The sequence below is a fragment of the Methanoregula sp. PtaB.Bin085 genome (assembly GCF_002067035.1).
GTDB lineage: Archaea > Halobacteriota > Methanomicrobia > Methanomicrobiales > Methanospirillaceae > Methanoregula.
Map to the genome: position 1 here is coordinate 1 of NZ_MVQB01000053.1, position 55,668 is coordinate 55,668.

General features: G+C 60.4%; 58 protein-coding genes (1 of these 58 only partly in view). 24 read left to right on the plus strand and 34 right to left on the minus strand.

Annotation, left to right across the window (positions count from 1 at the left end):
• The 3 genes from A4E33_RS11215 to uvrC form a co-directional block, all read right to left on the minus strand.
• On the minus strand, positions 1-778 hold a 778-nt coding region (locus tag A4E33_RS11215; protein WP_292348189.1), incomplete at its 3' end, for a response regulator.
• 121 nt (positions 779-899) lie between these two features.
• Complete coding sequence (locus A4E33_RS11220; RefSeq protein WP_292348191.1) at positions 900-1,355, minus strand: hypothetical protein; 456 nt, start codon at positions 1,353-1,355, stop codon at positions 900-902.
• 82 nt (positions 1,356-1,437) lie between these two features.
• Positions 1,438-3,015, minus strand: a complete 1,578-nt coding sequence (uvrC, locus tag A4E33_RS11225; RefSeq protein ID WP_292348192.1) for an excinuclease ABC subunit UvrC — start codon at positions 3,013-3,015, stop codon at positions 1,438-1,440.
• A gap of 155 nt (positions 3,016-3,170) precedes the next feature.
• Between uvrC and A4E33_RS11230 the strand changes: the two genes are divergently transcribed.
• Positions 3,171-3,473, plus strand: a complete 303-nt coding sequence (locus A4E33_RS11230; RefSeq protein WP_292348194.1) for a tetratricopeptide repeat protein — start codon at positions 3,171-3,173, stop codon at positions 3,471-3,473.
• Between the two features lie 314 nt (positions 3,474-3,787).
• On the opposite strand, the gene uvrA is transcribed toward A4E33_RS11230, so the two are convergent.
• Positions 3,788-6,595, minus strand: a complete 2,808-nt coding sequence (uvrA, locus tag A4E33_RS11235; protein ID WP_292348196.1) for an excinuclease ABC subunit UvrA — start codon at positions 6,593-6,595, stop codon at positions 3,788-3,790.
• A 471-nt stretch (positions 6,596-7,066) separates the two neighbouring features.
• Positions 7,067-7,675 carry a hypothetical protein gene (locus tag A4E33_RS11240; RefSeq protein ID WP_292348198.1) on the minus strand — a complete coding sequence of 203 codons (609 nt, stop codon included), beginning with the start codon at positions 7,673-7,675 and terminating at the stop codon, positions 7,067-7,069.
• A gap of 338 nt (positions 7,676-8,013) precedes the next feature.
• Between A4E33_RS11240 and A4E33_RS11245 the strand changes: the two genes are divergently transcribed.
• Complete coding sequence (locus A4E33_RS11245; RefSeq protein ID WP_292348199.1) at positions 8,014-8,574, plus strand: hypothetical protein; 561 nt, start codon at positions 8,014-8,016, stop codon at positions 8,572-8,574.
• Positions 8,575-8,599: 25 nt separating this feature from the next.
• On the opposite strand, the gene A4E33_RS11250 is transcribed toward A4E33_RS11245, so the two are convergent.
• Positions 8,600-8,764 (minus strand): hypothetical protein, encoded by a 165-nt coding sequence (locus A4E33_RS11250; RefSeq protein WP_292348201.1) that lies wholly within the window; start codon positions 8,762-8,764, stop codon positions 8,600-8,602.
• A gap of 3 nt (positions 8,765-8,767) precedes the next feature.
• Between A4E33_RS11250 and A4E33_RS11255 the strand changes: the two genes are divergently transcribed.
• Positions 8,768-9,316, plus strand: a complete 549-nt coding sequence (locus tag A4E33_RS11255; protein ID WP_292348203.1) for a hypothetical protein — start codon at positions 8,768-8,770, stop codon at positions 9,314-9,316.
• Positions 9,317-9,321: 5 nt separating this feature from the next.
• Here A4E33_RS11255 and A4E33_RS11260 read toward each other — a convergent pair whose 3' ends face one another.
• Positions 9,322-10,380 (minus strand): hypothetical protein, encoded by a 1,059-nt coding sequence (locus tag A4E33_RS11260; RefSeq protein WP_292348205.1) that lies wholly within the window; start codon positions 10,378-10,380, stop codon positions 9,322-9,324.
• Between the two features lie 219 nt (positions 10,381-10,599).
• On the opposite strand from A4E33_RS11260, the gene A4E33_RS11265 reads away from it, so the two are divergent.
• The 4 genes from A4E33_RS11265 to A4E33_RS11280 all read left to right on the plus strand — a co-directional run bounded on the left by A4E33_RS11265 (position 10,600) and on the right by A4E33_RS11280 (position 12,902).
• Entirely contained in the window at positions 10,600-11,127 is a 528-nt protein-coding gene (locus A4E33_RS11265; RefSeq protein ID WP_292348206.1) for an RDD family protein, read from the plus strand.
• Between the two features lie 26 nt (positions 11,128-11,153).
• Complete coding sequence (locus A4E33_RS11270; RefSeq protein WP_292348208.1) at positions 11,154-11,573, plus strand: cupredoxin domain-containing protein; 420 nt, start codon at positions 11,154-11,156, stop codon at positions 11,571-11,573.
• Between the two features lie 78 nt (positions 11,574-11,651).
• Positions 11,652-12,026, plus strand: coding sequence for a HEAT repeat domain-containing protein (locus A4E33_RS11275; RefSeq protein WP_292348210.1), 375 nt, complete (start codon positions 11,652-11,654; stop codon positions 12,024-12,026).
• Between the two features lie 309 nt (positions 12,027-12,335).
• Positions 12,336-12,902, plus strand: a complete 567-nt coding sequence (locus A4E33_RS11280; protein WP_292348212.1) for a hypothetical protein — start codon at positions 12,336-12,338, stop codon at positions 12,900-12,902.
• Positions 12,903-12,906: 4 nt separating this feature from the next.
• Here the strand turns inward: A4E33_RS11280 and A4E33_RS11285 are convergent, their stop codons facing one another.
• Positions 12,907-13,887: a histone deacetylase gene (locus A4E33_RS11285; RefSeq protein WP_292348214.1), complete on the minus strand. Its 981-nt coding sequence runs from the start codon at positions 13,885-13,887 to the stop codon at positions 12,907-12,909.
• 482 nt (positions 13,888-14,369) lie between these two features.
• On the minus strand, positions 14,370-14,909 hold the full coding sequence (locus A4E33_RS11290) for an archaemetzincin family Zn-dependent metalloprotease (protein ID WP_292348215.1): 540 nt from the start codon (positions 14,907-14,909) through the stop codon (positions 14,370-14,372).
• Positions 14,910-14,925: 16 nt separating this feature from the next.
• Between A4E33_RS11290 and A4E33_RS11295 the strand changes: the two genes are divergently transcribed.
• Positions 14,926-15,348 (plus strand): UPF0146 family protein, encoded by a 423-nt coding sequence (locus A4E33_RS11295; RefSeq protein ID WP_292348217.1) that lies wholly within the window; start codon positions 14,926-14,928, stop codon positions 15,346-15,348.
• Here the strand turns inward: A4E33_RS11295 and A4E33_RS11300 are convergent.
• A complete protein-coding gene (locus tag A4E33_RS11300; protein WP_292348218.1) occupies positions 15,321-16,829 on the minus strand; it encodes a replication factor C large subunit in 1,509 nt (502 codons plus the stop codon). The two genes, A4E33_RS11295 and A4E33_RS11300, sit on opposite strands and share 28 nt — an antisense overlap.
• A gap of 38 nt (positions 16,830-16,867) precedes the next feature.
• Between A4E33_RS11300 and A4E33_RS11305 the strand changes: the two genes are divergently transcribed.
• The 4 genes from A4E33_RS11305 (at position 16,868) to A4E33_RS11320 (ending at position 20,321) form a co-directional block, all read left to right on the plus strand.
• A complete protein-coding gene (locus tag A4E33_RS11305) occupies positions 16,868-17,980 on the plus strand; it encodes a methanogenesis marker 2 protein (RefSeq protein WP_394334380.1) in 1,113 nt (370 codons plus the stop codon).
• The gene (gene mtxX / locus A4E33_RS11310) at positions 17,923-18,687 is read left to right on the plus strand and encodes a methanogenesis marker protein Mmp4/MtxX (RefSeq protein WP_292348220.1); all 765 of its coding nucleotides are present in this window, start codon (positions 17,923-17,925) and stop codon (positions 18,685-18,687) included. The genes A4E33_RS11305 and mtxX overlap by 58 nt, the downstream gene beginning before the upstream one ends.
• Before the next feature lie 197 nt (positions 18,688-18,884).
• Positions 18,885-19,088: a histone family protein gene (locus A4E33_RS11315; RefSeq protein WP_292348221.1), complete on the plus strand. Its 204-nt coding sequence runs from the start codon at positions 18,885-18,887 to the stop codon at positions 19,086-19,088.
• A 312-nt stretch (positions 19,089-19,400) separates the two neighbouring features.
• A complete protein-coding gene (locus tag A4E33_RS11320) occupies positions 19,401-20,321 on the plus strand; it encodes a S16 family serine protease (protein WP_292348223.1) in 921 nt (306 codons plus the stop codon).
• A 66-nt stretch (positions 20,322-20,387) separates the two neighbouring features.
• Here A4E33_RS11320 and hisB read toward each other — a convergent pair whose 3' ends face one another.
• From hisB to A4E33_RS11350, 6 genes are all read right to left on the minus strand, one after another.
• Positions 20,388-20,966: an imidazoleglycerol-phosphate dehydratase HisB gene (hisB, locus tag A4E33_RS11325; protein WP_292348225.1), complete on the minus strand. Its 579-nt coding sequence runs from the start codon at positions 20,964-20,966 to the stop codon at positions 20,388-20,390.
• The gene (gene hisA, locus A4E33_RS11330) at positions 20,963-21,673 is read right to left on the minus strand and encodes a 1-(5-phosphoribosyl)-5-[(5-phosphoribosylamino)methylideneamino]imidazole-4-carboxamide isomerase (RefSeq protein WP_292348227.1); all 711 of its coding nucleotides are present in this window, start codon (positions 21,671-21,673) and stop codon (positions 20,963-20,965) included. The genes hisB and hisA overlap by 4 nt, the downstream gene beginning before the upstream one ends.
• Before the next feature lie 5 nt (positions 21,674-21,678).
• Positions 21,679-22,596, minus strand: coding sequence for an ATP phosphoribosyltransferase (gene hisG / locus A4E33_RS11335; protein WP_292348229.1), 918 nt, complete (start codon positions 22,594-22,596; stop codon positions 21,679-21,681).
• Between the two features lie 8 nt (positions 22,597-22,604).
• Positions 22,605-23,810, minus strand: coding sequence for a methionine adenosyltransferase (locus A4E33_RS11340; RefSeq protein ID WP_292348231.1), 1,206 nt, complete (start codon positions 23,808-23,810; stop codon positions 22,605-22,607).
• Positions 23,811-24,254: 444 nt separating this feature from the next.
• On the minus strand, positions 24,255-25,709 hold the full coding sequence (locus A4E33_RS11345; protein ID WP_292348233.1) for a zinc ribbon domain-containing protein: 1,455 nt from the start codon (positions 25,707-25,709) through the stop codon (positions 24,255-24,257).
• Between the two features lie 120 nt (positions 25,710-25,829).
• Positions 25,830-27,197 carry a hypothetical protein gene (locus tag A4E33_RS11350; protein ID WP_292348234.1) on the minus strand — a complete coding sequence of 456 codons (1,368 nt, stop codon included), beginning with the start codon at positions 27,195-27,197 and terminating at the stop codon, positions 25,830-25,832.
• 244 nt (positions 27,198-27,441) lie between these two features.
• Between A4E33_RS11350 and A4E33_RS11355 the strand changes: the two genes are divergently transcribed.
• Both A4E33_RS11355 and A4E33_RS11360 read left to right on the plus strand, forming a co-directional pair.
• On the plus strand, positions 27,442-28,812 hold the full coding sequence (locus tag A4E33_RS11355; RefSeq protein ID WP_292348236.1) for a 4Fe-4S binding protein: 1,371 nt from the start codon (positions 27,442-27,444) through the stop codon (positions 28,810-28,812).
• 48 nt (positions 28,813-28,860) lie between these two features.
• The gene (locus tag A4E33_RS11360) at positions 28,861-30,231 is read left to right on the plus strand and encodes a P-loop domain-containing protein (RefSeq protein ID WP_292348237.1); all 1,371 of its coding nucleotides are present in this window, start codon (positions 28,861-28,863) and stop codon (positions 30,229-30,231) included.
• Positions 30,232-30,487: 256 nt separating this feature from the next.
• Here A4E33_RS11360 and sucD read toward each other — a convergent pair whose 3' ends face one another.
• The 8 genes from sucD to A4E33_RS11400 form a co-directional block, all read right to left on the minus strand.
• On the minus strand, positions 30,488-31,366 hold the full coding sequence (gene sucD / locus A4E33_RS11365) for a succinate--CoA ligase subunit alpha (protein ID WP_292348238.1): 879 nt from the start codon (positions 31,364-31,366) through the stop codon (positions 30,488-30,490).
• Positions 31,363-32,448 carry a succinate--CoA ligase subunit beta gene (locus A4E33_RS11370; protein WP_292348239.1) on the minus strand — a complete coding sequence of 362 codons (1,086 nt, stop codon included), beginning with the start codon at positions 32,446-32,448 and terminating at the stop codon, positions 31,363-31,365. Before A4E33_RS11370 ends, sucD begins: the two co-directional genes overlap by 4 nt.
• Positions 32,445-32,975, minus strand: a complete 531-nt coding sequence (locus A4E33_RS11375) for a 2-oxoacid:acceptor oxidoreductase family protein (protein WP_292348241.1) — start codon at positions 32,973-32,975, stop codon at positions 32,445-32,447. Before A4E33_RS11375 ends, A4E33_RS11370 begins: the two co-directional genes overlap by 4 nt.
• Positions 32,972-33,760: a thiamine pyrophosphate-dependent enzyme gene (locus A4E33_RS11380; protein ID WP_292348242.1), complete on the minus strand. Its 789-nt coding sequence runs from the start codon at positions 33,758-33,760 to the stop codon at positions 32,972-32,974. The genes A4E33_RS11375 and A4E33_RS11380 overlap by 4 nt, the downstream gene beginning before the upstream one ends.
• Positions 33,757-34,860, minus strand: coding sequence for a 2-oxoacid:acceptor oxidoreductase subunit alpha (locus tag A4E33_RS11385; RefSeq protein ID WP_292348243.1), 1,104 nt, complete (start codon positions 34,858-34,860; stop codon positions 33,757-33,759). The genes A4E33_RS11380 and A4E33_RS11385 overlap by 4 nt, the downstream gene beginning before the upstream one ends.
• Positions 34,857-35,129: a ferredoxin family protein gene (locus A4E33_RS11390; RefSeq protein WP_292348246.1), complete on the minus strand. Its 273-nt coding sequence runs from the start codon at positions 35,127-35,129 to the stop codon at positions 34,857-34,859. Before A4E33_RS11390 ends, A4E33_RS11385 begins: the two co-directional genes overlap by 4 nt.
• Positions 35,130-35,407: 278 nt before the next feature.
• On the minus strand, positions 35,408-35,980 hold the full coding sequence (locus A4E33_RS11395) for a FumA C-terminus/TtdB family hydratase beta subunit (RefSeq protein WP_292348248.1): 573 nt from the start codon (positions 35,978-35,980) through the stop codon (positions 35,408-35,410).
• A complete protein-coding gene (locus A4E33_RS11400) occupies positions 35,977-36,813 on the minus strand; it encodes a fumarate hydratase (RefSeq protein WP_292348250.1) in 837 nt (278 codons plus the stop codon). The genes A4E33_RS11395 and A4E33_RS11400 overlap by 4 nt, the downstream gene beginning before the upstream one ends.
• Positions 36,814-37,113: 300 nt before the next feature.
• Between A4E33_RS11400 and A4E33_RS11405 the strand changes: the two genes are divergently transcribed.
• Entirely contained in the window at positions 37,114-37,266 is a 153-nt protein-coding gene (locus A4E33_RS11405) for a hypothetical protein (protein ID WP_292348252.1), read from the plus strand.
• Between the two features lie 69 nt (positions 37,267-37,335).
• On the opposite strand, the gene A4E33_RS11410 is transcribed toward A4E33_RS11405, so the two are convergent.
• On the minus strand, positions 37,336-38,037 hold the full coding sequence (locus A4E33_RS11410) for a hypothetical protein (RefSeq protein ID WP_292348254.1): 702 nt from the start codon (positions 38,035-38,037) through the stop codon (positions 37,336-37,338).
• A 173-nt stretch (positions 38,038-38,210) separates the two neighbouring features.
• On the opposite strand from A4E33_RS11410, the gene A4E33_RS11415 reads away from it, so the two are divergent.
• The 3 genes from A4E33_RS11415 (at position 38,211) to A4E33_RS11425 (ending at position 40,289) form a co-directional block, all read left to right on the plus strand.
• Complete coding sequence (locus A4E33_RS11415) at positions 38,211-38,954, plus strand: 4Fe-4S binding protein (protein WP_292348256.1); 744 nt, start codon at positions 38,211-38,213, stop codon at positions 38,952-38,954.
• A 334-nt stretch (positions 38,955-39,288) separates the two neighbouring features.
• Positions 39,289-39,984 carry a PsbP-related protein gene (locus tag A4E33_RS11420; protein ID WP_292348258.1) on the plus strand — a complete coding sequence of 232 codons (696 nt, stop codon included), beginning with the start codon at positions 39,289-39,291 and terminating at the stop codon, positions 39,982-39,984.
• Between the two features lie 53 nt (positions 39,985-40,037).
• On the plus strand, positions 40,038-40,289 hold the full coding sequence (locus tag A4E33_RS11425) for a hypothetical protein (RefSeq protein ID WP_292348260.1): 252 nt from the start codon (positions 40,038-40,040) through the stop codon (positions 40,287-40,289).
• Between the two features lie 276 nt (positions 40,290-40,565).
• On the opposite strand, the gene A4E33_RS11430 is transcribed toward A4E33_RS11425, so the two are convergent.
• Positions 40,566-40,823: a hypothetical protein gene (locus A4E33_RS11430; protein WP_292348262.1), complete on the minus strand. Its 258-nt coding sequence runs from the start codon at positions 40,821-40,823 to the stop codon at positions 40,566-40,568.
• Positions 40,824-40,923: 100 nt separating this feature from the next.
• Positions 40,924-41,385, minus strand: coding sequence for a hypothetical protein (locus A4E33_RS11435; protein ID WP_292348264.1), 462 nt, complete (start codon positions 41,383-41,385; stop codon positions 40,924-40,926).
• A 138-nt stretch (positions 41,386-41,523) separates the two neighbouring features.
• Here A4E33_RS11435 and A4E33_RS11440 point away from each other — a divergent pair, with 138 nt between their 5' ends.
• Entirely contained in the window at positions 41,524-43,815 is a 2,292-nt protein-coding gene (locus A4E33_RS11440; protein ID WP_292348266.1) for a beta-propeller domain-containing protein, read from the plus strand.
• Positions 43,816-44,031: 216 nt separating this feature from the next.
• Positions 44,032-44,301, plus strand: a complete 270-nt coding sequence (locus tag A4E33_RS11445; protein ID WP_292348268.1) for a hypothetical protein — start codon at positions 44,032-44,034, stop codon at positions 44,299-44,301.
• A 69-nt stretch (positions 44,302-44,370) separates the two neighbouring features.
• Here the strand turns inward: A4E33_RS11445 and A4E33_RS11450 are convergent, their stop codons facing one another.
• Positions 44,371-44,805: a DUF61 family protein gene (locus A4E33_RS11450; protein ID WP_292348270.1), complete on the minus strand. Its 435-nt coding sequence runs from the start codon at positions 44,803-44,805 to the stop codon at positions 44,371-44,373.
• A 375-nt stretch (positions 44,806-45,180) separates the two neighbouring features.
• On the opposite strand from A4E33_RS11450, the gene A4E33_RS11455 reads away from it, so the two are divergent.
• Complete coding sequence (locus A4E33_RS11455) at positions 45,181-47,397, plus strand: hypothetical protein (RefSeq protein ID WP_292348271.1); 2,217 nt, start codon at positions 45,181-45,183, stop codon at positions 47,395-47,397.
• An 87-nt stretch (positions 47,398-47,484) separates the two neighbouring features.
• Here A4E33_RS11455 and A4E33_RS11460 read toward each other — a convergent pair whose 3' ends face one another.
• Positions 47,485-48,123 carry a hypothetical protein gene (locus tag A4E33_RS11460; protein ID WP_292348273.1) on the minus strand — a complete coding sequence of 213 codons (639 nt, stop codon included), beginning with the start codon at positions 48,121-48,123 and terminating at the stop codon, positions 47,485-47,487.
• Positions 48,124-48,380: 257 nt separating this feature from the next.
• Between A4E33_RS11460 and A4E33_RS11465 the strand changes: the two genes are divergently transcribed.
• The 3 genes from A4E33_RS11465 (at position 48,381) to A4E33_RS11475 (ending at position 50,897) form a co-directional block, all read left to right on the plus strand.
• Positions 48,381-48,623 carry a hypothetical protein gene (locus tag A4E33_RS11465; RefSeq protein WP_292348275.1) on the plus strand — a complete coding sequence of 81 codons (243 nt, stop codon included), beginning with the start codon at positions 48,381-48,383 and terminating at the stop codon, positions 48,621-48,623.
• Between the two features lie 117 nt (positions 48,624-48,740).
• Complete coding sequence (locus tag A4E33_RS11470; protein WP_292348277.1) at positions 48,741-50,348, plus strand: hypothetical protein; 1,608 nt, start codon at positions 48,741-48,743, stop codon at positions 50,346-50,348.
• 180 nt (positions 50,349-50,528) lie between these two features.
• Positions 50,529-50,897, plus strand: coding sequence for a hypothetical protein (locus A4E33_RS11475; protein WP_292348279.1), 369 nt, complete (start codon positions 50,529-50,531; stop codon positions 50,895-50,897).
• Positions 50,898-51,030: 133 nt separating this feature from the next.
• On the opposite strand, the gene A4E33_RS11480 is transcribed toward A4E33_RS11475, so the two are convergent.
• From A4E33_RS11480 to A4E33_RS11500, 5 genes are all read right to left on the minus strand, one after another.
• Positions 51,031-52,389, minus strand: a complete 1,359-nt coding sequence (locus A4E33_RS11480; RefSeq protein WP_292348281.1) for an ATP-binding protein — start codon at positions 52,387-52,389, stop codon at positions 51,031-51,033.
• Positions 52,390-52,487: 98 nt separating this feature from the next.
• Complete coding sequence (gene recQ / locus A4E33_RS11485) at positions 52,488-54,326, minus strand: DNA helicase RecQ (protein WP_292348283.1); 1,839 nt, start codon at positions 54,324-54,326, stop codon at positions 52,488-52,490.
• Between the two features lie 188 nt (positions 54,327-54,514).
• Positions 54,515-54,844, minus strand: a complete 330-nt coding sequence (locus tag A4E33_RS11490) for a hypothetical protein (protein WP_292348285.1) — start codon at positions 54,842-54,844, stop codon at positions 54,515-54,517.
• The gene (locus tag A4E33_RS11495; RefSeq protein ID WP_292348286.1) at positions 54,841-55,113 is read right to left on the minus strand and encodes a hypothetical protein; all 273 of its coding nucleotides are present in this window, start codon (positions 55,111-55,113) and stop codon (positions 54,841-54,843) included. Before A4E33_RS11495 ends, A4E33_RS11490 begins: the two co-directional genes overlap by 4 nt.
• Before the next feature lie 244 nt (positions 55,114-55,357).
• Positions 55,358-55,668, minus strand: the 3' portion of a protein-coding gene (locus A4E33_RS11500; protein WP_292348287.1) for a hypothetical protein. Its footprint extends 88 nt past the window's final position; only the last 311 of its 399 coding nucleotides appear in the window; its start codon lies off the right edge, out of view — the gene reads right to left on this strand; its stop codon occupies positions 55,358-55,360.

The window sequence follows — 55,668 nt, forward strand, 5'->3', positions numbered from 1 at the left end:
CCCGCCGCTCGTGCAGGCGGCGGATGGTGGACACGTTGTTGATGATGACCGTGCTCTCATTGATGCTCGACTCCAGCCGGAGGGCAAGGGCTTTCTCCGTATCCCGGGATTTTCTCACCAGCAGTTCCGTGAGTGCCAGGGCACCGCTGTTCACGTTGTTGATGTCGTGGGTGATGATATCGAGATACAGGTTGGCCTCATCGTTTGCCTCGGCGAGTTTTTTCTGGGAGACCAGGAGCTCCTGGTGCTGGATCACCGCCGCTTCATAGGCCGAGAGCAGGAGCTCGATTACCTGCCGTCGGTCATGATAGATGGTGAATTTTTTTCCGGATAAAGGAAACTCGATCGGGGGTTCGGCAGGGGAGGTTCTTACCATCGCGTTCCGGTGGGAGAGGATCCTCTTCAGGCGGGAGACCAGGTACTCGCCCTGGTACGGTTTTGTAATGAAGTTGTCGGCCCCCGAGACCATGGCATAGATAACGTCCCTGCTGTTGGTCAGCATGGTGAGAAGGATGACCGGGATGTGCCGGAACCGTTCGTCATCCTTGACGGTCCGGCAGAACTCATACCCGTCCATGACCGGCATCACGATATCGCTGATGATGAGGTCCGGCTGAAGGGCATCGAGGAGATCCAGCGCCGCCCTCCCGTTCTCTGCAAGCGTGACCACATACCCGTGCATCTCCAGCGTATGTTTCAGCATCTCTGCCTGGGTGCGGCTGTCTTCGACAACAAGGATCTTCCGGGGACTGCTCTCTTCATTCTCCGGCGGATTCACGGCAGGGCTCCTGATATACGTTCATCCATGTCCCCAGATAAATGCATTTCGGGGATACGGCTGCATCTGTGATAGTTGCTGCGTCGATAAATGGGGGGGTATAATGAAGAACCCGGAATTTTTATGCCACCCGTATACCGGTCCAGGTAGGATCACCCTTTATGGTTTCGGCAAAGTCGGAGCCCTCGTAATCCCACCAGCCGGAAAAGGTCTTCCCGTCCGGTGCCATATCAAAGGCAACCGGCCCTTTGGATGCACCATTGTCCTCGGTCCAGGTCCCGCTCAGCCGGTTGCCCTGGACAGTGCCGGTGATGGTCCCGCCGTTATACTCGTACGATCCAGTCACCATATTCTTCGTCTGGACCAGCTCCATCCGGACATCGTGTCCGCCACCACTCCATGTGGTCATGAACGTTCCCGTCCACGACGTACCTGCCATACCGGTCGGTTCTGTTGCGGCCGGGGAGGCAGATCCCGACGAGCCGATCTTTGGCATGCCGGGGATACCTGTGCAGCCTGCGCTCAGGGCGGCACTGCACAGGACCAGAACCATCAGGATAACGGTCAGTCGTTTCATACAAAGTGCCGGATGGGAATTCCGGTAAAATATACTTATGGATCGGTGGACCCGCAGTGCCGCTGCTGCTCCGTATCTCCCGTTATTTCTTCCGCTGCGCTCTCTTCGCGCCGCCAAGCGACCGGCTGCGCAGCAGACGGTTGTATGCAATGGCAAAACGGTGTGCCTCGTCCCGTATCTCCTGCAGGAACCGGAGCGCCATTCCTTTCTTATCGAGCCTGCGGGGGAGCATCCCGCCGGGCAGGTAAACCTCCTCCTCGCGCTTGGCCAGCGCGATGATCGGGAGGGTGAGGCCGAGGTCTTCGAGAGCACCGATCGCTGCCGACAACTGGCCTTTACCGCCATCGATGATAATCAGATCCGGGAGCGATCCGCCTTCATCCGCGAGCCGGCGGTAGCGCCGCTGCACGACCTCGGCAATGGAGGCAAAATCGTCGATGCCCTCAACGGTCCGTATCTTAAACCGCCGGTATCCGCTCTTGTCCGGCGCGCCTCCACGGAACTGCACCATCGAACCGACCATGGAGGTCCCCGAGAGGTGCGAGATATCAAAGCATTCGATCACATCCGGGGGGTGTTCAAGGTCAAGACCAGCCTGCAGGTCCCGCACTTTCAGCTCGTTTTTCAGGAACGCCTGGTCGATATTCTTCTCTACCAGTTCGATGAGTTTCTTCTTCTCCCCCCGCTCCGGCACGGTCACCTGCACGGACCGTCCCTTCCGTTCTGTGAGATACTCCGCAACGCCTTCGCTGACCCCGCACGGAATGATAAGTTCCTGAGGGGGCGTCCGATCCGCATAGTAGAGAGCGAGAAATTCCTCAAAGAAGTCCTCGTGGTTGTCGAACGAGTACTCCTGCTTGCCGGAGAGGAGGCCCTTTTCAACCGAGAAGACCATCAGGTAGACGCGGTCGCCGGCAACCGTGTACGCGATGACGTCCTGGTCGGCATCCTTCGGCCGCTCGACATGCTGCCGCTCGGCAAGACCCTCGATTGCCACGATCTGGTTGCGGAGCATCAGCGCTTTCTCAAACTCCTGTTTTTTTGAATGTTCTGCCATCTCGGTTTTCAGCTGGATGAGCACGTCGCTGCTCTTTCCCCGGAGCAGGGCCGATGCCCGATCGGCCTGGAGCCGGTACTCCTCTTCGGTGACGGCCCCGATGCAGGGAGCGCTGCAGCTCTTCAGGTGGTGGCGGAGGCAGGCGCGTTTCGGCAGTTTCCGGCACGAGCGGAGGAAGAAAACCCGTTTTATCACCCGGAGGATGGCATCGCGTTCTGCTGCAGACACAAACGGGCCGAAATAGTGAGCGTCCCCGTTCCGTGTCTGCCGTGCGATGCCGATCCGCGGGAACGGTTCCTTCGTGATCTCGATGTAGGCGTACCGCTTCGCATCCTTGAGGTCGATGTTGTACTTCGGCTGGTGCTTTTTGATCAGGTTGTTCTCCAGCAGGAATGCCTCACTCTCGGTGTTCGTGACCATGAGGTCGACCGAATCGATGAGGGCGACGAGGTTTTTCGTCTTGGTATCGTGGTCCTTTTTCTGGAAATAACTGGTGACCCGTTTTCTGAGATCCTTTGCTTTCCCGACATAGAGGATCGTCCCGGCCACATCGGAGAAGAGATAACAGCCGGGGGAATGGGGGATTGTAGCAGGATCGATCATTGCTGTATAAACATCCGGCCGGGAAGTCTTAAGGATGGGGATAGGAGATCCTTCTCACCCGCGTCCGGAGGGCCCATAAGTTATATATAATATGAAGTATAATGAGGTCCTTTAGCACACCGGGTGCGCGTAGTTTCCAGCAGAAAGGGATCGGTATGGAATGGCTGTATTCAAAAGGGATTCCGATAGAAGCCCAGTACCTGTACCGGAAGGCACGGGAACTCGCCAGGCAGGGACAGCCCGGCATGGCGCTGAACTATTTCAGGCAGGCCATTGTTATCGCACCCCAGTATTCCCAGGCATATTACCAGATGGGCAACTGTCTTGCCCTGCTCGGGAAGTATCCCGAGGCGCTTGAAAAGTACGAGCGGGCAATCCGGATCGATCCGTCGGCGCCGAAGTTCCGTGAGACGATGGAACACATCCGGTCCCGGCAGGGGAATAATAAAAAAGAGTAACAACAGTGTGGCTCTGTCGAAAACCCGGGAGGAATGGTATCGGAGAGTGACGGAGCCACGGGCGCCCGGGGTTTGTCGACCCTCGCTGAGGAGATATGATGACGGGGGCTGATGCGCCATACCCCCATTATGATAGTTACCGCCGCCCCGAAGGGCGCCCCGCGGCGGCTTTGAATGACCGGTTTTCCCGGAACCTGCTCTGGCCCCGCCGTGTCTCGGAGAGGGCCTGAGGCAGGGAGCCCTCACAAATCCCGAATGTTTTTTTCTTGTTCGGGTGTAAAGCCCCTTCAGTCCGTTTCTGCAGAACCAACCATTCACGTTTTCTTCAGTATCTCTTTCAAAAACCCGCCCGTGTAGCTCCCTTTGGTTCCCGCCACCTCTTCGGGCGTGCCGGTTGCCACGATCCTGCCGCCGGCATCCCCGCCCTCGGGCCCGATATCGATGATGTGGTCGGCCGCCTTGATGACATCGAGGTTGTGCTCGATGACGACAACGGTGTTGCCCTTCTCCACGAGATCGTCGAGCACCTTGATCAGTTTCTTCGTGTCGTCGAAGTGAAGCCCGGTCGTGGGTTCGTCCAAGAGGTAGAGGGTCCTGCCGGTTGCCCGCTTCGCAAGCTCGCGGGTGAGCTTGATGCGCTGCGCTTCCCCGCCCGAGAGCGTTGTCGAGGACTGCCCGAGCTTGATGTAGTCGAGGCCCACGCGGGAGAGGGTCTCGAGTTTTGAACGGATGGACGGGATGTTCTCGAAGTGCTTCATCGCCTCTTCCACGCTCATGTCGAGGACATCGGCGATTGACTTCCCCTTGTACAGGACTTCCAGCGTCTCGCGGTTGTACCGCCTGCCCTTGCACTCCTCGCACTCAATGTACACGTCGGGGAGGAAGTTCATCTCGATCTTGATGAGCCCGTCCCCCTCGCAGGCCTCGCACCGGCCGCCGCGGATGTTGAACGAGAACCGGCCCGGTGCAAAGCCCCGCATCTTCGCATCCTTCGTCTCGGCAAAGACTGTGCGGATCTCGTCGAAAACTTTCGTGTAGGTCGCGGGGTTCGACCGTGGCGTTCTGCCAATCGGGGACTGGTCGATCACGATCACCTTGTCGATCGCGGCATCGAATATAATCCGGTCATGCCTGCCGGCCTGTTCACGCGACTGATGGAGGACCTGCATCATGCCCTTGTACAGCGTTTCTTCAACCAGCGTGGATTTTCCGCTGCCGGAGACCCCGGTGACAACGGTCAGAAGACCGATGGGGAATTTCGCATCGATCTTCTTGAGATTGTTCTCCCGGCACCCTTTGACCGTGATGTAGTACTCTGGTTTCCGGCGTTTCACGGGAACCTCGATCTTCTTTGCTCCGGAGAGGTACTGGCCGGTCAGGGACTTTTTGTTCTTCTCAATCTGCTTCGGGTTTCCTTCCGCAACGATGTGGCCGCCGTGCATGCCGGCGCCCGGGCCCATGTCGATCACGTGCTCGGCGGACCGGATCATGTCCTCGTCGTGCTCCACGACAAGCACTGTGTTCCCGAGATCGCGGAGGGCCCGCAGGGTCTCGATCAGTTTCCGGTTGTCACGCTGGTGGAGCCCGATGGAGGGTTCGTCCAGCACATAGAGAACGCCCATCAGGTTCGAACCGATCTGGGTGGCGAGCCGGATCCGCTGTGCTTCCCCGCCGGAGAGCGTCCCGGCGTTCCGGGAGAGGGTGAGGTATCCCAGGCCGACTTTCTCCAGAAAGTCGAGCCGGGACTGGATCTCCTTGATGATCTGGTGTGCGATCTCCCGCTCCTTATCGGTGAGTTTCAGGTTCCGGAACCAGGCGGCGCTTCCCGTGACCGACATATCAGTGACATCGATGATGGATTTGTTGTCAATCCGGACCGCGAGCACCTTGTCCTTGAGCCGCTTGCCATTGCAGGCCGGGCAGGGTGAGACCCGCATGTAGCTCTCGAGCTCGCGTTTCCGCCAGTCCGACTGGGTTTGGGCATAGAGCCGGGCTGTCTGCGGGAGGAGCCCTTCCCATTCCCCGGTGTGCGACCATTCGGCATCCCCGTTCCTCATGCTCATCTGGAACTTCATCCGCTTTGATGAGCCGAACATCAGGGCATTGTACTGCTCCATGGTGAGATCCTTGATGGGTGTCAGGACCGAGAAGCCGTAGTTCTTCGCAACCGTTGCGAGATACTGGCCCCGGAACCCGTCCATCGGGTTGCGGTACGGGGCGATGGCACCGTCAGCGATGCACCGCTCCTTATCCGGGATGATCAGGTCGGGGTCGAACTCCATTTTCACGCCGAGGCCATGGCACTCCTCGCAGGCCCCGAACGGGCTGTTGAACGAGAACATCCGCGGCTGGAGCTCCTCGAATGCCATCCCGCAGACCGGGCAGGCCATAAGGGACGAGTACGTGGACTCCTTCCCCGCTTCGTCGGCAACGAGCACGAGCCCCTCCGACTTCCTGAGGCAGTTCTCCACGGCTTCGGCAAGCCGGGAGCGGTCTGAGGAGTCGAGCCGGTCGATGACGATCTCGATGTCCTGCATCTTGTACCGGTCGAGCTTGATCTCCTCGTCGGTCCGGATGATCTTGCCGTTGACCCGGACACGGGCATAGCCTTCCTTGTTCAGATCCTTTAAAAGCTGCTGGTACGTTCCCTTCTTCTGCCGGACAACGGGAGCGAGGATCGTGACCTGGCCGGGGTGTTCGGCCGCGATCTGGTCGGCGATCTTATCGGGAGTCCGGGCCGCGATGGGGATGTTGTGCTCGGGGCAGAAGGGGGTCCCGATCCGGGCATAGAGGAGCCGGAGGTAATCGTAGATCTCGGTGACGGTCCCGACCGTGGACCGGGGGTTCTTGGAGGTCGTCTTCTGCTCTATCGATATTGCCGGCGAGAGGCCTTCGATGGAGTCCACGTCCGGCTTCTGCATGATGCCGAGGAACTGCCGGGCGTACGAGGAGAGAGATTCGACGTACCGGCGCTGGCCTTCGGCATAGAGCGTGTCGAACGCGAGCGTTGATTTGCCGGAACCGGAAACGCCGGTTATGACGACCAGCTTGTCCCGGGGGATCGTGACATTGATATTTTTGAGGTTGTGCTGGCGGGCACCTTTTATGATGATATCTTTCATGCTGTGTGCTCAGACAATCAGCTCCGGTAGTTAAAGGAGTAAGGTTCGGGGCATGAAAGTGAAGATCGCGGAATAGTGTCGGATGCCGGTCTGTGTCACCCAATCGCGGCGGGGTTTTCAATGCAGAACCGGAACCCGGTCATCCGGTTCAGTCGATCCAGGGATCTTTCGTCAGAGTGAAATCTCCTGATTCCCGGCCATTCCCGGTGCCTTCAGTACTCAGAGGATGACGGCACTATCCCAACCGGGTCCGCCCGCTCCGTAATATCTCCGGACCGCAGGGATACAACGGATACCCGTACAGGAACCGGCGGGAATGATCTTCCGGAGATGCGATTGGCCGGCCAGTCCCTCACGAATCCCCGTATAATGATGATCGGGACCCGGGGAAACGCCTGCCTGAGGAAGATACCCGTTCCAGACATAACAGACTGTCAGGAGTGCTGTTTTAACGGGAGAAAAAAGGTTGGTTTATCTGGTCCTCTTGATGAGGAATACGAGTCCGATGAGACCTGCGATCATGGTCACCGGCAGGATTGCTGATGGAAATTCGGGAACACTGGAGGTGGGACAGGCTCCGGGCTGCACCATGATATATCCTCGGCCCGCGGGAAATCCGGCAACGGTTGTCAGGGTGATTGAATGCTCCTGGCCACCTGCCATGGTCCACCATCCCTTGCTGAACCTTTCGTCAGCAAATGTAACAACGGGATCACCAATTTCCGGAACAAGATTATATGCCGGAACAGGGTTGGTTGTTCCGATGACAGCTTCATTGTCAGCGACTTCGAATACGTCCCCGGGATCATAGGCATCCGTAACATACAGGCAGGTGTCTTCCCGTGAGTAAAACGTAAACGGCCCGTCACTGCTTGGTGCAGGAAGTGCGCCACCCCAGAAAAATGCCGGGGGTACACTGCTTGTTTCGTACCACATGCTTCCAATGGGAAGAACAACCGGACCGGACAATGTTTCCAGTGCGGCTTTCGGGGCTGCAACAGCCATACCATTTTCAGCGCTGACTGTTCCGATCATCAGAATGACAAGAACGAACAGAACACACACGATCCATTTTTTCATCTTCAATCAACTCCGTTCTGATAGAGGCATTTACATGCTGCAGTGCACAGGTTAGTGTCTAACCGGTTTTGTCCTGATTTTTCATGCAGCCTGAAATGTCAATAGGATTAATATATATTAGAAAGAGTGCGAGGCGCCGGTGCATGGCATCGTACCCGGGTACTCTTGCCGGGAGAAATTATCCGGAAAAATTGTGATACGATTGTCTGATTCACCGGAACTGCAGGGTGCCGGTTCGACAGGGAAGAAAATTCCCCGTTCCACCCATCCCCCGTTTTCTTTTCGATGCAGGCATCCACCATAAAACATTTAACATGCCGGATATCCACACTCAGATTGTGAACAGATTCCTGCTCAGTAACAGCCCTCGGCACCATTCCGGCAGGAGACCGCGTGCGGATCTTTTACCAGCTCTTGCGGCTGCCGCGTTCTTCCTGCTCCTTGTCCTCCCGGCAATGGCGACCGCTCCCTCAAACATCACCATCACCTACAACCCGGATATGCACCGGCTCTTCGTCACCGTCACCCACCCGACCGAAAACCCGGAGACGCATTACATCCGCGGGGTACAGGTGAAGATCAATGGTGAGGTCATCAGTGATCCCGTATACAAAAACCAGACCGGCAGGACAAGCTTTACGAGAACGTACGACGTGATGGCAAATCCGGGGGACTCCGTCTGGGTTGTCGCAACATGCATCCAGGGCCAGTCACTCGAAGCTCATACTGAAATCCGGAAGCCGGGCTCTGCACCTGCACCGGTAAAAACCGCTTCCCCATCAAGCGTAACTTTTCCTCCTGCAACCGCTGCAGCACCGGCAGCCGCACAGACAACCTATGCTGATGCAGGTCTCTTTCCCCTTTTCGGGGCTGCCGTGGTGCTGATACTGCGAAAATAACATTTTTTCAGGTACCCCGGTTTTTTCAGGGCGTGGAGTTCTCTCCTCCTGATGAGGTTTTTAAAATTTTTTTCCTGACCTGCCTTATCTCTGCTCTCCATAATGAAACACCCCGAAGAACCCTGCGGGTTCTTCTTCTGTCCCGGGCCTGATGGCCCTCAACATTTAACATGCAGTATGCTGCGATCATGATATGGGATCCGTCATGAACAATTATCCCGATTCTCCCCGTGTGCGGGGCAGGCTGCGCATCTCCGCGGCTGCCGTCCTGCTCCTTGCTCTTGCAGCATCCCTTGCTGCAACACCCGCTGCCGCCCATGCAGCAACGGGTATGGACATCTCGTATAACTTCACCACCGCGAAGATATACATCACGGTCACTCACCCGGTCGATGACCCGGCAACCCATTACCTCAAGACGGTAAGGGTCAGGCTGAACGGCGCTGTCATCAGCGACCCCGATTACAAGAGCCAGCCGACAACGAACACGTTCACGCATTCCTACGACGTAAACGCCCGCACCGGCGATGTTATCGATGTCACCGCGATCTGCAGCCGGGGCGGGACGCTCGAGAAGTCATACAAAATCCCGGAGCCGGCCCGCATCGTGACATCGCCCCAGGTCCCGTCGACCTACACAACCCCGCCCCCCACAGATGCCCGGACAACAGCACAATCATCCCCGGGCATCCTGCCCCTGATTGGGGCTGCGGCTGCGGTGCTCGTAATGAAAAGGGAGTAACTTTTTTACCGGTCGCTGCCGCCCCGGCGCTCTTCCCAGGGAATATCGGCGCTCCGGCCCCGGGAGAGTTTCTTGCCCCGTTCGCGTTCGGAATTTCCAAACCGTTCGTCGAGCGGAATCTCAGCACTCTTCCCGCGGGAGAGCGGTTCATTATCCCGAAGGGAACTCCCGAGCCGTTCCTCGAGCGGAATCTCGGCGCTCCGGCCCCGGGAAAGCCCATCGGTCCCGTCGCGATCCCGGCGCTCCTCGAACGGGATCTCCCGGCTCTGCCTGGACAGGATCCGCTGCCCCCTGGAGTCCCTGGCAGCAGGAGCATCGGCATCCGCGATGAAATCGATGTCTGCGGTCTCCTCATTCCCCCGCGCTTTCCGTGCATCCTTGCGGATACCCTGAATCTTTGCAGGTTTCCCCGGGGCGGCAGGGCGGGTAAACGCAAACGGACTCCGCCCCGGTGCAGGAGCACCCTCCCGGCGGATCTCGGCTACACGGTCATTCGTGTGCTCGTCCCGGTCCTTTCCGCTCCACTCGGTGAATACCAGGAACTGGAGGAACGCATCCGGATCCCGGAAGAGCAATGCCCCCCGGTCAGCGAAGACGATAGTCCGCTCGATATCCCCGTAGTACCCTCCTTTCCGTATGGTGATGCTCTCACCGCGGGGATCGAACTGGAACACGCGCCCGATCTCGCCGTGCCGGCCCCACGCGGTCTCGGTAACGCCATCGTCCTCGAATGCGATGACCTGGCCGACCGCGCCATAGTCCCCGCCCTCCCGGACGGCGATCCGCCGGCCTCCTTCCTCGTACCGGAATGTCCGGGGCCGTTCGCCGAACGCAAAGGTCTCCTCGAGCATCCCGTACCTGTCGAAGATAAATCTCCGGAGGATGGTCTCCTGCTTCCTGGGATCGCGCTCGGTCATGATATTGGCTGAGGGATCGAACAGGTACAGCCGTTTGACCATTTTTTTCGTATCAAGGACCCGTACACCGCCGCCGCCGTACTGGTAATAGCGGGAGACCGGATCCCGTCTCGTGCCGGCATATTCCGTTATGAGCGTGTCTTCCATCCTGTATTCACATCCCGGTTCCGTCGTTGATGAAGGTTTTTTGTCTGCCGAGAAATAGTTTCTCTCACATAACGGTCATGGACCAATTTTCCCATGGACTCCGGCACTGTTCGAGATGTCGAAGAATGTTTCGCGTTCTTCTCCTGCCTCATCCCTTCGGGATTCGGCATGGACAAATAACAACATTCATTCATCCCTGCTGCAAATACAGCTGCTGGAATGTCTGAAGAGGTACCACTCCCGGAACCGGCTTCCGTCACGGAACCCGCGACCGTATCTCCGGAAAAAACCCTGTATCTCGGTAAATGGGATACCCGCTTCTGGGCCTGGCTCATCGATTTCATCCTCGTCATCCTCTTCCTCAATATCATCCGCGGGCTCTTCGATCCCTTCTGGAAGCTCCCGCTGCTCTGGGACTACCGCAACTGGGAGTTCTTTGCCATCTGGTTCGAGACCATCGTCTTCTTTGCCTACTGGACGGTGATGGAAGGGTTCCGGGGCCAGTCCATCGGCAAGATGGTGATGAACCTCAGGGTTGTCAGCCGCGACGGTTCGAAGATCAATTACACGACTGCGGCAATCGAGAGTTTCGGCAAGGCATTCCTCCTGCCCCTCGACTGCCTCATCGGCTGGCTCGGGATGCCGGGGACCAAGCTCCGGGTCTTCAACCGGATCTCCAACACCATCGTCATCAAGACGGATTACCGGGAGCCGGCCGGAATCCTGTACGTGAAAGAAAAGGAATAACTACCCCGGCTCCTACTCTATTTTTCATGCGAAAAGTATCCATCCTGCTTATCCTTGTCATCTGCATGGCGATCATCTGCGGCTGCACGATGCCGGCCACAACTCCCGCAGCTCAGCCAACGGCGGTCCCTGCGGCCCCGGCCGCTGTCCAGCCTGCTGCACCGGCCGCTTCCGGAGAGACTGCGGAGATCAGCATCATCGCTTCGGCGTTCGATCCGGCTATCCTGAATATCAACAGGGGCACGACGGTCATCTGGACCAACGATGACCGCATCAACCACCGCGTCGAACACCTGCCCGAATTACCAAGTGACAGGCTGCTTTTCCGTTCGGAATCTCTCTCCCCGGGCCAGAGTTTCAGGTATACGTTCACCCAGGCAGGCAGGTACAAGTACAGCGACCCGCAGCAGGCAGGCGGCCGCACGGCCCTCATCATCGTCACGTAAAATACCGGACAGTGGGAGGGTACTTCCCGTCCCCTTCCGCAGGTCTGTGAATCCGCGGGATGATTCAGGTCCCCTGCCATGGACGATGCTGATGATAATACACCGGATAACCGTCTGACAGATCAGCCGGATAATCATTCAGCCCGGAACAGTGCACGCCTTGAACATTTCATCGCCATGCTCTCCGATGACGATGAGGTGAGCCGGTGGAAAGCTGCCGAGGCGCTCGGCAGGATCGGGGATCCGGCAGCCGTGGACGAACTCATCGGCGCCCTGTGGGACGACAACGCGAATGTCCGGATGAAAGCCGCATGGGCGCTGGGGCAGATCGGCGATCGCCGGGCATACGCCCCGCTCAAGCGCCTCTACCGGATGGAGACCGAGCGGACGAAGGAGATCATCGAAGAGGCGCTCGAACGGATCCGGCGGGGGATTGCGGGCGGGGAGCGGTGAGAGCGAGATCACTTTTCCATTTTTATTGAGAATTATTCAGGAATATTCTGACGCTCTCGGGGGCTCCGCTTCGCTCTGCCCCCGCCGCCGGGGCAGCCCCCGCATTGCGATATTCACTCAGAAGGTTAGTGCAATCTGTCACACGATCAGGGATACCGGTAATACAGAGATATCGCATGCGCCCCCGCACCCCGCAACGGGGGGCAGGGCTGGTGCAGGGGGGCTATCGGTTTAACGGGATTCCACTCTTCTTCCCGGCACCATCCCAACGATTATCCCCTTTCCGGCAAGAAGAGCATTAAGAGATCCATGGCCGACATCGAATCGCTGTACCGGAAAGAAGGGGACGTTGTCCTCATCGAGATCCAGCTCTCATCGGTCCTCCAGCTCTTCAACTCGTACGATCCCGCGCCATTCCATGAGAAGGAACTCGACAGTGCTGCAGAGCACTACATCGTGGACACGGTGAAGGACTTTTCCCGGAAGACGCAGTTCAGGATCATCGTCTACCTCCCACCGGAACTCGCGGAAAGCGAACGGGCTCATCACATCCCCGAGGCAATACGGAACCATTTTGCCTACAGGGTCCTGGTCCAGGACCGAAAGTTCCGTGAGCGGTTCCGGCATGGCAGGTGGGCCCTCCTCACCGGCCTCACGTTCCTTGCCATTGCGCTCCTTGCACGACAGGAGCTCCCTCCCTACATCGAAAGCCAGCTCCTTGCCGACATTGTTGCCGATGCCCTTTTAATTATCGGCTGGGCTGCCATGTGGGAGCCTATCACCGTCCTGCTCTATGAACTCTGGCCGATGATCCGGCAGAAGCAGGTCTATGAGAAGCTGAGTACCATGCCAATTGAGATCCGGCCCCGGGCCTGATCGTTCATCCTATGTGATGTACCTTTTTTAACAGCGCAGCCAGTTTTTTCGTGCTGTCCCGCACAGTCCCCTGCACGGGTACCTCCACCGGTTTTTCCAGTGCCGCGAATATATGGGAGATCGCTTCCCCGTGCGACGGCCCGTACCCGCCTTCCAGCACCAGGGCGAGCGGGCAGCCGGGGCGGAGGAGGAGCGAGGTCAGCACGCGGAAATCATCAGGAAAGACCGAGAGGCCTCCAAGCGGGTCGTCGAAAAGGATGTCCTGCCCTGCCGAGACGATCAGGAAGTCCGGCCTGAACCGCTCCAGCACGGGAACAAAGACCTCCGAGAATACATGGGCGATATCGGCACCGGTCGATCCGGTTTCGACCGGTGCATTGACTGTGAATCCCTTGCCGGTCCCGTTCCCGACCTCGTCTACCGATCCGGTATAGGGGAAATGGTGCTCCTGATGTACGGAGCAGTACAGGACGCGGTTCGAGAGGTAGAAGGCATGCTGGGTGCCGTTGCCGTGGTGGACATCCCAGTCCACGATGGCCACACGGTCAGCGCTCTTCAGTGCATGGGCAGCGGCAATCGCCACGTTGTTGAGGAGGCAGAATCCCATGGCGCGGGAATGCTCCGCGTGGTGGCCGGGCGGGCGGACAAACGCGAACGCGTGGCTGCCGTCACGGGCCCGGTTGACCGCAGCGATCGCCCCGCCGGCGGCATGCAGGGCAGCATCGTACGAAAAGCGGGTGATGTAGGTGTCGCTGTCCAGGTGTGAGAGGGTTATTGTCTCGAGGCAGCGCTGACGGAGGTGCTCCGTGTAATGCGGAGCATGGATCCTGTGGACCTCTTCCAGGGTCGCCGGTTCCGGTATTTCGGGAGAGGTGCCGGCCGGGACGCCGGCAAGTGCCTGGAGGAGGCGGGCGTGGCACTCCGGGTGGGCCGGGCTGTCGTGGCCGGCACAGGCGGGATCGACAATGACGGAACAGCGTCCCATGGCGGTTTCACCTCATGCAGGAATACATGGTTTTCTTCCTGCCGGTAATTCAATGTACGCAAAGCCGGCGGGATCGCCGTGGAAAGCATTGTAAAAAGAAAACCACTTCTGATGAAACGGCCATGAACAGATATCGTTTATACCGGAATGATGAAAATCGGTTAAACATTCTGAATTCCTATGAGTGCTCCCCGCCTCAGGGCCTCTCCGAGGCACGGCGGGGCCAGAGCAGTTTCCGGGAAAAGGCATTGAAGGCCGCCGCGGGAGCGCCCCCGCGGGGGCGGCGGCACCTATCATAAAGGGGGTATGGGAGCATCAGCCCCCATCATCATTCCTGTAGCGAAAATTTGTTAAAATTTTATCAGATTTTTCAATGCTTGTGATTTCTGAAATTATACCCGTTTTCATATGAAACATATATGAACTCCCGTTCAGTCCCGTTCCCGGGTGCAAAAACGAAACCGGCAGAAAAAGAGAACCGGTTACAAGGCGCCCGTCACCGCATCGAGCTTCTCGCGGCAGGAAGGGCAGAGCACCTTCTTCTTCCGGTCGAGCTCGTCCAGCGTATCGGGTCTGAACATGACACATTCCGGGTCGCTGCAATGGGGAAGCCCGAGGAGGTGGCCGATCTCGTGCGCCCCTTCCTTGGCAATCCGGTCGATATGATCGTCGTCGCTGCCGGCACGGCCGTAATACTCGTTGCCGAGCCGGGCTGTCGAGACGACCCCGGCCCCGACCGATTCACGGGCAAGGCCGAAGACAAAACTGTCGCTGTTCCGGAAAAGGTCCTGGGGCACGACCAGGAGCACCGGTTCCATCATCAGGTGCCTGCGTTTGTATGCCTGGATGCTGTCGAGGAGTGCCTGCGCGTCAACCTGCCTGCGGGCAGTCACGTATCCCATGATCCGGACCGGGTTCTCCGTCAGTTCTGTCCGGATATTCAGGATAGATTCGATAAGGCGCTTGACCGGCATCTGGTAGCCGTCAGGGGACTGGCTATCCCAAAAAATATGCACACGCATTGCTATACTCTGTTGGATGGACGGGTATAAACATATTGAGACGTGCATCGGCAGGTATATCGCCGGAGAATACTCCCGTGCCATTGAGGCGGGGATCGGCGGGAACCCCGGCGCCGCACAGATCCTTGCAGGGGAGAGAAAACTCCTTCTGGCAACCGACATACGGCCCATGCCCGTCCCGGACGGTATACCGTTTGCCGTGGACGATGTATTCGAACCGGACCTGTCCCGGTACAAAGGAGCTGACGTTATCTACGCCATCCGGCCGGCCGTTGAGATGGTCCCGCCGCTGATTGCGCTCGCAGAAAAGGCAGGCTGCGACCTGCTCGTGTACCACCTCGGGTTCGAGACGTACGGGGACGGGGGGGAGCGGATCGACTGCGGGGTGCTCCTCCACCGGTATTACCGGCATCAGAACCCGTCGAAGAGCGTCGACTGAGTCTTGGCCGGTTTCTTCTCTGCCGGTTCTTCCGGAACCGATGATACCTGCGGGGCCGGGGGCTCCTGTGCGGCGGGAGGTTTGTTTTTGGCCGGCGGCTCCGTTTTCACAGAAGCTTTTTTTGTTGCCGCCGGTTCCTTTTTCACCGCCGGTTCCTCCGGCACGATACCGGCTGCAGGTTCTGCCTTCTTTTTCTTCTCTGCCTTTGCCGACTTCAGCAGCTCCTTTTCCAGCGTTTTTTCCTTCTCCCGCTCTTCCTGTACAATGGCCTTTACGATTGCCGCCGACCGTGCCTTGTCGGCAAGGAAGAAGTTGAGCTGGTCCGCATCAAAGGAGAGGTCGCGGGCAAATCCTTCCGGATCGATCTCGACCAGCCGCGAGACCGTGCCGAGATACTGCTCCCGCAGGGTGTCCTGCGGGATCTGCATCATGCCGGCAACCTTGCCAAGGGTCGAGATCCGGATCGCCTTCTGCTTCTTTGCCACTGCCATCTTCTGCCAGCGGGCGGGGGGCATGATCCGCGTGTGGATCCCTCTCCCCCCCGCAGCATCGGCAACGCCGAGGAGCATGATTGCCGTGGCATAGCGCCAGAGCGTATGGTACTGGCGCCGGTAGGTGTAGCCGAGATACTCGTCGGCCCGCGAGAGAGCGCGGTACGCCTGTTCCATACCGGCCGGGTCGGGTATGAGGGGGATGCTCCCCTCCACCCACTGCTCAACCGTCTCCGGCGTGTCGTCCACCTCCCGGGAGAGACGCATCAGTTCCATATCAGGGGTCTTTGCAAACAGTGCCGTGATCAGGGAGAAGATGGATACCCGCTCGTCCTTTTGCGAAGTGTGAACCTCCCCGTCGTCGAGCGTCTCCTTCCCGATGGCCGAGGCGTAGAGCATGTTCACCGCCGAGCGGATGTCACCTTCCGCGCTCTCGGCAATGACGCGGAGCGCATTCTCGCTGCACCGGATCTTCTCCGAGGAGCAGAGGTACCTGAGCCGGGGCACGATGGACCGTGCCTGCACCGCCTTGAACTGGACCGGGTCGCACCGGTTCCGTATCTCGGGGGAGATCCCGTACAGGTCGTTTGCGATCAGGATGAGGGGCTGCCGGGCGTGGATGATGCAGTCCACGATTGCCTTTGCGCCGCCGCGATCGGCAGTACCCTGCAGGTTGTCCGCCTCGTCAATCAGGATCAGCTTGTGGGATGCCCCGCTCAGGCTCCCCGTGGTACTCCCCGCCCCGGCAACCCGTTCTATGACGGCGGCGGTCCGCTGGTCGCTCGCGTTCAGCTCGATGACCTCCCAGCCCATGTCGTTTGCAAGCGCGAGCGCACTGGAGGTCTTGCCGGTACCGGGTTTGCCGTACAGGAGCAGGGGCCGGGACCTCCTTGTCCAGCCCTTTGCCCAGTCCGCCATCTGCCGCACGGCTGTCGCGTTCCCGACAACATCCGCAAGGTGTGCGGGGCGGTACTTCTCAGCCCAGTCCATACTCACACGTTGGCCCCGTATCAAATAAATTATCTCTGATGAAACGAAACTACCTAACACCAATCGTACCCAACGACCAGGTACCAGGTGATGCCGTGGCAACGAACTGCTCCACAGACTCAATAGCAAAGGTAGTCCGGGAATACGAGGGCGTGAAGCGCAAGCACGCCATCGGGGAGATGGTCAAGGCGCTGAAGATCGACGCCCCGCACGTGGTTGCAGCGTTCGGCGAGGATGCCGCGGTGATCGAGCACGGCAGTGAGGCACTCCTCCTTGCAGCAGACGGCATCTGGAGCAGGCTGATGGAAGCGGACCCGTACTGGGCAGGATACTGCTCGGTGCTCGTGAACATCCACGACATCGCAGCCATGGGCGGCCACCCGGTCGCCATGGTGGACATCTTTTCCATGGCGAAGGGTACCGTCATGGAGAAGGTCGTGAAAGGGATGCACGACGCCTCGGAGCAGTTCGGCGTCCCGATCGTGGGCGGCCACCTCCATCCCGATGCCCCGTACAGTGTCATCGACGTCGCGATCCTCGGCTGCGCCCGGCTCGACTCCATTATCTACAGCAGCACGGCACGGACCGGCGATGCCGTGATCGCGGCAATTGACCTGAACGGGCGCGTGCACCCGTCCTGCATGCTGAACTGGGACTCTGTCACGATGAAGCCCGCTGCCGTTGTCCGTGCCCAGATCGCAGTTCTGGAAGAGATCGGCAAAAAACATCTCGTGACCGCGGGCAAGGATATCAGCAATCCCGGCCTCATCGGCACACTCGGCATGCTCCTCGAGGTCAGCGGGAAAGGCGCCGATATCGATCTTGCGAAGATCCCGAAACCCGACCTGGCAAAGAACAACATCACCTTCGATCTCTGGGTCCGGATGTACCCCGGAATGGGCTTTATCCTCACCGCGAAGAAAGCGGATGTGGACGAGCTGGTCCGGCTGTTCGCCGGCGTTGGAATGACTGCCCGGGAGATCGGCACCGTAACGGACTCCCGCGAGCTCCGGATCCATTACGAGGGGAAGGACACGCAGGTCTTCGACTTTGTCGGGAACGGGATCATGCACATCGGGCAGGAGGACATTGCATGCCAGGTACCCGGAAGCAGATCGGGATCGGGATCGAAGAAGAGCCGGAAAAAGTAGTTGCGAGCGCGAACGAGGCTGGCGGCCCGTTCGATGTGATCTGCTATTGCAGGCCCGGTATCGCAGACATAAAAACTGCCGGGCTGTACGTGCGGATCCTTGAGCACCCGCACCCGGAGCAGGCGCTGGTCGATGACCTCGCGTCCGGGAAGATCGATGCTGCTGTCCGCGGGACGCTGCCCTCCAATTCAACGCTCCGGGCCCTGAAGAAGGCGATGGGGGTCGGCCATCTCGAACGCATAGCCCTGCTCGAGACCGTGCACGGGAAAAAATTCCTGCTGACACCCGTGGGAGTTGACGAGGGCTGGACCGTTGCGGAGAAATGCGAGCTCATAAAGAAGGGGCGGGAGATTGCACAAAAGTTCGGTCTTGCGGAAAAAACCTGCATCCTTTCCGGGGGACGGCTGGGCGATATCGGCCGGCACCCGCAGGTGGATGCAAGCATGGCCGAAGCCGAGCTCGTAGCCCGGCTCACGGGTGCTACCCACTGCGAGATCCTCATCGAGGACGCAATCGAAACCTGCGGGCTCATCATCGCGCCTGACGGCATCTCCGGCAACCTGATCTTCCGGACCCTGACCTTTCTGGGGGGCGGGCACGGGCATGGCGCACCCGTGGTAAATATCAGCAGAATTTTCGTAGATAGTTCGCGCGCCTCTCCAAATTACACGAATGCGCTATTGCTCGCAGCATCGCTGCTGGAATAAAATTAAAAATAGAAATTTCCCTTATTTTCCAAAAAAAACGATTTAAACAGATATAAAAATATTCTGCGAAATTCTGAACTCCGTTTATTCCTAGCCCTGCAGGAAACCTTCCAATATCGTTTCGCAGTTCAATTTGGAGCCTTTTCCCAGAAAGTATTTATATATACCAATTGGATTTCTTCAATGAGGTTTAAAACATGGCAGATTTACCAATTGCCGCAGTTGTAAGGATTGCAAAGAAGAACGGAGCCGAACGCGTGGGCAGCGATGCCGCAGAAGCGCTCGTCATCAAGGCAGAGAAGTACATCGCCCAGCTGACCAAGGAAGCCAACAAGCTTGCCGAGCACGCAGGCCGCAAGACGATCAAGAAGGAAGATGTTGACCTGGCTGCAAAGCCGTAAGGTCCCTGCTTTTTTATCATTTGTTCCGATGGCCGGCGGTGTGCGGCCGGCACGGTTATCTTCCTGATGGTCCGGGTAGGATCGGGTACAACGACAGGACTCTCCTCCCGGAATACCAGTCCAGGGCAGACCACCGGAACTTTGGATCTCCCTTTTGTTCGTGGCCTGCTCTTCCCGGCAGGGTCAGGGTAATGCCCCGTCAAAAACAAGGCCGGGTCCCGGTTACCCTGTTGGGATACGGACTATGGTACAATGAGAAAGAATTTGGCGTGCTGCGAAAAATATCCCGGAACAGTAAACCGGAGGAAACTCATGAACGCCGTCCGGATCCTGACAATCCTTTTTGCACTATCATTACTGGTCAATATCGGCCTGATATTTGTGTACGCACCCTATGAACAGGAGCAGGTCGCCGGCCTTGTTGACCGGATCAACCTGCTGGGCCTGCAGAACATGCAGCTCGAGCAGCAACTGGCAGATGCCAATCTTACGATCCAGAGATCGGCAGGCCCGGCTGCTGCATCCCGCGTGCAGCTGTCCGGGGGCAGCACCGGCACACCGGCCATTCCTGCCGGAATCACCGGTGCGGCTTCCATGCTGGCTCCCTCGGTGAGCCAGTCAGTCCAGCGGGTGAGGAACGGGCCGTTCATCGAACAGGTCGTTGTCACGAACGGGTCGGTCATGAACATCTCGGTCACCGTCCAGCCGGGCCAGGGGAGGGTTCTCGTAGAGACAAAACCCCTGATGGGGATCGTCTTCCAGGACGCTGCCAATACAGCGGTCGCGGTTGCAGCGAACCGGACCGGGACCAACCTGAGCGGGACCGATATCCTCTTCTCCATCGAGGGGGACCGCCAGGTCGCTGCCGTGGACGGGCCGAGCGCCGGTGCCCTGATGGCCCTCCTCTGCATTGCAGCGCTCGGGCACCGGCCCATCGATCCTTCCGTAACCCTGACCGGGACGATCAACAGCGACGGCCATGTCGGTGCTATCGGGGGGATTCCGGAGAAGGCAGAAGCGGCAAAGGAGTCCGGGATGACACGTTTCCTCCTCCCGCGTGAGAATAGCCGGATGACCGTGTATGAACAGCAGATCCAGGACTATCGGGGGTTCCAGATGGTCAGGTATACTTCCCGGACTGTTGACGCAAAGACCTACATCGCCAATACAACAGGGATCAGGACTGAGTATATCGATACGATCGATGATGTCGTAGCAGCTGCGCTGAAATGATGTCCTCAATAAAACGGACCGGAGAAGTGCAGGACTTCCTCCCGAAGAAGAAGAAGCACCTGTCTCTCAAAACTTCCCCTTCGTGCTCGGCACACCTTTCTTCCCGGTCAGGGAAAGCGCCTCGCCAAGGGCGATCCCGAACGCCTTGAAGACCGCCTCGCACTGGTGGTGGTCGTTTTTGCCGGTGAACGCGATGTGCGCCGTGATGCCGGCGCGGTTGCAGAGCGAGTAGAAGAAGTGCTCGAAGATGTCCGACGGGATGGTGCCGACCGCTTTGTTGCCGAACGTGCCGGTGAAGACGAGGTACCCGCGCCCGCCGCAGTCAAGGGCGACTGTTGCGATCGCCTCGTCCATCGGGATCACCGCGTGAGCAAACCGCTTTATTCCCTTCCCGTCATTCATAACCTGCTTCACGGCGTCGCCGAGCACGATCCCGATATCCTCGATCGTGTGGTGGCAGTCCACCGCCAGGTCACCTGTCGCCGTGCAGGAGAGATCGAACCCCCCGTGCTTTGCCATGGACGTGAGCATGTGGTCGAAGAACGGCACGCCGCTCTCGGCTGCAGCCTTCCCGGACCCGTCCGCGTTCAGCTTCAGTACAATCTTCGTCTCTTTCGTATCCCGTTTCACCGTAACAGATCTCATCGGCATTCCTCCAGTGCATCTTTCAGGGTGATCTTCCCGCTGTACAGCGCAGAGCCGAGCACGGCGCCGTGCGCCCCGGCATCCCGAAGGCCGGCCACGTCCGCCCGGGTCGAGACACCGCCGGCGACCACGACCGGAATCCGGACATGGCCGATCAGCAGCTTCACCGGCTCAAGTCGCACGCCCTGCTGCAGCCCCTCGACGTCGACGTTGGTGTACAGGAGCGAACCGGCGCCGAGCTCCTCGAACTTCTTAGCCCAGCCAAGGAAGTCGCCCGCCGTCTCCTGCCAGCCGTGCACGGCGATCTGGCCGCCCTTTGCATCCACGCCGGGCATGATCCGGCCGCTGCCAAACTCATCGGCAAGGGTGCGGATGCAGCCAGGGTCCTGCGTGGCGAGCGTGGAGATGATAACACGGTCAACGCCGGTCTCCAGCCATTGGCGTGCATCGTCGACGGAACGGATGCCGCCACCAAGCTCAATCTCGGTGCCGGTCTTTTTGATTATTTCCCGGATGAGCCTGGCATTCTCCGAGCTGGTGCCGAACGCCCCGTCGAGGTTGACCACGTGGAGGGCGGTAGCACCCATAGAGAGCCAGCGGGTGGCACACGCGAGGGGATCGCCATACGCGGTGGCGCTCTCCCGCTTCCCCTGCACCAGCTGGACGCACTTTCCGCCCAGGATATCGACAGCAGGGAAGATCTTCATGGCAGTCAGCGGATCATCCGCTGGATGGACATGACGAGAATATCCCGTGCCCCGGCCTGTTTCAGCTGGCTGATCAGCATATACACCCGCTCCTCGCTCACGACCGCGTGGACCGCAACGAGTCCTTCGGACGATGCAACGTCCATCACCGTCGGGCCGGAGAGCCCCGGCAGAACGCGTTTCACCGCATCAAGGCAGCCTTTTTTAACGTTCATCATCAGGTAGCACTGGCCCCTGGCCCGGATAACGCTCTCGAACGCCAGGTGGATCTCGTCGATCTTCTCCTTCTTTTTCTCAAGCGAATCCCGGTTTGCGATCAGGTATGTGGACGTGACCAAAACCTCGTCGATGACACGGAGGCGGTTGGTCTTCAGGGTCGTCCCGGAGCTGGTGAGGTCAACGATCGCGTCCGCGATCCCGAGGTGAGGGGTAGCCTCGCATGCCCCGCCGACCTGGACGATATCGGCATTGATCTTCTTCCGGGCAAAGTACGTGCGGGCCATGACGGGGAACTCGGTTGCAACCCGGTGGCCGTTGAGCTCCCGGGGCGTCTGGATCTCCGAGTCCTCGTGGACAGCGAGCACGAGCTTCGCCCTGCCCATCTGGAGGTCGAGGAGTTCCTGCACATCGGCGCCGCGTTCGGTCACCATATCGTGGCCGGTGATGCCGAGGTCTGCCGCCCCGTTCTCGACGTAACCGGGGATGTCTGCCGGGCGGGCAAAGAGGATCTCGACATGGGGGTCGAGGGTCCGGGTGATCAGCCGGCGCTGCTCGCCGGACTCCGCCAGGTGGAGACCGCTCTTCTCGACCAGCTCCATGACCGGCGCAGCGATCCTCCCCTTGTTGGGGATGGCGAGCCGCACGATATCAGAAAAAGGTTGTGTGTCACGGGTTTTTTTTCCCGTCTTTTGCGCAGGGGGCATTGTACCGGTTAGAATGTCTTGAGTTTCCCGGCAATGACCTTTTCGGTGATGTTGGCGGAGATATGGGCCAGCTGGTCGTCGACAATGCCGTAGATGTCGTCGTTGATATCCTTCAGATTCACGCCGGACGAGGGAAGCACCTGGATGCTTGCAACGAGCGGCTGGTCGATGGGCTTGCCGATCTGGGAGAGGAGCCGGACGTACATCTCCTCGATCCCGTCGACCTTCCGGACACATTCCCGGGCGATCTGGGTGGAGAGGAGGTTATACATCTTGCCGATATGGTTGATCGGGTTCTTGCCGCTCGTCGCCTCCATGCTCATCGGACGGTTGGGGGTGATGAGGCCGTTGCAGCGGTTGCCGCGGCCCACCGAGCCGTCGTCTCCCATCTCGGCCGAGGTGCCGGTCACGGTCAGGAACACGCTCTTCTTTTTAATATCGTCAGCGGTGTTGACGTGGACAACCACCCTGCGCTTTGTGCTCTTCTTCGCAACTGCAGTGATCTCCTCTTTCAGGATATCCATGTACTCCACGTACTCGCGGATGTCCCTGCAGTACTTATCGACGATTGCGCACGCGATCGTGAGGGTGATTGTGTCCTTGTCCCGCAGGCCCATGATCTTGATGTCCTGACCGATGGCAGGATATTTCTTCCGGAGCTTCGTGTCGATATATTCAGCGGAGTTGCGGATGATCGTCTCGACATCAGAGAACGGGGCGTGCCCGACACCGAAGGATGTATCGTTTGCCCGTGGGACCCTGCCGTTGCCGATCTTGAAGACGTCCCGCAGGTCGGTCGATCCGGTACCGATCCGGCAGTCAATCATCAGGTCGCGGTTGGGCCGGATGTCGGGGAGGATCTTGTGGAGGTAGGTTGTCGCAGCTTCGACCGCTACGGCATCGACCGGGAGGTTGACGCCGTTGAATGACTTGGTCGCCCGCCCATCGATAAGAATGAAGATCGGGCGGATCATCCGGCCTCCCCCGAACTTCGGGCTCGACTCCCCGGCAACGACCTCGCCCTGGTCGGTGTTGTGGTGGAGGACGACCCCGAGCTCCTCAAGATACATCTTACAGAGTGCCTGGCTGATCGATTCTGCGATCCCGTCGGCCATGCTGTCGGGGTGGCCCAGGCATTTGCGCTCGACAAGCTCGTTCCGCTGCTTCTCCAGCGGGATCTGGTTCAGTGCTTCGATATGGATATTTCTCTTCACTGTTGTTCCTCGTGACACTTCGTTAGTATACAAGGGACTGGAATTCATATAACATTTCTGATACAGCAATTTTTGATGCGAGATGTATTACCCGGAGTGATTTGGAGGGGGAAAGTATCCGGAAGTATCTGATATGCTGGCATCGGTTATTGGTCCGATAATTACGGGCATTTCCACCCCCTTCGCGGGTCGCTCGGCCTCGTCGCCGGGCAAAGACATATCCCGGGAAAACGGGTAACTGAAAGCCGCAGCGGGAGCGCCCCCGCGGGGGCGGCAGCTCCTGTCACAAAGGGGGTATGGGGGTATCAGCCCCCATCATTGATCCCTGGATTATCGATCTCCGGTGTGATTTTCCGGAGAAAAAACACTACCGTGCCGACACACAGGGGTAATCCCAATGATCGATCAATAAACGAGGGAAAAACAAAGAGTCTAGGAAAAAACCTACCGTCTCAGGAACTTGTGGAGGATTGTCATCTCGGATCCCCGGGGAGCCTTCTTGACCGGCGGTTTTGTCGGCTGGGGCTTCTCGTCCTCGAAATCCTCATCGCCCGGCCCTTCGGCACGGGACGCAGGTACCGCCGGCCTCCGCTCCGCGGGGACGGTGTCGGCAGGGATGGGGCGCTTATCGCGGGCAGGCGGCGCTGAGCGGGCCGCCGTGTGAGGAAGGGTCCGGTTCTGTCCAAGGCGCGTCCCGCAGCCAGGACAGAAGTTCGCTTCCCCGGGAAGCTTCTTGCCGCAGTTATGGCAGAACTGGGGAATTTCCGCCGGCGGTTCCACCAGCTCTTCCGCGGCCGGGGCCGCGGGCTCCTGGAACAGCGGTTCACGGGTCCGTTCATGGATCCGCGGCCGCCGGGGCTCGACGGTTTCCCGCACCTCCGGTTCCACGACCGGCCGCCGCACGGCATGCTCGGAGATCTCCCGTCGCGGGGAACGGACCGGGGGCTGTGCCAGCGGTTTCATGGCGCTCTTCATGGCAACCTTCATCGCCGACTGGACCTCCGGCTTTTTCACCGGCGGGACATTGTCGCGGGGCGCCGGTGCGGCTTCAAACCCGGGCTCCTCCACGACCGGCACCTTCTTTGCCGGCTCCGGTACCTGCCGGACCTGCGCCCGCCGCGGGGGCGTGACCGGCTGGTCTGCAGCAGAAACCTCCTCTGCTGCCTTCGTGACAGAGATCAGCCGTTTTACGGGAGGCTGCTTCTCAAGTTCCTTGACCGGTTTCTTTGCCGGCCTCAGTTCCTGCGCTTTCACCGGGGTCCTTGGCCGGACCGGCGGTCTCTCCGCCTCCTCTTCCGGCTCCTTTGCCTCCGGTTCCTCTTTCTCCTCTCTTGCCTCCTCCGGCTGCCGGTGAGCGCCCTTCTTTGCCTTTCCCGGCTGCTCTTCCGACTTCTGGAGGAGCGCGATCCACTCGTCGATCTCGGCAGACCGGTCCATGCCGTTCTGGACAAAGACGATCTTCATCGTCTTGATCTCGTCATCCGGAGATCGGATGGACAGCACAAGGACCGGGTCGGAGTTCTCGGAATATTCGATGATGCTGCCGGCAAGGGTGTTCCGCGGGACGTCCTTTGCCGTCACCTTCAGTTTCTTCTCCTGAGTGTCGATGAGGAAGATGCGCCGGTCGGTCAGGTAAGCGTGAAAAAAGAATTTTTTGACGGAAACGTTCAGCGAGCCGATCAGCACCTGCTCGCCTTTCTGGAGATACGGGGAGAGCCCTCCTTCCTCCTCCTCTTCGCCAGCATCGCCGCCGGATGGAGGTGTGGCCGGAGCTCCTTTCTGAACCGCAGGGCCCGGCAAGGGCTGCTTCCTGCCCGCGCTGTCGGATTGTTTCTGCAGGCTTTCGGGGATCTTCTCCCCGCAGTACCCGCAGACGACAGTATCATCCCGAATATTCATCCCGCAACTTGGGCATTTCATCCGTAAACTCCGTTTCCGCGTATCAAGACCGGTAACTATAATGTTATCATCCGATATGAAAAATTCTCTGATCCAGATATCATTTCCGCGCAGCGGTTTTTACCTGCCTCCGGCGGCAATTACGCCCTCGGTTCCCTGTATGACAGAAAGCCGCTCCTCCTCCTGTTCCGCGGCAAAGAAGAACAGCTCGGCCTTCTCCCGGTTGGTGCACAGGAGCGCATTGATTCTGCACCGCACCGGGTCCCCGGACAGGAGACAGTCATCCGGCCCGACCCGGCCGAGCCGGCTGCTGATGGTTGTGGCAACGGGATCCGGAGATCCAAGCACATGGTACAGGCCCCGGTCCACGACAACAATGAGGACCCCCGGCTTCCCAAAACCCTCAGGATCGTCTGCCCGGAACGTCCCGTACCGCTCGTCGCCGTACGGGTTGAGGAACTCCCGGTAGAACGGGTCGTGCCGCTCTTTGAGCTGGGAGAGGAAGATGCCTGCCCGGAGGGGGAGGTACCGGGAGTACTTCGCATCAACCTGCGGCCGCAGGTGCGAAAAGGCCGGCCGTGCAAGGAGTTCCTCCAGCGTTGCCTGTACCCGGAAAAATGCATCCCCGCGGACACTGCCGCTGAACCGGAGCGGGACAGGACGGAAGTACAGGATCTTGCCGGCAACCGGAACGGCAAGGGAACCGTCTTTCAGCGTGCTGAGGAGAACGGAAGGCTTTGGCAGGACCGGTGTCTCCGGTTTCCCTGCAGCAGGGCGCTGGACGGGGGGTTTCACCGGGCCGGGACCGCGCGCCAGGGCCGCCCACTCCCCGGGCGTCCGGGTTTTGTCCAGCTGGCTCTTCCAGAGCGGATCGCGGACGGTGGCGATGGAGACGAGCCGGTAAGCCTGGCCGACCGGTATGAACTTCCCGCCGCAGCTGCTGCACTCGATATAAAAGTCCGTCCGGGGTACACCGAAGAGCTGCTTCCCGGTCACCCGCTCAAGGATCCCCGTCCGGCAGACCGGGCAGACATCCATCCACGACAGGGCCGGCCCGTCTCCCGCACCGCCGAGCCGTACCGACGGGGCCAGCGCCGAGGCGATGTGCCATGTCCATGGTGCAACAAGCCGGATGCCCCTGTGCTCGCGGTGCGTATGTTTGTTCGGGATCCGGGCCGGTTCTGCGATGCCGGCGCCCACCAGGACCTCTGCGATGACCTGCGCTGCCGCTGTTCCGGGGACTCTCAGCCGCTCCTCCAGGCACCGGTCGAGCCCGTCCTCCATGCCGCTGCCGGCATCCCGTGGGGTGGTGATGGCAAGGGCTTTCTGCGGCACCGCGTTCAGGCTCTCCATGGCCACCCCGAGCATCTCGCCGGTGACCGTTACCCCGCTCCTCAGGAACGGCAGCTGCGAAACCCGGTCCGTAACTGTCCTGCAGGCCCGTGAGAAGAGCTCCGGGGGAATGGGGAAGAACTGCGTTGCCGACATGGTGTTCTCAGACCCTTGGCGGGAAAAGGGGATAAATATGGAGGGACAGTCCCGGACAGGAGTATGGAGGGTGCGGGCCGTCACATGACTATCCTCTTCAAAGCGCGGGGCCGGTATATGAATTGGTAGCATGGCCGCGGGGTACACTATCACCCGGAAGAGCGATAATTGCGGGTTTGCCGTCTTCTGAATCTTTAAGCCCTGTACGTGCTTCTTATGAAAAACACAGTACATGGTGAATCCCATGAAAATCCACACGTCCATCAGGCGCATTGCCGCATCTGCCCTCCTTGCCGCCGGGCTCACGTACCCGGCATGCGCAGCGGTGTGCCCCAGGGGCATCGGGGGCTGCCCTGCCCCGGGCAGGTGTTTCCTGTATGTGGATGCAGACGCCAATACCCTCTGCGACTATACCGCCCGCACCGGTTCGCAGTCCGCGGGGTTCCCTGCCCGGACCGGTTCGTCCGGCCAGGCGCAGTCCTCCGTCCAGCCTGCTGTGCAGCAAACACAGGCATCCACGACAGTGCAGGCAACTGCAACACCGGTTCCTGCTGATCCGGCTTCAGCCGCGTCCATCCCACGCGTTACACCGCAGGAAGCCGAACCTGCCAATACAACTGCTGCAGCCACGGCCGATCCCGGGACGGTTACCGGGAACACGGCAACCGAAGGGCTCCTGGACACGCTGCATATTTCCGTGCCCGTCGCGGAGATACTCCTCTTCCTCGTCATGACCGGCATTTTCTTCCTGCTCTTCAGGAAGGGCATCGCAGGCATCCGGGAAGTGAGGCCCCGCCCGGCCCTTGCGCTTTCGGCCCTCTTCGGCCTCGGGACATCCCTCATGCTGACGAGCCTCCTCACCGGCAGCGCTGTCGCAGGTACGACACTGGCACTTGTCTACATGGCCGGAGGCACGCCCCTTGTCGCGTACCTCTGGTACCGCGGCACCATGACGCGGAGAATCGTGCTTGCCACGGCCCTGGTGAGCGTTTTTGCCGGGTTCGTCTTCGTTGCGCCGATCATGCCGATGGAACTTGGCGGGATTGTGAACGTGCTGTCCGGCCTGTCAGCCATGACCGCGGGCACCATCGTGATCTGCCTCGTTATCCTCTCAGCACTGGCGGCCGGCCGGGTGTTCTGCGGGGCACTCTGCCCGGTCGGGTTGCTGCAGGAATGTGCGTATGCAGTCCCGGCCCGGAAGGTGACGCTCCGCCGCACGGAGATCCCGGAGCTTGTCCGCGCAGCCGTCTTTGCCGTGACAGCCATTGCCGCCCTGTACCTTGTTGACCTGATGGCATACACGGGGCTGTATGATCTCTTCAGCCTGACCTTCTCGGCCGGGTTCATCGTTGCAGCGGCTCTCGTCCTCCTATCGCTCGTCTTCTACCGCCCGGTCTGCCGGGTCCTCTGCCCCTTCGGCGTCCTCTTCTCCCTGCCGTCCGCTGTCAGCATCTTCCGGATCCGGAGAACGGGGACCTGCACTGACTGCGGGAAGTGCGAAAAGGCATGCCCTGCGCGGGTTGCCGGCCGGGACGACCCGAAGAGGGAATGCTATCTCTGCGGCCGGTGCATAGACGTGTGCCCGGTAAAGACCGGGGTTGTATATCGCCGGTAATGACCGCAAACCCGCCAGCTTTTTTGTGCCCGGCATCAATCCGGATGTATGGCGCCGGAAGACCGGGAGTCTGCGTTCCGTTCGTTCCTGTCAGCGTGGACCGGGGAAGGTGCGGCTATCGACACCTCCTCCATCCTTCACGGCACCACGACGTTTATTGTCCGCTCGTTCGACCGTGAGGCACTCCAGTTCAGTTTCCCGCTCCTTGTCCGCCGAAACCTGTTGCATGAGACCGGGCTCGATCCGGCCGGGTCGGACGGTGCGGTCGCCGCCCTTATCGAGCGGGTCAAGGAGCAGGCACAAAGGACGCCGGAATTCGGGCCGCTCTACGGCAGCGGTGTCGCGGGATCCCTGCGGTACCGCGATACCATCGAGCCGTATACCGTTATCCATTCAGACGAGGCGATTGGCACCGCCCTCTGGAAAGCCGATGCCCGGAACTTCTGCGACCGGTCGGGTGTTCACCTGATTATCCGGGGCGCTCTCCCCTGCCCGCAGGGTTCGTCCGGGAGCGATACTGAGGTGGAGCGCCTGCTTGCTGACCTTGCACAGGGCGTCAGTGACAGCATTCAGAATGCCCCCCTCCTCCCGCTCCGGGCAGCATGGATCGCCTCGCTCGACCAGAAGATGCTCCGGCAGCAGCTGCCGGCGCTCGGCCTTGTCTCGTTTGTCGGCGACGGTTCGCACCTTGCCCGGAGCTTCACGCAGCACCGCCCGTTCTTCCGGGTTGCCGGGCCGCGGGACGGCGTCAGCATTCCGTTTGCATGCCCCGCTGACCTCGGGCCGGTGGAGGTGGAGCTGCCGGCAAGCGGCCGCACGGTCACCGGCCTCGGGATCCGGATGAAAGAAGTCTTTGCGGTGGCGGGATCGAATGCCCAAGGCAAGACCACCTTTCTCGAAGGCATCCTGGCGGGCATGGACGACCATCTGCCACATGACGGACGGGAACGGGTCGTAACCGTGCGGGGCGCCTGTACCGCGGAATCGACGAACATGGGCCTTGCCGGTGCCGACATCAGCATGTTCTTCCACGCTCTTCCGCCCGGTGTGAGCGGCACCGTGAAAGGGGCATTCGGCGCCGGCAGCGGTTCGATGTCAATGGCCCACCAGATGCAGACCGCGATCGCCCGACGATCTCCGCTGCTCATCATCGACGAGGACCGGGCAGCCCCGAACCTGCTCGTCAGGAGCTGTCTCCAGAAGGAAGAGATCACGCCCCTTGCCGAGATCCTTGCCCGTCAGCGGGAGATGATGGGTGACACCGCCCTTGTGTTTGCTGCATGCGCCATGGATACGCTGATAGCGCAGGCCGATCGTATCATGGTGCTCGACCGGCACGTGGCATTGGCTATTGAGCCGGCCGAATTCCGGCGCCAAGTGGCGGCCCTGCTCCGGAAGACGGCGGGGGAGATGGAATAACTTTTGATGAAGGATTGATGATTCAAATGAATGATGGGGGCTGATGCCCCCATACCCCCTTTATGACAGGTGCCGCCGCCCCCGCGGGGGTGCTCCCGCGGCGGCCTCAATTACCGGTTTTTCCGGAAACCGAACTTGTCCCGCCGTGCCCCGTGAGGGGGCCTGAGGCGGGCGTCCCTCATAAGCGCCCCCGCCCCCAACGGGGGCAGGGCTGGCGCAAGGGAGGGATAAAACACGAAAAATTTGGATGTATACTTCAGCACCCGCACCGGAACAGTTCCCGCACCATCTCTGGTATCTCGGAAACGCGGGACGCCACCGGTACGCCGTGCTTTTTGAGCCGGGCTATCTTGGACCGGGCATCGCCCTCGCCGCCCTCGACGATCGCGCCCGCATGGCCCATCCGCTTGTCGGGCGGGGCCGATACGCCGGCAATATAGGAGACGATGGGCAGGTTTGTCGACTTCGCACCCTCCTCCTCAAGGTTGCCGCCGACTTCGCCAATGAGGACGACCGCCTTTGTCTGGGGATCCTTCTCGAAGCGGGCGAGCACGTCCACGAAGGTCTGGCCGATGACCGGGTCGCCGCCAATGCCGACCACGGTGCTCTGGCCGATGCCGGCCCGGGTCAGCTCGTCCACGACCTCGTAGGTGAGCGTGCCGCTCCGCGAGATGACACCGACATTGCCGGTTTTGAAGAGCGCTGCCGGCATGATCCCCATCTTGACCTCGCCCGGCGAGAGGAGGCCGGGGCAGTTGGGCCCGATCACGCTCGCTCCCTCCATCTTCGCGTAGGCGAGCGCCCGCATGGTGTCCTGCACGGGAATATGCTCAGTGATGCAGACGATGGTTTCGATACCGGCGTTCGCCTCCTCCATGATAGCGTCAGCTGCAGCGCCCGCGGGAACGAATATGACTGCAGCGCCGATGTCATGCTCCTTCATGGCGTCTTTCACGGTGTTGTATACAGGCACGCCATGCACCTGCTGGCCGCCCTTGCCGGGGGTGACGCCCGCGACAACGCCCCGGCCGCCGACCTGCTTCGCGTACGCGTTCATCAGCCCGATGTGGAACTCGCCCTGCTTACCGGTGGCGCCCTGCACGAGTACGCCGGTCTTCCTGTCGCCGTAGATCATGCGGTAACCTCCACGGCCTTCTTCACGACAAGATCCATGGTGTCCAGCATCTCGTAGCCCTTCTCTGAGAGGAGCCGGCGGCCCTCCGCCTCGTTCGTGCCCGCGAGCCGGACAATGACCTTCTGGGAGATGCCCGCTGCAATGATCCCCTTTGCAACCTCATCGCACTTCGTGATGCCACCAAGGAGGTTGACCACGATGACCTTCACCGTCGGGACGCTTGCAACGAGCCGGACGGCGTTCATCACCCGCTCGCTCTCGGCCCCGCCGCCTACGTCGAGGAAGTTCGCCGCCTTCCCGCCGTAGTACTCGATCAGGTCGAGTGTCGCCATCGTAAGTCCGGCGCCGTTGCCAATCACGCCGATCTTCCCGTCCAGCTCCACATAGGAGAAGCCGTGCTTCTCTGCCTCCCGCTCGCGGTCGGTGAGATCGCGGTTGACCGTGATCCCCTGCCGGCCCAGCGCATTGTCGTCCACGATGATCTTGGCGTCCGCGGCAAAGATCCCCTGCGGCGTGCTGACCAGCGGGTTGATCTCGGCGAGGAGGGCGTCCTTCTCGATGAAGGTTTTGTACAGTTTGTTGATGACCGGCCCGATCTCCTTCGGTGCCGTCCCGACCAGCTCCCGGATCAGGAACGGCGGCAGCTCCTTCATCAGGGGGTTTGCCACGGCTTTCCGGATCAGCTCCGGGTGCTCCTTTGCCGTGACCTCGATCTCCACGCCGCCCGCCTCCGTGAAGAGGATGAGCGGCTGTTTGGAGGAGCGGTCGACCGTGATCGAGAGGTAGTACTCGTGCTGAATGTCGAGTTTCTGCTCGGCCAGGATCTCCTTCACCGGCAGACCCTTAATCTGCCTTGCGAAGAGCTCCTTTGCAACCTTCATCCCCGTGGCTTTGTCAGCCATAAGGATGCCGCCGGCCTTGCCCCGGCCGCCGACATCCACCTGTGCTTTTAAGACAAACGCGTCGCCGAGTTCGGCAATATGGGGGGTGAGTTCGTCGGGCGATCGTATCAGGATGCCGGCCGGGACGGGAATCCCGGCGGCCTTTATCACGTTCTTTGCCTCGTGTTCGCGCAGTTTCATGGCTGTTTCCCCAGCTGCAGGCCGAGCTGCATGGCTTTCAGGTTGAGGTCCTCGGTACCCTTCGGCACGGAGTCGAGGATGGCTTTTTTCAGGCTCTCCCCGCTCACCACGTGCGTGGCGGCGACGAGGGCCCCGAGCATGACGATGTTGGCTACGATATCCTTTTTCAGGGTCTGCTTCGCTTCCCGCGTTGCCGGCACCTCGATGCACCGGCACTTCGGGCGGGAGTGGACGAGCGTCGAGTCGATGAGCATCACGGCCGGGTCCTCCGCCGCCGCCCCGTACTTCTCGAACCCTTCCTGCGACATGATGACGTAGATGTTCGGGTTTGCGACCTTGGGGTACAGGATCGGGTCGTCGTCGATGATCACGGCGCTCATCGATGCCCCGCCCCGGGCCTCCGGCCCGTACACCTGTGTCTGGACCGCGAACTTGCTGTCGTACATCACCGCGGCCCGGCCGATGATGACGGCCGAGAGGATGATCCCCTGGCCGCCGAACCCCGAGAACCGGATCTCGTTCCTCATCGCTTCACCCCCATGGCCGGCCGGTTCCGCTTCGTCAGCTCGCCGACAACGAACATGTCCTCCGGGAGCGGCTGGCCCTGCTCGAGCAGCCGGTCGCGTTTTGCCCGGAGGAGCGAGTGGGTCTTTAAGAACTCGACATGGTCCATGACCTGCCGGAACTTGTTCCGGCGCCCGAACGCGGTGGGGCACTGGACGAGCGCCTCGATGAAGGAGAAGCCGGGCGTTTCCAGCCCTGCCTTCACCGCCTTCTCGAGCTCCTTCACGTGGTACGAGGTCCAGCGTGCAACGTAGTTGGCGCCCGCGGCAGTGGCGAGCTCGCAGAGATCGAACGGCGGCTCGGCGCAGCCGTAGGGCGTGGTGGAGGAGAGGCATTTCAGCGGCGTGGTCGGGCTGCCCTGCCCCCCGGTCATGCCGTAGATCTGGTTGTTCATGCAGACCACCGTCATGTCGATGTTCCGGCGGCAGGCATGGATGAAGTGGTTGCCGCCGATGGCCGCGAGGTCGCCGTCGCCCGTGAAGACCACGACGTGCAGGTCCGGCTTCGCCATCTTGACACCGGTGGCGAATGCCAGCGCCCGCCCGTGGGTGGTGTGGAGCGAGTCGGTGAGGATGTAGCCGGGCGCCCGCGAGGAGCAGCCGATGCCGGAGACAAAGACCGTCTCCTCCTTCTTCCAGCCCATCGAATCAACCGCGGCGAGCGTGCAGTTGATGATCGTCCCGTTCCCGCAGCCGGCGCAGTAGATGTGGGGGAGCCGGTCCTGCCGGTACCAGTCCTCGAAACTCATGCATTCCCCTCCAGTGCCGCAACGAGCTCGTCGGGAGTGTGAAGCTCCCCGCCCAGCTTCGGGATGCAATGGACCGGCACCTTTACGTGCCGCTGGATCTCGCGGGCGATCTGCCCGAAGTTCATCTCCGGGACAAGGAAGCGCTTCGCGTTCCTGAACTTCGCGAGCGCTTTCTCCGGGAACGGCCAGACTGTCCGGAGCCGGAGGAAACCGACGTTTTTGTCCTTCCGGTCGTGCATCACCTGCATGACCGTGCGGACCGGGCCGCCGTAGGCTACGAAGACCTGCTCCGCATCCAGGTTCACCACGTCATAGTCCGCCATCGCGTCCCGGGCATTCTCGATCTTGTCCACGAGCCGCTTCACGAGCGCCATGTGGAGCTTCGGGTTGGTTGCGCACGGGTAGCCCCGCTCGTCGTGGGTGAGGCCTGTCACGTGGACATGCCGGCCGGTGCCGAAGGTCGGGAATCCCGGAATCAGGTCAGGATCGGTTGCCCTGAATGGCGGAGTGCCGTCTACGAACGGCTTCCGGCCAATCCGCTCAACCGTGTCGGGAATGAGTATCTTCTCCCGCATGTGCCCGACCGTCTCGTCGGCCATGAGGAAGACGGGGACGCGGTACTGGTCGGCAAGGTTGAAGGCCTTCACCGTCAGCTCGTACATCTCCTGAACGGTTGCCGGGCAGAGGGCGATGATGGCATAGTCGCCGTGGGACCCGAACCGCGCCTGCATCATGTCGCCCTGCGCCGACATGGTCGGCTGGCCGGTGGAGGGGCCGCCCCGCTGGACATTGACGACCACGCACGGCGTCTCGGTCATGGCGGCAAAGCCGATGTTTTCCATCATGAGGGAAAAGCCGGGGCCGCTCGTCGCGGTCATGGCCCGGGCGCCCGTCCACGAGGCCCCGATGATCGAGGCCATGGACGCGATCTCGTCCTCCATCTGGATGAATACCCCGCCCTTCTTCGGGAGCTTTACAGCCATGTGCTCGGCGACCTCGGTCGAGGGGGTGATGGGGTAGCCGCCGAAGAAGTTGCACCCGACCGCGAGCGCCCCCTCGGCGCAGGCCGTGTTGCCCTGCCAGAATTCAGTCCGCGTCAATATTCGATCGCCACCTTATGGGGTTCGTAGGGCTCCTCCTCGATCCAGTGGATTGCCTGGTCCGGGCAGGTGAGCTGGCAGACACCGCAGAGCTGCCGGCCGTAGAGGTTACGGAGCCGGCAGTTGGTGCAGCGCTCGGGCCGGTCCAGCTCGGGCACGGCAACACCCTTGCGGTTGAGCTTTTTTCCCTCTCTGAAGATCTTGTAGGGGCAGACCTTTGTACAGAGGTTGCACCCCTTGCAGCGGGTCTCGTCGATGGCGAGTTTCATGGATCGGCAGTCCTGTTCGTTAGTACTATACGGGAACCGGTACTAAAAACCTCGTCTTTTGATCAATACAGATCGTATACGGGTCGGTGCTGACGCTCTCGGGGGCTCCAGCACAGTGTGCTTCCGCCCCCGCCGCTGGGGCAGCCCCCACATTGCGATATCTACTCAGAAGGTTGACACAAAACAGTTGGATATGTGTTTCAACCGGTAATGCAGAGGCATCGCAATGCGCCCCCGCCCCCCGCGCCGGGGGGCAGGGTTGGCGCAAAGGGGGGTAATCACTCCCCGCCGCTGCACGCCCCGGCCGAATACTCCTTAAAAGCCTTCTCCGCCTTCTCCCGTGCCGCGTCGAAGATGTCGTTTCCGTGGGAATCGATCGCCACGACCAGCGGGAACCGGTCGAGGCCGATGACCCACACAGCCTCAGCCATTCCGAGATCCTTGAAGAACACGCCGGCAACCGACATATGGGATGAAGCGAGTGCTGCACAGCCGCCGGTGAACGCGAAGTAGACACCTTTTCCCCTCAGCTGCTCCTTTACCTGTGCGCCCATCCCACCTTTCCCGATCAGCCCCCGCACGCCACGGCTGATGACAAAGCCCGTCAGATCGTTCATCCGTGTAGATGTCGTCGGCCCGGCAGCGATGACCTTCCCGTCCCGGATGACCGGCCCGCAGTGGTAGATGACCGCACCCTTCGGGTCGAATGGGATCCCCTTCTTCTGCATCCGGAGGTGCGCCTCGTCCCGTGCGGTGTAGACCGTGCCGGAGAGCTCGACGAGGTCGCCGGCATGGAGTTCCAGGATCTCGTCGCCAAGCGGGGTGCGGAGCTGGACCGGTTTTTCCGTCACGACTTCACCTCGATGGTCGCGTGCCGGTTCGCCCAGCACTGGATATTGACGGCTACCGGCAGCGATGCCGTGTGGCAGCCGGCGCTCTTCACCTTCGGGCCGCAGTCCGTGAAGTCCCCGCCAAGACCCATCGGCCCGATGCCGAGTTTGTTGACGGCGCAGAGGAGCTGCTGCTCGTACTCGCTCATTTTGTCAACCGGCTCGAGCAGGGCTTCCTTGGCGAGCGCCGCGGCGCCGTCGAACGTCCCGCCGATGCCGACCCCGATAATGACCGGCGGACATGGGCGCGATCCCGCGAGATACACCGTCTCAACCACGAACTTCTCGATCTTGTCCTTTTCGGTCGGGAGGAGCATTGCGATCCGCGACATGTTCTCTGCGCCGGCGCCCTTGGGCAGCACCGTGACCGTGAGCTTCTTGCCGGGTCTCACGTGGATCGCCGGCATCCCGGCGCCGGTATTGTTGTTCGTGTTGTGCCGGGTGAGCGGGTCCACGACATTGGGCCGGAGCGGGACCTCCTTTGTCGCCCGGTGCACGCCGTCGGCGATAGCATCGTACAGGTCCCGGGAATAGGGGGTGCCGGGCGGAAGGGTGAGGTACACAACCGGCACGCCGGTATCCTGGCACAGGGGCACCCCGAGCTGCCCGGCGGTCACGATGTTCTTTAAGATGTTGGCAAACTCCCCGCGGGCAACGGGGCTTGTCTCAGCGAGGGCGGATTTCCGGATGACCCGCACGACATCCTCCGGAAGGTGGATGACGGCACTTTTGTACGCCTCGAACGTGGCGTCGGCAAGAGCTGCATGGAGAGGATCCCTGGCCTGTTTCTTCATTGAAAGGTACTGGAGCGGGAGGCAATATAAGCGTGTGCGCCCGTGACCCCATCCTCATCCAACGTTGTACTTCGGGGGGTTTTTCCAGAGCTGAAAAGGACATTCAGGGCGCTCCGGTATACCGGTGAGATCGCTCTTCCGGATACTGGCAGTGCCGTCCTAGGGGCAAATGCTGCAATCCTCATAAACACCCGCGTCCCCCGTTTCCCCATGGAAGAATAATCCATCATTGCCGACCCGAAGCAGGAGGGGACCACGCTGCTCATACTCACGCTTGCCGGGATTGACGGGGCCTTCACCATGCTCTTTCTCATCTTCCCCATCATTGCTCTCGGCAAGAAGGCCCGGATAGAGAAGATCCTGCTGCTCATCGTGCCGTACTGCGGCGCCATGATCGTCACATCAGTCTTGTTTGCCCTGCGCCTGCGGCAGATCCAAGGCCGCTCCAGCTGATCCATGGAGCAGGCATTCCCGCGTTTCTGCCACACGCAGCCGGTGAAGGACAGGCCCCGCCATCCCCCCCTACCACCCGAGGGCCGCGATCAGGTCGCCCGTGCTGTCCTTCGGGACGTTCCCCTGCCCGCGGGGTTTGGTCACGAGCACGATGGAGTCTGCAAGCGAGATCCTGCGCCGGCCCTCTCCACCGATAGGGTACTCCCCGCTGAACCGCCGGAGGGCACCCGAGAAGGCTTTCACGATATCCGCCCGGTCCGAGAGCTGCCGCTCCCGCAACCGGGTCAGCCGCTCGAGAAGCGCGACGTCGATAAAGGTGGAGGAGAGCCAGTCAATCTCGCAGGTGTACCCGAAGATCCACGCGATCCGGGTACCGGCAAGGCCGTTCATCAGGTCGCCGGTATTCCTGCCCACCTCACAGGACCCGAGGAGGACGCCCTCGATGTTCCGGTACTGGGCCTTGTTCCGTTTGAGCTCCTTAAAGACCGTGGTGAGCAGAAGGCCCGGCGTCTCCCCGGCGCCCCCGACCGTCCGCCTGCTGCCGTGCGCCGCCACGTACAGGTACAGCCGGTTCTCCTTCGTGTGCGACAGGTCGTCTTTCAGCGCCGCCTGGAAGCCGTGCTTCTCGTAAAAGTAGGAGTGGTAGATGGCCAGGTGCTCGGAGAGGTTCCCCATTGCCTGCAGCATGGGGAGGACCGAGGCCCGGCGCCGGTTCTGGTCCGGGGTCCACCACGGGCTTTCGATGACAAGGATCGCCTTCCGGGGCATCATGGACAGGTCTGGGCATATGGTATAAAAAAATACTGATGGGGGCCGGTGCAGGCCGTGGCCGGTGGGGGCCGGGGAGGAACGATCGGGCGCTTTGCTACCTTGTCCGGCAGCCGGAGAGCAACAGCCATAAGTTGCCGCCCGTCCCACGCTGATCCCCACACGGAGAATATCCCATGGCCCAGAACCCGTCATCAAGGCAGAAGATACGAAAAGTCCTGCTGATCCTCACGTTCATCCTTGTCCCGGTCACGATCTTCTTCATCTCGCCCATCATCCTGATGATGGGGGCGTCGGAGGGGATCGCCACGGGCGCGTTCATCCTCGTCATCCTGCTCTTCCTCCTCTCATTCGTGGTTGGCCGGCTCTGGTGCGGCTGGTGCTGCCCGATGGGGGCCTGGCAGGAGATATGTTCGCCGGTCACGAAACGCACGGTGCCCGCGGGCTGGCCGAACTGGATCAAGTATATCGTCACGGTGCTCTGGCTGGGCATGATCGGGTTTGCCTTCAGGCAGGCCGGGGGGATCCTGGGCATTGACATCTTCTACGGGACGACAAACGGTATCTCGGTTACATCCCTGCAGACCCTCGTGATGGTCGCGGCCATCTTCGCCATCATCCTCTCCGTCGCATTCATCGCGGGCCGGCGCGGGTTCTGCCGCGTCCTCTGTCCGATCGCCGGCATCATGGCCGCAGGTCGTAAGATCCGCAACGCGATCGGCTGGCCGGCCCTCCGGCTGGACGCGGATGCTGCAAAATGCACCGGCTGCAAAACGTGCTCACGGGAGTGCCCGATGGGCCTTGACGTGAACGGCATGGTCCGTTCCGGGGAAATGGAGCAGGCGGACTGCATCCTCTGCGCCAGCTGCGCCGACACCTGCCCGCAGGGCGCTATCTCGTACGGCGTGAAGGGGAAGTAACTCCCGCTGTTTTTTGAACTTTGGGGAAACCGGCTCTGGAGAAATCCATTCCGACAACGCAATCAGTGGAATTGCGAGGGTGACTCCCTCTCTCCTCGAAGAACGCTGGCGCGTTCTTCTCAACCTCCCTGCGGTCGGTCCCCGGAGGGGGGAGGCAGCCCAAGAGGGCAAGCCCCCTTGACCCCCGGATACGGCCTGCTCCACGGGACGAGGGTTGACAGACCCCGAGCGCCCGTGGCTCCATCACTATCAAATACAATCCCTATTTTGATTTCTCCAGAGCCGGTTTTTTTAGTCCCAAACTTATATCCCAGACCCGGAGAAACGGGGGAGTATGAAGAACAGTCTCATCCTCATCCTGCTTATCGCAGTACTCCTTGTTGCCGGCTGCACAGGGCAGAACCCGTCCCCGGCAACCCCGGCCCCCACCGCCGTTCCCGCAACCCATACCATCCCGCCAACGGCCCGTACCACGATCCCGCCGGCCCCGCTGGTGACCGAAACAGCACAGTCCACATTTATCGTGACCTCAGTCCCGGCCGCGACAGCAACAGCCCCCTCCGCGGCCGGCGGTCCGGCAAAGACCTACACCAACAAGGAGTTCGGCTTCGCCTTTGATATGCCGGCTGGCTGGACCACAGAAGGCGAGTGGGTGACCACGGCCGGGGGATACGAGAAGAAGTACAAGATCTACTTCGACGAGCCGATGAAGTCAGCGCTGCAGTACGTGACGATCACGGGCGGCGCCTCCGGTCTCAATCTCGAGGATTTCTATAACATCTACATGAAACAGTACCAGGCCGACCCGGAGGTCAGCATCGTGAGCCAGGAGTCCGTGCAGATGGACGGCACACCGGCCAAAAAGCTCGTCATGATCCGGGGTACGGGGGAGAACGCCCTCGAGTCGATCATCATCATGACGATCAAGGGCAACAACGCCTACTTCTTCGAGTTCACCACGCGCAAGGGGCAGTTCGCCACGTATGCGCCGGCAACAGAAAAGGTCTTGGATACCATTCAATTCATCTGATCATGAAAACCGGGGGAAATGACTAAAATCCCCTGCGCCAATTTCACTGTAGAATGAATATTCTCGCGCCGCGGCCCTGGGACACCATCTCGTATGCCGCCGTCTGCATCATCGCCCTTGCCATGGCGGTCTTTACCCTGTTTTTCCTCTCCACCCATTGCGAGTGGGTATACCAGCAGACCGGCATCCAGGGCGCCTGCGGCCTCGGGTACGGCTGGGGTATTTTCACACTCGCGTTCCTCGCGATTGCCGCATACTCCGGCCGGGAGCTGTACCTGCTCCTTGAGGAGCGGCAAGAAAACTGAGACTGCGATCACATGTTCCGGGGAATCGGTCAGCAGTATCGGGCTCGTCCCAGGGCTCTTTCCCTGAGAAACCGGGTATACCGTTGGTGCATGGATTGCCGGCAGTCAACTACAGCATCATGACTGCGCTGTCCGCCCTCTCTTGCTATTACGGAATATTCCCGAAATGCTGACACCCTTCCTGATCAACGGCTCCTGCCTGCCGGAGCACCCCGCTCCACCCGCGGAGTGCACCTGTTCGGGACCAGCTGATGGTTTCATCCCAACGGGATCCTCTCATTCCCCCCGCCGCTCCCTCACCGCCATGGCAATCCGGTACAGGCTGTATACCGCGCCGGCAAGGAACATCGCGGAGCAGATGACGATGACTGCAGTCTTCTCCGCCCCGCACTCCCCGTCGGTCTTCCCCCATACCGGGAGACCTGCGCAGTTGGGCGCGATGAAGAAGAGCACGAACCCGAGCGCGGAGAGCGTGGCGATAAGGACGATGAGCCAGGGAAAGAGCGGGCTCATACCGGGGGTGTCCTGTTCCATGAGCCGTGGTTGAACGGGGGAGATGATAGGGGTTGCGGGGCCGGGCCAGGGATCCCGGGGAAAAAACCCGGTCCAGCACCGTATAAGCTCCCCGCTCCGTTCAGATCCTCTGGTCCCCGATCACCCAGACCTGGCCGGTGTCCGGGTAGGTGGCAACGATCACGATATTGACCGGCAGGCTCTCGTTGCCTGCCACGGCGGTCCCCTGCAGGGTCACCTCCGCCCCGTCCCGGAACGCGAGCCCCTCCGGGGGCGTGATGACGAGCGGCAGGCGCGATGCAGCGATCGCCGACTGGTTGGTGACCTCGCGGTCATTGACAAAGAGTGTCAGGACCGGGACCTGGTTGTGGTGCTTCGAGCCGTCGGGCTTCATGACGATATGGATGGAATCCGGGCCGGTCCGCACTGCCGGCGCGGCATCGCCGGGCATGGGTATGCAGGCGCACCCCTTCATGCTTACAAGGAAGAGGACGATTGGTACTGCGATAACGAGCATGCCAAACGCCACCCAGATGCGGGGGATGCGTTTTGTTCTCCAGGATGCGGGCTCATCGCGGTCCATCGGATCTCCTGATCAGGGTTTATAGTAATCTGTTTAATATGTTCCTGTTTATCGCTGCTCCATTGTCCCATCACGGCCGCAAAGATAAAAACACAAACAATAAATCGATTTGTCTAAAAACAGGATTGGTGATCCATCGTGCTTACGAAAAATGACGGCATCCTGATCGTTCTCGGCTGCATTATCGGCATCCTTGCAGCCATCATCGCCTATCCCCTGCTCGTGCCAGCTCCCGGCACCGGCAGTGTCCTTCCCGCCACAAGCACTGTCGCCCGGCCTGATGAGCCGGGAGTAGCCGGTACTGCAGCCAGCCTTGGCGAACTCACGACAAAGGAGGACGTGGCTGCATTCATCCGCTCCCACACGGAAACGGCCGGCGCCACGCCCTCCGCCACCCGCGACTACACGGTATCTGCAGTCCCGGGCAGCGCCCGGACCTTCACCTTCGACGTGGACACCTCGTCGTTCACTCCCGATGAGTATGTCGTGACAGCGAGCGCGGTCATCCAGGACGCGACCGGCACCACGCTGTTCAATGTACTGGCGCCCGAATCCCGGCGGTATGTCACGGTACCGGAGATCCCGGAATATCCGCCCGTCGGGAGCAGCGGGTTCTATATCCGCATCGACCCGATCAGCGACAAGGTGGTCGGCGACCGCTTCACGATCACGGGCGTGACCAACCTCCCGGCCGATGCCGAGATCCTCGTACAGGTCTACTCATCATCCTTCAAGCCGACCCAGAAGAGCCAGTCAGGCGAGTTCTCCGGGGCAACCGGTACTATCCGGACCAGTTCGTACCCGTCCACGATGAATTACCCGGTACCGACTGCCATGATGACCGCAGCGCCGACCCCGGTCCCGACAACGGCGGGCGCTGCCCTCCCCACCCGGGCGTACTCGACCACCAACGTCCAGGTACAGGACGTTGACGAGGCGGACATCATCAAGACCGACGGGGAGAACATCTACGTTGTGACGGGCTCCTGCCTGCACATCCTCAAAGCCTACCCCGCGTCGGAGGCCAAGTTCCTCTCCACCCTCCGCTTTGCGGGAAGCCCGCAGGCGCTCTATGCCGGCTATGGCCGGGTCGTCCTGATCACGACCGACACCTGGACCCGGCCCATCACGGCCTGCACGCCCGGCCGGTGCTCGTACTCCTCGTCAGCAACCCCCCGGACGCTCATTTACGTCTTTTCGGTGAAGGACCCCGCGAACCCGGCGCTTGTGCGGGAAGTGGATGCTGACGGCTCGTACTCGAGCTCCCGCATGATAGGCACGCAGCTCTACTTCGTGACCTCGACCCCCGTCCCCTCACGCCTCGACGACCTGCAACTCCCGTCGGTCCATGACGACCACGGCGGCATCACGACCCCGCCGGTGTACGGCTTCAACACCACCGACCGCTCGTTTGCCTTCTCCACCATCGGCTCGCTGGACGTGACCGGAACCTCATCCGTCCCGGCGAAGTCCTTCATCATCGGCACCGCCGGGACGATCTATGCCTCGCCCACGCGCCTCTACATCGCCGTCCCCGACCGGGCCGTGTCCGGCATCCGGAAGACGACCTCCGTGTACTCCTTCACGCTCGACAGCGGGAAGATAGCCTATGCGGCCGGCGGTAATGTCGACGGCACGCTCCTTTCCCAGTACTCGCTGGACGAGTATGACGGCAACCTCCGGGTCGCGACCACGATCAATACCGGTTCATGGCAGATGAACGACGGCTCGTACAGTAAAGTGACGGTGCTTGACCGCACCATGGCGGCCATCGGCACGCTCTCGGACATCGCGCCCGGCGAGCGGATCTATGCGGCCCGCTTCATGGGCGACCGTCTCTACCTCGTGACCTTCCGGCAGACCGACCCGTTCTTTGTCATCGGCCTTGCCGAGCCGCGGAACCCGGTCATCCTCGGGAAACTGAAGCTACCGGGTTTCTCGAACTACCTGCACCCGTATGACGGGAACCATATCATCGGCATCGGGAAGGAATCCACTTCCGGCCCGCTCAAGATCGCGCTCTTCGATGTCACGGACGTGAACAACCCGGTGCAGCAGGCCGGCGAAACGCTCGGCGGGCCCGGCAGCACCTCGCCGGTCCTGACCGAGCCCAGGGCCTTCCTCTTCGACCAGCAGAAGGACATCCTCGTCCTGCCGGTCGAGCTGCACAGCGAATCCGCCTGCACGGCGAAGTCCTGCACGCCGCCCGCGATCTGGGGCGGGGCTTACGTGTACGGTGTCAGCCCCGACAAAGGTTTCACGCTGAAGGGTACGGTGAAGCACTACAGCAGCAGTTATGCCCTGTACAGGAGCCAGGTGAAGCGGGCGCTGTATATCGAGAACACGCTCTACACCATGTCGGACGCGAAGATCGTGATGAGCGATCTCAAGGGGCCGGTCCTGCAGGTGAACGAGCTGAATTTCCAGTAATTTTTTTCCACCCTTTTTAGTCCCGATGGTGAGATCTCCTGCCCCATCACACCTGCTCCTGCCGTTTCTCAAAGACATCGGACAGGAGATGGCTGTTTTTTGATATCGCGGATGCTGCCGGGGACATGGTTGAAAAACAAAAGAGAATGTTTTTCATATATTTCCTCCAGAATATACCGGAGCCCTGAAATCGTTCATTCCGGAGGATATGATTCCATGCTCGGGGATAGTTCCACGTTTCTGGCCAATATCGTACAGCTTGAGAGTATGATCCCGGTACTAAGGGCCGAGGGCAGGCCGCGTGTCGATCCGGTTGTTGTGCGGTTTCTCTGGGTGGGACTCAGTATCGGCATCCTCACAACATGGATACTGGCATCGACAGGTAGCGGGATTGCTATTCCACTCATCCTCTCGTACTGGAGTGCTTACTTCCTGGTGCTGGTATCGGGTTTCTTCTTCAAGGTTATCCGGGGTATTTTTTTCTGAAGTATACCGGTTGTGGACTGTTCCGGAACCGAAACATACTCCGGGGTGAAGGATGCCGGCTGCCCGTCCCTACACCCCCATCACGATCTGCACGGCCGTCGGGTACTTCTGCAGGAGCGCGTACGCGATGGGCTTTGAGACCCAGAACCGGTCGCCCTGCATGGTCCGCAGCGTGCTCACCTCGCCAAGCTTCTGCAACGCCTCCAGCGCCGCATCATCCGGGCAGGAGCAGCTGTCCGGCGTATCCGGGGATGCGTAGAAGAAGACCGGGAGCCGCAGGCGCCGGTGCAGGTCCTCCGGCAGCCCTTTTGCCAGAACATCGAGCACCGCCCGGTCGAAATAGTACGGCTCGTCGCCCTTCGTAACGGACTGCGGCGTCTCTTCCGCAAGGAGGGCGGCGAGGCGCTTGCGCTCCTTCACGATCCCCTGGTTCATCTTCTTCACCTCGATCCCGATCCAGCGCTGCAGCACGGACTCGTCCGTGATCCGGGGGGCGTATGTCATGGTTGTGAGGGGGATTGCTTTCCCTGCGTATCAGGCTTTCGCGGAGAAGGGGGTTTACGGGCGATCCAGAACCCGGTCCTGCAACAGCTGCAAAACCCCCCGGGAGAGTGACATGCAGGTCACCCGAACCGGCATGCTGCCAACCTATCGTTCCGGTTACCCTGCCGGCGGACTGTTCCTGCCGGTTCTCCAAGCCCCCGGCATGTGAAGCAGATATGCATGGCACTTCATGGTTGCAAAATATTTTTACCAATAAATCTGTACATATGCATGCTCTGGATTGGTATAAATAATATTGTATACAAAAATCCCCGGTCTTCCGGCCGTGCAGAGTTGCGCCGGTCGATCTCCAGAGTACTTTCATGAGGTGAGAATATGCCAAAAACACCTGAAAAAACCAAAGCGAGAACTGCAATGCCGTCCCCGGCAGAATTCAAAAAACTCAGCCAGGGACGGACGATGTTCCTTGCAAAGCTGTATGCCGGGGCACCCGGCCTCCCGACCGGCAATACCTGGTGGGAGGAACTGACCTGTGTCGGCTACAATCCCGAGACGTCCCTCCTTGAGGCAGTCATCTCCGTCAAGCAGCCGACCGGCTACTGCGGGGGAATCTGTTCCTCCGGATCCCAGGAATATGTACGGTTCTTCATCGACTGGGGGGACGGCCACGGGTTTACCCATGCCGGCCTTGCCAGCATCAGGGTATCCGATATCTCCGATGCGCCCAAAGGGCCCCAGCATCCTCTCATGTACCTTGTCACGCTGCCCCTCGACTTCTCCGGCCACCAGCGCTGCTGCTGGACGGCAGTGCTCCCGAAGGTTCGGGCGGTCCTGAGCTGGAACGCCCTTCCCTCGCTGGATCCCGATGACACGCCGTATTACGGGAATGCCCTTGACGCAGCGATCCAGCTGAAACCGTATCCGTTCTGCATTTCCTGCCTGATCGAAAAGGGAGTGAAGATTGACAAGAACCTGATGGAGATACTCGACATCCACGCACCGCTTCCGCTGGTGCAGAAACCGGTTCCCATGGTCCACGAAATGGCTGAGCAGTACCTGAAAGCGGGTGTCCCAAAGCACCGTATCGTGTACCCGGCGGTCTATCCCCTTGTGAAGGGAAAGGCCGTGGCCACGGCATCCGCGGTTCTGCCGGACAAGTCCTGGCTCCTCAAACACGATATCGACCTGAAACTTGCCATCGACACCCTCGCGGAGACCAAGGCCGACGTGAGCTTCGAGGAGGTCATCTGCGCCGGCCTCTGCACGCCAAACGACACGCTCGGGGCTGTCATCCATGTCAAAAAACCCTCGGGATACAGCGGTTCGCTCTGCGACAAGGGCTCGGTCGAGTACGTGGCGTTCTGGGCGGACTGGAACAACAACGGGACCTTTGATGAGTACCTTGGCACGGCGCAGGTCACGGTGCACGACATCGACACGATCCCGGCCGAAGGGCTGTACTATGGCGTGACGTTCCCCGTCAACCTGACAGGCCACCTCTCGACCTGCACAAACCCGAGCGTTGTCCGGATCCGGGCGGTCCTGTCCTGGGCGATCCCCCCGTCCACGACCGATCCGTCGGACCTGACCACTTGGGGCAATTCCCTCGATGTGGTCGTGCAGGTCCGGGAAGGGACACCGGACACCGGCATGACCGCGCTCATCTACAAGCTGGGCGGGGTCGCGATCGAGAGCATCTCACAGGACGATACCGATGCCAGCCTGCGGGGACTTGCCTTCCCGACCTCCATCCTGCCGGTGAGCGCCTCTGCGGACCCGGGCAACCGCCCGTTCGGCGGCCTTGTGTACATCCAGGGACGGCTCTACAATACCGGACCGGCCGGCACGGTGCATTTCACGGTGGAGTACAAGCCCCGCAATGCACCCGATGTTGATGCCAGCTGGGCACCGGTCACGACGAAAATGACCTTCACGATCATGGATCCCTCCGATGTGGCCGACCCGCACAAGACCTATACGCAGACCTGCCCCGACGGCTGGTTCACGTTCCTCGAGGACATGGGCGCACTACCCTACCCGCTCCTGGAGCGCGATAACATGCTCGGGATTTGGGACACCGGCGCACTGAACGGCGAGTTCCATATCCGCGTGAGGTACACGGAGGACTACCCGCTGACACCGGGAAGCGTCATCCACAAGACCGCAAGCGCCCTCATCCGGCTCGACAACACGAGATTTTCGGTCAACACTGCAGTGGGCAACACATCGGTCGACCTCTCCTCCACGCTCGATATCGCAATCGAGGCCATGGACTGCCCGAACACGACGCAGGGCGAGACGCTGACCGGCCACCTCCGGGTCATCCACCCGTACTTCTGGTACTGGAACCTTGACCTGCAGCCGTCCGGCCATGTCCACGGGAACGCCGTTACCCCGCCGCTCCGCCTCTACGCGTCAGTCGGCGACACGGGGGACGGCAACCTCTCCTGGTCTGTCGATACCGGCAAACTCGACCCATGCGGGTATACCCTGACGGTCTGGGGGCGGGACCGGGCGATCCTCAACAGCAACGGTGCGATCTGGCACTGGGACCGCAAGGCCGTGGGGTTCTGCGTGAAGAAGAAGCCCTGATCATTCATGTGAGAAAGAAAATTCTCTCTTTTTTTGGCAAAAGGCGCCAGCCTGTGCCGGATGGAGCCGGCCGCTTCCCGCCCGCCGTCACACCGGCATGTTGATGATGATGTTGGGGGAGTTCGAAAAATCCCCTTCCATGTCCACGCAGACTCCCTTCGTGCATCCCGAGAAGGGCGGGCAGACATTCCCGCAGCTCCCGCAGTTCATGTTATCGGTGGAGAAGTCGTAGCACTTCTCGTCAAGGCACAGGCTCTTTCCCGCGGGGCACTCGATGCTCACGTTCACGCATTTTGCCTGGTGACAGATGGACCCGGTCGGGCAGGCATTGCCGCAGGTGCCGCAATGGGCATCGTCGGACGGGAGGTCGACGCATGTTTTGTTGCAGACCGAAAGGCCCTTCCTGCAGCACTGGCCTTCAACGCACGCCTGCCCGCCGGCGCAGGACGCCCCGCAGGACCCGCAGTCCCCGATGGCCACCGCCAGGTCGCTGCAGTGGTCGGTGCACCACGTCAGGCCCGGCCGGCACGATCCCCCGGGCGCCGGGGCTGTTGTTGCCGGCACGGGTGTTGACGGGGGAACGGCAGTAAGAGGTGCCGGGGTTGTTGCTGTCGGGACCGCCGGGGGCGGGGACACCTGGGTGCACCCCGCAAGAACCGCGGCGATGGCGATGACAGCGACCAGCTGTGCGGTGACGATCGTGCGTGTGCCCTTGCCTGATCTCATGCGTTATCCGCCAGGAACCGGTCTGCCCTGCCGCCGGTGCAGGACACAGCAATGGTGGTTATGCCGCAGGCGCGGGAGCGCGGGACCGGTCCCGATCAACCGGAAGAGGTTGTTGTATGGTAAATAGGTATGCCCGGAGATCCCCGCCGGTATCCCGGCCGGCGCCAGCACCGGAGCCACGCCCAATCCTGCCGGTTGCCGGCGGAGTATGGCACCAGCGAAATTCTTAATACCCTGCCGGCGAATCACCAGTTATTGTGAATAACCCGGCCCAACGGAGCAGGCTGATCTTCATCTGGTCCTGGATCTTTGCCCTCTGCATCCTCGCACTCCTCTTCGTCTTCTTCTATGTCTCGATGCGATGCGGCCACCTGATGCTGGCAGGGAACGGGACAACGAACTGCGTGGTCGGGATCGGCACGTTCTGGATCGAGGGGGCGTTCGTCGCCGCCGCGCTCTTCTCCCTGTACCGCGTCAACAGGCTGATGGCGGGCGGGTGACGGCGGGGAGAGAGCCGGGACCTGCACCAGAACCCCTGTCCCGGTGAATACTACAGAAACACAGATATAATCCGGTCAGTGTATTGTTGCATATCTCCCCTGTGGGGGGTATGTCCTGTGAAAAATATCCTCTTCCTGTGTGTTTTCTGCATCCTGCTGATCGCTGCAGCCCCTGCGGGTGCAGCAGCCCTCACCTCCGTGACCGCGTGCCCCTCCTCCTGCTCCTGCCTCCTGCCTGCTGAGGCCGCGAAGATCGGCTCGCCCGGGTACTGCAATGACAAGCCGCAGATCTGCGCTGCCGATTCGGGGGGCGTGCAGAAGTACTGCTATGGAAAAACGGCCGTAAAATCCCCGGCAATACGCGCAACATTGGTCGTTGTCGCAACCACAACCGCCGTTCCGCAGGCCTGTGCAGCCGGCTGTTCCTGCCTCAGCCCGGAGGACGCGAAGGCAAAGAATCTCCCGTACTGCGGCGGTAAGCAAACCCTCTGCAGCGGCACCCCCGGGCAGGACCCGCGGTACTGCTTTGCACCGGCTGACACCGCCGCCGCCCGGACCACGACGCAGGCTGTTGCCGCGATCAAACCCGGGACCACCCTTGTTGCGGTCCCGGCCGGTACTCCGTCCGGCACCCCGGTACTTCCGGCCGTATCTGCCCGGGTCCTGGCAACAACATCAGTCCCCGCCACAACGACAAGTGCGGTTGTGGCCGATCCGGGGATCCTTGCCGGGATCGGCAGCATCTTCGGCTCGCTCCTTGGCACGCCTTCTTCCAGCACATCGTCCCGTATGATCTCCTGCAACGGCACCCTCACGGACATAATGACTGATGCTGCCAACTGCGGGGGGTGCGGGCTCGTCTGCCCGGATGGTCCCTGTGTCATGGGCAGCTGCCGGGACACTGGAGGGCGGATGACCCTGGCATGCAGCGCGAGGGAAGTCCTCTGCAACGGCGTCTGTACCGACATCTGGTTCAATGAGAGTACCTGCGGGAACTGCACAAATACCTGCAGAGCTGGCGAGGCCTGCTGCAGCGGGGAATGCGTGAACCTGTCCTCGAACTGGCATTGCGGGTCCTGCTCGAACGTGTGCCACCCCAGCGAGTCCTCCTGCTCCGGAGGAGTATGCCAGTGCTACCGGAACAGGACGCTCTGCGGCGACGGGTACTGTTACGATCTCCAGAACGATCACCACAGCTGCGGGACCTGCGGGCATGAGTGCCGGGAGGGCGAGATCTGCTGCAGCGGTGTCTGCTCCGATACGGAGACCGACAGCCGGAACTGCGGGGAATGCGGCCGGGCATGCGGTGAGGATACCGATATCTGCGTTCGGGGGGAGTGTCAGGACACGACACATAACCGTGACCACTGCGGGGGTCGCAATATCGTTTGCAGCCATGACGAATGGTGCTGCATGTCGCAGTGCATAAACCTCACGGCGCCGGAGTCCTGCGGGGCCTGCGGAAGCCAGGTCGTCTGCCCGGCGGGGAACCTCTGCTGCGAGGGCGTCTGCACCGAACAGGACCGGAAAAACTGTGGCGCCTGCGGAGAGGATTGTTTTTCGGGTGAGCACTGCTGTGACGGGAAGTGCATGAATCTCGACTCGCACGACAACTGCGGCACCTGCAACCATGCATGCTCCTGGTACGAGGTCTGCGATCCCCTGGAAGAGGAGTGCCACAACGGCTGGGATGATTTCTGGGAGATGGTTACTGAGGGGGCCTGACAGTGCTCCATCACTTTTGTTCTGAATACCATTGAAATGCCGTAAGGAGCCGGAACTTCCCCGCGACCCCGTCGCAGCACCGGCTCCCGGTGCCAATCCTTTTCTCTGCACGGGACCGATACTGTTGGTTACTTTTACCCGGGCGGAAACGGGAGATGCCCGGGCAGCAGGGAGGATATCATGACATCAACACCATGCAGCCAGTGCGGGGAATGCTGCCGGTGGCTGGTGCTGGGCGAGATACAGGAGATGTCCGCCGACGAACGCCGGTACCACGCCCTCCGCGGCGCAACCGAGCGCCAGGGGCTCGTCCTCGTGGAGCACCCCTGCACGATGCTCGAGTACTACCGGGCGGAGGACGGGGCTGCAGCCGGCGCTGGCGACCTGACGGACGACAACCTTGCCCGCGGCATTGTCCGGGCCCGGTGCTCCGTGCACGGGAAGAAGCCGGAGGTCTGCCGGCTCTACGAAGGGAAGAGGCGGCGGGACGGGATGGTCTTCTATATCCCGGAGCGATGCACGATGGCAGCAGGAAAGAAGAAGCAGTAACGGAGATAGTGAAGCGGGGGGCCATACAGAGCAATACCCGCCGGGAGAGTGTGACGTCTTTTCCCACGAAAACAACATCTCATAACAGGCACAGATCCGAATTCCTGGTTCCCGGAAGGAAAATATGAAAAAATTACTTTCTGGTTTTTTTCTTCCCATGTACGAGAACAGCAGCCAGGTATTTTTCCGGATCGTACTTCAGCCACTGTTTTCGTTCCATGGTGTAATCGCCATTCATGGACCGTTCCCCCGTGAGCCATTTCCAGACCGGCAGCACCCGGACGACCAGCGCTCCCCGGGTGATCATCTCTTCCTGCTGATACGTGAGCAGGTATCCTTCAGCCAATCTGTGTTCTTCCATGGCGCTGTACAGGCCGGCCAGTTCGCGTTCGCGATTCTCCGTTGTGAGCTCATAACAGACCTGGATTGTCCCGGTGATTCTCCCGCTCTCTTCCGTGATGAAATCGCATTCTTTAGTGGTCTTGTGGAAATAGACGGAGGCACGCCGGCGCAGCAGCTCAATGAGCACCATGTTCTCCAGCAACCTGCCCCGGTCTTCTGAAAAACGGAACGCAACCGCGTTGCGCATGCCATTGTCGATGCAATAGAGTTTCTTCTCAGTGACGTACTGCTTTTTCAGTGAGGGATCGTACCGGAATATCTCGAACAGCAGGAATGCATCTTCGAGGAAACCGATATAATCCCGGACCGAAGCCACGCTCCGGAATCCGAGGGTGTTTTTCAGCGAATTATATGTTGCCGGGTTGGCAGTGTTGGTAAACAGGTACCGGGCGAGCTGCCGGAACCCCTTCACTTCCCGGATCCCTGACCGGCTGATGATATCACGGAACAAAATGTCATCATAGATCCGCTTGAGGTATTCCGGATCCCCGGTTTTGAGAAATTCAGGGAATCCGCCCCCGGCAAGGTACCGGTCGAATTCCGCGAGGATCCGGGCTTTCTGCTTCTCCGCAACCCGGCCGGTTCCGATGGACCGGTATCGCAGCACTTCCCCAAACGAGAATGGGTACAGAGTGACCGGCAGGTGCCGTCCGGTGAGCCGGGTACCAAGCTCTTTTGAAAGGAGGCTGGCATTCGAGCCGGTTAAAAAGACCTTGTATCCTTCATCATGGATCCGGCGTATGAACCGCTCCCAGCCGTCCACGTTCTGGATCTCATCGATAAAGAGAGTTTTTATTCCCGGGAAGAGCTTCTCGAAAACCAGCATCAGGGCGGGGAAATCCGCAAGGGTGAAATCCAGGAGCCGGTCGTCATCGAAGTTGATGTACAGGAATTCATCGTACAGTGCCGAGAGCTGCCGCAGGAGGGTTGACTTGCCGCAACGCCGTATACCGGTGATAACAATGATCGCATTCGTCTTTGTAAGAGGTGCTGCGGCAATCTCCCGGGGAATGCCCGGGTCCCGGGCAAGGAATGCCTCCTTCTGGGATAGGACCAGCTCTTCCAGCTGCGATGAGGGGATCATTTGCATTACCAATGAATACTTTATGCATTTTATTTACATTAGTAATGTATAAATTTTTGTTCCATGGGCTGTTGTTCGCGACATCCCTTCGGGAATTGGCCGGATTACTCTGCCGGCACGGACCCCGGCGCCGGCGCCGCATACTCCGCGATAGCCCTCATGAACGCCGGCCCGTATTTCTCCAGTTTCCGGTCGCCGACGCCATGGATGGTCCTGAAGGATTCCCGGTCGGCAGGCCGGAGCCGGGCCAGCTCCCGGAGGCTCCGGTCGGAGAAGATCACGTACGGGGGCACCCGGTCGGCATCGGCAAGGGATTTGCGGAGCTGTTTCAGGTGCAGGAAGAGCGGTTCGCTGCCGGCCGGGAGATCCGGCTGTTTCGGGTGCTCCGGTTGTTTTCCGGTACGGACCTCCGACGCCGGCAGCATGACCCGGGCCCGGCCGTCCAAAATCTCCTGGCTCCGTGCAGTCTTCCGGATAACAGGATACTGGTCGCCGTCCCGTGCCAGGTACCCCTGCCTCACGAGTTCGCTGATCCAGCTCCGGTACCGGGCCCGGGTGTACGCTTTCCCGGATTTGAACGCGGGGAGCCGGTCAAAATGCCGGGCCCGGACCTTAACGCTTGCCGTCCCGGTCAGCACATCCGTGATGAGTTCGATCCCAAACGATCCCGGCAGCTGCCGGATGCAGTCCAGGATCGTTCGTGCAATCTCCGTCCCGTCGATCAGTTCGCGGGGATGCTCGCAGGTGTCGCAGGACCCGCACTGCGTATCCGGAAAATCCTCGCCGAAATAGGTGAGCAGGTACTTTCTCCTGCAGGCTGCGGATTCGCAGTAATCCGCCATCTCCCGGAGTTTCCGGAGGGCCCCGGAGGCGTGCGGTTCACCGGATCCCTCGCCGGAAAGGAGCGACCGGACGCGGTACACGTCGCCCCGGCTGTACAGGAGGATGCAGTCCGCGGGGAGCCCGTCCCGTCCTGCCCGGCCGGTCTCCTGGTAATAGGACTCGATGCTCTTCGGGAGGGCGTAATGGATCACGTACCGCACATCGGGCTTGTTGATCCCCATGCCGAACGCGACCGTTGCGCAGACCGTGTCCACATTATCGCGGATGAAGTCCTCCTGGACCTTCGAGCGCTCCTGTTTCGTGAGACCTGCATGGTAGGCCGCTGCCCGGAACCCCCGTTTTTTCAGTTCTGCCGCAAGGGTGTCGGTCTCCTGCTTGCTGAAGCAGTAGATGATGCCGGATTCCCCGCGGTGCTGCATGAGGTATTCGATCACCGTGACCAGCGGATTGTTCTTTTCCACCACCCGGTACCGGAGGTTCTTCCGGTTGAAGCTGCCGACGAACTCCCGGGGACGGGCGAGGCCGAGCTGTGCCCGGATATCGTCCCGCACTTTCGGGATGGCAGTTGCCGTCAGCGCGATGACCGGGACGGCCGGGAAGGTCTTTTTCAGCACCGCGAGCTGCCGGTACTCCGGCCGGAAATCGTGCCCCCATTCCGAGATGCAGTGGGCCTCGTCGATCGCGATCAGGCCGAGCTGTGTCTGCCGGATGAGATCGAGGAAGGCCGGCTGCACGCACTTCTCCGGCGAAACGAACAGGAGCCGGAGGGTGTTGTCCCTCAGCTCCTGTCCGACGGACTCCCGCTCGCGGAACTCGAGCGAGCTGTTGTACGCCGCTGCCGGGATTCCCCGGGAGGTGAGGTCGTCCACCTGGTCCTTCATGAGGGCGATGAGCGGAGAGACGACGAGCGTGAGGCCGCCGGATGCGAGCGCCGGCAGCTGGTAGCAGAGCGATTTGCCGCTCCCGGTTGCCAGGACCGCGAGCGTATCGTTCCCGTTGAGCACGGACGCGATGATCGCTTCCTGGCCGGGGAGGAATTCCGTGTACCCCCAGTATTTCTTCAGCAGCTGCCCGATGGCGTCCCGGCGATCCGCGTTCATATGCTGCAATGGTCGGGGGAGCGAGGGATAAGGGGGTGGGCGGACGGGGTGAAAGTGACGGGCGGTGGGGCTGTGCTGCCGGAATGCACCTGAACCAGACGGTCCTCCCTCCGGAAAGAGAAAAGGAGCTGCCATGGATCACGGGATAATCCCCCGCGATCTGCTGCGCCACGGCCGTTTATCCCGCGCTAATACCCAAACCTTCTCTCGTATTCCTTATGCGGCAGCCATTCAATGATAATTGTTACAAGCTGTGTCCCGTTTCCGGCAATAGAATAGACCAGCCGCCAGCTCTTATGAAAATTATATTTCCACAGGTTGTCAATTCCGTATTTCGTAAGATAGACCTTGGGAATCAACCGCTTGGGGACCTGGATCCCGCAGAACGGATCTGCGGCAATGGTATCGAAAACAAGATTCAGCTGGCGATGGATCTCCTGCTCTTCCGCCCTGCCTGACGCGAGGAGAGAAAATGCCTGCCGGGTCTGTTCATCAGCAAAGTAGAGGGCGGACTTCATCGTATCTTCAGGTTGTTACTCCTGAGATAACGGTTTATAAGTTCCGGATTATATATCCAGCAGATTTTTTTATCAGCATCGGTTGCGATCTTTCCGGAGTCCTGGAGGTAGCCGATGATCGTGGAAAATGTCTGGTACATCATCTTTTTGGGAAGGTTCTCCCACAGGGCCCGTTTTTTGTACTCCCCGCTGTGTTCCCGGATAAAGGACTCGACCATCAGGACGGTGTCAAGCTGGGGGGAATGGACCGCTTTGGCTTCCGATGCCATGGGATAATTTTTGTTATATAACTATATATAACATTTGAACAGCCGCTGATTGCCCGGAACGTGTCCGGGAATTCCATTGTTATCCGAAAAAAGAGAATTGGTCAGGAATCCCTCCACGTATTGGCCTTATGCTGGAGGTCAACGGATGAACAGGCACTGCTGAAATATGCAAGAGATCCTTCAGCAACGCACTGGCAGCAATCAGACAGTCCCGGAAGTTTTTTCTCTGGATCCTCCTCACCCGTCACCACGTTTTCCACCCGCGGGATTTGCACTTTCTCAGAAATTCCCCGAAGCGCCGGAAGTACTGTTTTTCCTTCAGCCGGAACTCCTTGTTCAGGTGTCTCCTGTCCCAGGCCGAATCATGCTTCATCCAGTATCTTGTTATCCTGAACGTATCGTACTGAGATTTTTCCGGATTGATTTCTGGTCTTTGTGGTTGAAAGGGGAAGGGATGATCCCGGTCTTTGTGCAGCAGCCTGCTGCGCTTTGTCTGGATGATTTGTGCAAGCGGGTCCTGCACACATGGGACGATGGCATCAGTAAAAGACATTG

Excerpts from the sequence above, each read along its gene's own strand:
- A4E33_RS11220 (WP_292348191.1), bottom strand. The coding sequence starts at position 1,355 with ATGAAACGACTGACCGTTATCCTGATGGTTCTGGTCCTGTGCAGTGCC.
- uvrC (WP_292348192.1), bottom strand. The coding sequence starts at position 3,015 with ATGATCGATCCTGCTACAATCCCCCATTCCCCCGGCTGTTATCTCTTC.
- A4E33_RS11230 (WP_292348194.1), top strand. The coding sequence starts at position 3,171 with ATGGAATGGCTGTATTCAAAAGGGATTCCGATAGAAGCCCAGTACCTG.
- uvrA (WP_292348196.1), bottom strand. The coding sequence starts at position 6,595 with ATGAAAGATATCATCATAAAAGGTGCCCGCCAGCACAACCTCAAAAAT.
- A4E33_RS11240 (WP_292348198.1), bottom strand. The coding sequence starts at position 7,675 with ATGAAAAAATGGATCGTGTGTGTTCTGTTCGTTCTTGTCATTCTGATG.
- A4E33_RS11250 (WP_292348201.1), bottom strand. The coding sequence starts at position 8,764 with ATGATCGCAGCATACTGCATGTTAAATGTTGAGGGCCATCAGGCCCGG.
- A4E33_RS11255 (WP_292348203.1), top strand. The coding sequence starts at position 8,768 with ATGGGATCCGTCATGAACAATTATCCCGATTCTCCCCGTGTGCGGGGC.
- A4E33_RS11260 (WP_292348205.1), bottom strand. The coding sequence starts at position 10,380 with ATGGAAGACACGCTCATAACGGAATATGCCGGCACGAGACGGGATCCG.
- A4E33_RS11265 (WP_292348206.1), top strand. The coding sequence starts at position 10,600 with ATGTCTGAAGAGGTACCACTCCCGGAACCGGCTTCCGTCACGGAACCC.
- A4E33_RS11270 (WP_292348208.1), top strand. The coding sequence starts at position 11,154 with ATGCGAAAAGTATCCATCCTGCTTATCCTTGTCATCTGCATGGCGATC.
- A4E33_RS11275 (WP_292348210.1), top strand. The coding sequence starts at position 11,652 with ATGGACGATGCTGATGATAATACACCGGATAACCGTCTGACAGATCAG.
- A4E33_RS11280 (WP_292348212.1), top strand. The coding sequence starts at position 12,336 with ATGGCCGACATCGAATCGCTGTACCGGAAAGAAGGGGACGTTGTCCTC.
- A4E33_RS11285 (WP_292348214.1), bottom strand. The coding sequence starts at position 13,887 with ATGGGACGCTGTTCCGTCATTGTCGATCCCGCCTGTGCCGGCCACGAC.
- A4E33_RS11290 (WP_292348215.1), bottom strand. The coding sequence starts at position 14,909 with ATGCGTGTGCATATTTTTTGGGATAGCCAGTCCCCTGACGGCTACCAG.
- A4E33_RS11295 (WP_292348217.1), top strand. The coding sequence starts at position 14,926 with ATGGACGGGTATAAACATATTGAGACGTGCATCGGCAGGTATATCGCC.
- A4E33_RS11300 (WP_292348218.1), bottom strand. The coding sequence starts at position 16,829 with ATGGACTGGGCTGAGAAGTACCGCCCCGCACACCTTGCGGATGTTGTC.
- A4E33_RS11305 (WP_394334380.1), top strand. The coding sequence starts at position 16,868 with ATGAAACGAAACTACCTAACACCAATCGTACCCAACGACCAGGTACCA.
- mtxX (WP_292348220.1), top strand. The coding sequence starts at position 17,923 with ATGCCAGGTACCCGGAAGCAGATCGGGATCGGGATCGAAGAAGAGCCG.
- A4E33_RS11315 (WP_292348221.1), top strand. The coding sequence starts at position 18,885 with ATGGCAGATTTACCAATTGCCGCAGTTGTAAGGATTGCAAAGAAGAAC.
- A4E33_RS11320 (WP_292348223.1), top strand. The coding sequence starts at position 19,401 with ATGAACGCCGTCCGGATCCTGACAATCCTTTTTGCACTATCATTACTG.
- hisB (WP_292348225.1), bottom strand. The coding sequence starts at position 20,966 with ATGAGATCTGTTACGGTGAAACGGGATACGAAAGAGACGAAGATTGTA.
- hisA (WP_292348227.1), bottom strand. The coding sequence starts at position 21,673 with ATGAAGATCTTCCCTGCTGTCGATATCCTGGGCGGAAAGTGCGTCCAG.
- hisG (WP_292348229.1), bottom strand. The coding sequence starts at position 22,596 with ATGCCCCCTGCGCAAAAGACGGGAAAAAAAACCCGTGACACACAACCT.
- A4E33_RS11345 (WP_292348233.1), bottom strand. The coding sequence starts at position 25,709 with ATGAATATTCGGGATGATACTGTCGTCTGCGGGTACTGCGGGGAGAAG.
- A4E33_RS11350 (WP_292348234.1), bottom strand. The coding sequence starts at position 27,197 with ATGTCGGCAACGCAGTTCTTCCCCATTCCCCCGGAGCTCTTCTCACGG.
- A4E33_RS11355 (WP_292348236.1), top strand. The coding sequence starts at position 27,442 with ATGAAAATCCACACGTCCATCAGGCGCATTGCCGCATCTGCCCTCCTT.
- A4E33_RS11360 (WP_292348237.1), top strand. The coding sequence starts at position 28,861 with ATGGCGCCGGAAGACCGGGAGTCTGCGTTCCGTTCGTTCCTGTCAGCG.
- sucD (WP_292348238.1), bottom strand. The coding sequence starts at position 31,366 with ATGATCTACGGCGACAGGAAGACCGGCGTACTCGTGCAGGGCGCCACC.
- A4E33_RS11370 (WP_292348239.1), bottom strand. The coding sequence starts at position 32,448 with ATGAAACTGCGCGAACACGAGGCAAAGAACGTGATAAAGGCCGCCGGG.
- A4E33_RS11375 (WP_292348241.1), bottom strand. The coding sequence starts at position 32,975 with ATGAGGAACGAGATCCGGTTCTCGGGGTTCGGCGGCCAGGGGATCATC.
- A4E33_RS11380 (WP_292348242.1), bottom strand. The coding sequence starts at position 33,760 with ATGAGTTTCGAGGACTGGTACCGGCAGGACCGGCTCCCCCACATCTAC.
- A4E33_RS11390 (WP_292348246.1), bottom strand. The coding sequence starts at position 35,129 with ATGAAACTCGCCATCGACGAGACCCGCTGCAAGGGGTGCAACCTCTGT.
- A4E33_RS11400 (WP_292348250.1), bottom strand. The coding sequence starts at position 36,813 with ATGAAGAAACAGGCCAGGGATCCTCTCCATGCAGCTCTTGCCGACGCC.
- A4E33_RS11405 (WP_292348252.1), top strand. The coding sequence starts at position 37,114 with ATGCTCTTTCTCATCTTCCCCATCATTGCTCTCGGCAAGAAGGCCCGG.
- A4E33_RS11410 (WP_292348254.1), bottom strand. The coding sequence starts at position 38,037 with ATGATGCCCCGGAAGGCGATCCTTGTCATCGAAAGCCCGTGGTGGACC.
- A4E33_RS11415 (WP_292348256.1), top strand. The coding sequence starts at position 38,211 with ATGGCCCAGAACCCGTCATCAAGGCAGAAGATACGAAAAGTCCTGCTG.
- A4E33_RS11420 (WP_292348258.1), top strand. The coding sequence starts at position 39,289 with ATGAAGAACAGTCTCATCCTCATCCTGCTTATCGCAGTACTCCTTGTT.
- A4E33_RS11425 (WP_292348260.1), top strand. The coding sequence starts at position 40,038 with ATGAATATTCTCGCGCCGCGGCCCTGGGACACCATCTCGTATGCCGCC.
- A4E33_RS11430 (WP_292348262.1), bottom strand. The coding sequence starts at position 40,823 with ATGGAACAGGACACCCCCGGTATGAGCCCGCTCTTTCCCTGGCTCATC.
- A4E33_RS11435 (WP_292348264.1), bottom strand. The coding sequence starts at position 41,385 with ATGGACCGCGATGAGCCCGCATCCTGGAGAACAAAACGCATCCCCCGC.
- A4E33_RS11445 (WP_292348268.1), top strand. The coding sequence starts at position 44,032 with ATGCTCGGGGATAGTTCCACGTTTCTGGCCAATATCGTACAGCTTGAG.
- A4E33_RS11450 (WP_292348270.1), bottom strand. The coding sequence starts at position 44,805 with ATGACATACGCCCCCCGGATCACGGACGAGTCCGTGCTGCAGCGCTGG.
- A4E33_RS11455 (WP_292348271.1), top strand. The coding sequence starts at position 45,181 with ATGCCAAAAACACCTGAAAAAACCAAAGCGAGAACTGCAATGCCGTCC.
- A4E33_RS11460 (WP_292348273.1), bottom strand. The coding sequence starts at position 48,123 with ATGAGATCAGGCAAGGGCACACGCACGATCGTCACCGCACAGCTGGTC.
- A4E33_RS11475 (WP_292348279.1), top strand. The coding sequence starts at position 50,529 with ATGACATCAACACCATGCAGCCAGTGCGGGGAATGCTGCCGGTGGCTG.
- A4E33_RS11480 (WP_292348281.1), bottom strand. The coding sequence starts at position 52,389 with ATGCAAATGATCCCCTCATCGCAGCTGGAAGAGCTGGTCCTATCCCAG.
- recQ (WP_292348283.1), bottom strand. The coding sequence starts at position 54,326 with ATGAACGCGGATCGCCGGGACGCCATCGGGCAGCTGCTGAAGAAATAC.
- A4E33_RS11490 (WP_292348285.1), bottom strand. The coding sequence starts at position 54,844 with ATGAAGTCCGCCCTCTACTTTGCTGATGAACAGACCCGGCAGGCATTT.
- A4E33_RS11495 (WP_292348286.1), bottom strand. The coding sequence starts at position 55,113 with ATGGCATCGGAAGCCAAAGCGGTCCATTCCCCCCAGCTTGACACCGTC.